The sequence below is a fragment of the Phyllobacterium chamaecytisi genome (assembly GCF_020164455.1).
In the GTDB taxonomy this organism is placed as follows: domain Bacteria; phylum Pseudomonadota; class Alphaproteobacteria; order Rhizobiales; family Rhizobiaceae; genus Phyllobacterium; species Phyllobacterium chamaecytisi.
Genome location: NZ_JAIQWW010000014.1, coordinates 113,081 through 169,438 on the forward strand (window position 1 = coordinate 113,081; position 56,358 = coordinate 169,438).

The 56,358-nt window shown below is 55.9% G+C and carries 53 protein-coding genes and 1 tRNA gene (2 of these 54 only partly in view); 34 read left to right on the forward strand and 20 right to left on the reverse strand.

Features of this window, described 5'->3' with window-relative positions:
* A protein-coding gene (locus tag LB462_RS20420) for a glutathione S-transferase family protein (protein WP_224511790.1) crosses the window boundary here: on the forward strand, positions 1 to 156 show its final stretch. It extends 459 nt beyond the left edge of the window; 156 of the gene's 615 nt are visible here — the last part of the coding sequence; its start codon lies beyond the left edge, outside the window; it ends in the stop codon at positions 154 to 156.
* Positions 157 to 231: 75 nt separating this feature from the next.
* On the opposite strand, the gene LB462_RS20425 is transcribed toward LB462_RS20420, so the two are convergent.
* Complete coding sequence (locus tag LB462_RS20425; RefSeq protein ID WP_106718517.1) at positions 232 to 444, reverse strand: cold-shock protein; 213 nt, start codon at positions 442 to 444, stop codon at positions 232 to 234.
* Positions 445 to 778: 334 nt separating this feature from the next.
* Here LB462_RS20425 and LB462_RS20430 point away from each other — a divergent pair, with 334 nt between their 5' ends.
* Entirely contained in the window at positions 779 to 2,563 is a 1,785-nt protein-coding gene (locus LB462_RS20430; RefSeq protein ID WP_224511792.1) for an ABC transporter ATP-binding protein/permease, read from the forward strand.
* Between the two features lie 66 nt (positions 2,564 to 2,629).
* Here the strand turns inward: LB462_RS20430 and carB are convergent, their stop codons facing one another.
* On the reverse strand, positions 2,630 to 6,115 hold the full coding sequence (gene carB / locus LB462_RS20435; protein ID WP_224511802.1) for a carbamoyl-phosphate synthase large subunit: 3,486 nt from the start codon (positions 6,113 to 6,115) through the stop codon (positions 2,630 to 2,632).
* 327 nt (positions 6,116 to 6,442) lie between these two features.
* On the opposite strand from carB, the gene ypfJ reads away from it, so the two are divergent.
* Positions 6,443 to 7,372 carry a KPN_02809 family neutral zinc metallopeptidase gene (gene ypfJ / locus LB462_RS20440; protein ID WP_224511804.1) on the forward strand — a complete coding sequence of 310 codons (930 nt, stop codon included), beginning with the start codon at positions 6,443 to 6,445 and terminating at the stop codon, positions 7,370 to 7,372.
* A gap of 213 nt (positions 7,373 to 7,585) precedes the next feature.
* On the opposite strand, the gene LB462_RS20445 is transcribed toward ypfJ, so the two are convergent.
* Positions 7,586 to 8,308: an aspartate/glutamate racemase family protein gene (locus LB462_RS20445; protein ID WP_224511814.1), complete on the reverse strand. Its 723-nt coding sequence runs from the start codon at positions 8,306 to 8,308 to the stop codon at positions 7,586 to 7,588.
* A gap of 148 nt (positions 8,309 to 8,456) precedes the next feature.
* On the opposite strand from LB462_RS20445, the gene LB462_RS20450 reads away from it, so the two are divergent.
* Together LB462_RS20450 and LB462_RS20455 are read left to right on the forward strand one after the other, a co-directional pair.
* The gene (locus LB462_RS20450) at positions 8,457 to 8,921 is read left to right on the forward strand and encodes an Lrp/AsnC family transcriptional regulator (protein WP_224511816.1); all 465 of its coding nucleotides are present in this window, start codon (positions 8,457 to 8,459) and stop codon (positions 8,919 to 8,921) included.
* A 355-nt stretch (positions 8,922 to 9,276) separates the two neighbouring features.
* Positions 9,277 to 10,548 (forward strand): TCR/Tet family MFS transporter, encoded by a 1,272-nt coding sequence (locus LB462_RS20455; RefSeq protein WP_224511817.1) that lies wholly within the window; start codon positions 9,277 to 9,279, stop codon positions 10,546 to 10,548.
* Positions 10,549 to 10,554: 6 nt separating this feature from the next.
* Here the strand turns inward: LB462_RS20455 and LB462_RS20460 are convergent, their stop codons facing one another.
* Positions 10,555 to 11,028 (reverse strand): nuclear transport factor 2 family protein, encoded by a 474-nt coding sequence (locus LB462_RS20460; RefSeq protein WP_224511819.1) that lies wholly within the window; start codon positions 11,026 to 11,028, stop codon positions 10,555 to 10,557.
* Between the two features lie 83 nt (positions 11,029 to 11,111).
* Here LB462_RS20460 and LB462_RS20465 point away from each other — a divergent pair, with 83 nt between their 5' ends.
* Entirely contained in the window at positions 11,112 to 12,032 is a 921-nt protein-coding gene (locus LB462_RS20465; RefSeq protein ID WP_224511821.1) for an aldo/keto reductase, read from the forward strand.
* On the opposite strand, the gene carA is transcribed toward LB462_RS20465, so the two are convergent.
* Positions 12,033 to 13,277, reverse strand: a complete 1,245-nt coding sequence (carA, locus tag LB462_RS20470) for a glutamine-hydrolyzing carbamoyl-phosphate synthase small subunit (RefSeq protein WP_224511823.1) — start codon at positions 13,275 to 13,277, stop codon at positions 12,033 to 12,035.
* A gap of 270 nt (positions 13,278 to 13,547) precedes the next feature.
* Between carA and LB462_RS20475 the strand changes: the two genes are divergently transcribed.
* A complete protein-coding gene (locus LB462_RS20475; RefSeq protein WP_224511825.1) occupies positions 13,548 to 13,997 on the forward strand; it encodes a GatB/YqeY domain-containing protein in 450 nt (149 codons plus the stop codon).
* A 442-nt stretch (positions 13,998 to 14,439) separates the two neighbouring features.
* On the opposite strand, the gene LB462_RS20480 is transcribed toward LB462_RS20475, so the two are convergent.
* A complete protein-coding gene (locus LB462_RS20480) occupies positions 14,440 to 14,607 on the reverse strand; it encodes a hypothetical protein (RefSeq protein WP_162701954.1) in 168 nt (55 codons plus the stop codon).
* A 272-nt stretch (positions 14,608 to 14,879) separates the two neighbouring features.
* Here LB462_RS20480 and LB462_RS20485 point away from each other — a divergent pair, with 272 nt between their 5' ends.
* A complete protein-coding gene (locus LB462_RS20485; protein WP_224511826.1) occupies positions 14,880 to 15,785 on the forward strand; it encodes an SGNH/GDSL hydrolase family protein in 906 nt (301 codons plus the stop codon).
* A gap of 39 nt (positions 15,786 to 15,824) precedes the next feature.
* Here the strand turns inward: LB462_RS20485 and LB462_RS20490 are convergent, their stop codons facing one another.
* From LB462_RS20490 to LB462_RS20500, 3 genes are all read right to left on the reverse strand, one after another.
* Entirely contained in the window at positions 15,825 to 16,238 is a 414-nt protein-coding gene (locus tag LB462_RS20490; protein WP_224511828.1) for a cupin domain-containing protein, read from the reverse strand.
* Between the two features lie 356 nt (positions 16,239 to 16,594).
* A complete protein-coding gene (locus LB462_RS20495) occupies positions 16,595 to 17,143 on the reverse strand; it encodes a DUF1003 domain-containing protein (RefSeq protein ID WP_224511830.1) in 549 nt (182 codons plus the stop codon).
* On the reverse strand, positions 17,140 to 17,622 hold the full coding sequence (locus LB462_RS20500; protein WP_224511926.1) for a GNAT family N-acetyltransferase: 483 nt from the start codon (positions 17,620 to 17,622) through the stop codon (positions 17,140 to 17,142). Before LB462_RS20500 ends, LB462_RS20495 begins: the two co-directional genes overlap by 4 nt.
* 54 nt (positions 17,623 to 17,676) lie before the next feature.
* On the opposite strand from LB462_RS20500, the gene LB462_RS20505 reads away from it, so the two are divergent.
* Positions 17,677 to 17,883 carry a YMGG-like glycine zipper-containing protein gene (locus tag LB462_RS20505; protein WP_505483633.1) on the forward strand — a complete coding sequence of 69 codons (207 nt, stop codon included), beginning with the start codon at positions 17,677 to 17,679 and terminating at the stop codon, positions 17,881 to 17,883.
* Positions 17,884 to 17,955: 72 nt separating this feature from the next.
* Here LB462_RS20505 and LB462_RS20510 read toward each other — a convergent pair whose 3' ends face one another.
* Positions 17,956 to 19,626 carry a Na/Pi cotransporter family protein gene (locus LB462_RS20510; RefSeq protein ID WP_224511831.1) on the reverse strand — a complete coding sequence of 557 codons (1,671 nt, stop codon included), beginning with the start codon at positions 19,624 to 19,626 and terminating at the stop codon, positions 17,956 to 17,958.
* Positions 19,627 to 19,990: 364 nt separating this feature from the next.
* Between LB462_RS20510 and dnaG the strand changes: the two genes are divergently transcribed.
* Complete coding sequence (gene dnaG / locus LB462_RS20515) at positions 19,991 to 21,946, forward strand: DNA primase (protein ID WP_224511833.1); 1,956 nt, start codon at positions 19,991 to 19,993, stop codon at positions 21,944 to 21,946.
* Positions 21,947 to 22,260: 314 nt separating this feature from the next.
* Complete coding sequence (rpoD, locus tag LB462_RS20520; protein ID WP_224511834.1) at positions 22,261 to 24,288, forward strand: RNA polymerase sigma factor RpoD; 2,028 nt, start codon at positions 22,261 to 22,263, stop codon at positions 24,286 to 24,288.
* A 66-nt stretch (positions 24,289 to 24,354) separates the two neighbouring features.
* Here rpoD and LB462_RS20525 read toward each other — a convergent pair whose 3' ends face one another.
* Together LB462_RS20525 and LB462_RS20530 are read right to left on the reverse strand one after the other, a co-directional pair.
* Positions 24,355 to 24,879, reverse strand: a complete 525-nt coding sequence (locus LB462_RS20525) for a TIGR00645 family protein (RefSeq protein WP_224511837.1) — start codon at positions 24,877 to 24,879, stop codon at positions 24,355 to 24,357.
* Between the two features lie 123 nt (positions 24,880 to 25,002).
* Positions 25,003 to 27,036 (reverse strand): OmpA family protein, encoded by a 2,034-nt coding sequence (locus tag LB462_RS20530; RefSeq protein WP_224511839.1) that lies wholly within the window; start codon positions 27,034 to 27,036, stop codon positions 25,003 to 25,005.
* A 211-nt stretch (positions 27,037 to 27,247) separates the two neighbouring features.
* On the opposite strand from LB462_RS20530, the gene LB462_RS20535 reads away from it, so the two are divergent.
* Positions 27,248 to 27,703: a YcgN family cysteine cluster protein gene (locus LB462_RS20535; RefSeq protein WP_224511841.1), complete on the forward strand. Its 456-nt coding sequence runs from the start codon at positions 27,248 to 27,250 to the stop codon at positions 27,701 to 27,703.
* Between the two features lie 143 nt (positions 27,704 to 27,846).
* Positions 27,847 to 28,188, forward strand: coding sequence for an antifreeze protein (locus LB462_RS20540; protein ID WP_224511842.1), 342 nt, complete (start codon positions 27,847 to 27,849; stop codon positions 28,186 to 28,188).
* A gap of 109 nt (positions 28,189 to 28,297) precedes the next feature.
* On the opposite strand, the gene LB462_RS20545 is transcribed toward LB462_RS20540, so the two are convergent.
* Positions 28,298 to 28,984, reverse strand: coding sequence for an SIMPL domain-containing protein (locus tag LB462_RS20545; protein WP_370637246.1), 687 nt, complete (start codon positions 28,982 to 28,984; stop codon positions 28,298 to 28,300).
* A gap of 188 nt (positions 28,985 to 29,172) precedes the next feature.
* Here LB462_RS20545 and LB462_RS20550 point away from each other — a divergent pair, with 188 nt between their 5' ends.
* From LB462_RS20550 to LB462_RS20570, 5 genes are all read left to right on the forward strand, one after another.
* Positions 29,173 to 29,466, forward strand: coding sequence for a hypothetical protein (locus LB462_RS20550; RefSeq protein ID WP_224511846.1), 294 nt, complete (start codon positions 29,173 to 29,175; stop codon positions 29,464 to 29,466).
* A 145-nt stretch (positions 29,467 to 29,611) separates the two neighbouring features.
* Positions 29,612 to 30,931 carry an NAD(P)H-dependent oxidoreductase gene (locus LB462_RS20555; RefSeq protein WP_224511847.1) on the forward strand — a complete coding sequence of 440 codons (1,320 nt, stop codon included), beginning with the start codon at positions 29,612 to 29,614 and terminating at the stop codon, positions 30,929 to 30,931.
* A gap of 40 nt (positions 30,932 to 30,971) precedes the next feature.
* A complete protein-coding gene (locus LB462_RS20560) occupies positions 30,972 to 32,009 on the forward strand; it encodes a thiamine pyrophosphate-dependent dehydrogenase E1 component subunit alpha (RefSeq protein ID WP_224511849.1) in 1,038 nt (345 codons plus the stop codon).
* Positions 32,009 to 33,007, forward strand: coding sequence for an alpha-ketoacid dehydrogenase subunit beta (locus LB462_RS20565; protein ID WP_224511851.1), 999 nt, complete (start codon positions 32,009 to 32,011; stop codon positions 33,005 to 33,007). The genes LB462_RS20560 and LB462_RS20565 overlap by 1 nt, the downstream gene beginning before the upstream one ends.
* A 3-nt stretch (positions 33,008 to 33,010) precedes the next feature.
* Positions 33,011 to 34,336: an acetoin dehydrogenase dihydrolipoyllysine-residue acetyltransferase subunit gene (locus LB462_RS20570; protein WP_224511853.1), complete on the forward strand. Its 1,326-nt coding sequence runs from the start codon at positions 33,011 to 33,013 to the stop codon at positions 34,334 to 34,336.
* On the opposite strand, the gene LB462_RS20575 is transcribed toward LB462_RS20570, so the two are convergent.
* Positions 34,317 to 34,955 (reverse strand): hypothetical protein, encoded by a 639-nt coding sequence (locus LB462_RS20575; RefSeq protein ID WP_224511855.1) that lies wholly within the window; start codon positions 34,953 to 34,955, stop codon positions 34,317 to 34,319. The two genes, LB462_RS20570 and LB462_RS20575, sit on opposite strands and share 20 nt — an antisense overlap.
* Before the next feature lie 170 nt (positions 34,956 to 35,125).
* Here LB462_RS20575 and LB462_RS20580 point away from each other — a divergent pair, with 170 nt between their 5' ends.
* Genes LB462_RS20580 through ptsP form a run of 5 tightly spaced genes read left to right on the forward strand, consistent with a single transcriptional unit; the run spans position 35,126 to position 39,829 of the window.
* Positions 35,126 to 35,560, forward strand: a complete 435-nt coding sequence (locus tag LB462_RS20580; RefSeq protein WP_224511857.1) for a transcriptional regulator GutM — start codon at positions 35,126 to 35,128, stop codon at positions 35,558 to 35,560.
* Positions 35,561 to 35,600: 40 nt separating this feature from the next.
* The gene (srlA, locus tag LB462_RS20585) at positions 35,601 to 36,359 is read left to right on the forward strand and encodes a PTS glucitol/sorbitol transporter subunit IIC (protein ID WP_112531724.1); all 759 of its coding nucleotides are present in this window, start codon (positions 35,601 to 35,603) and stop codon (positions 36,357 to 36,359) included.
* Between the two features lie 21 nt (positions 36,360 to 36,380).
* Complete coding sequence (gene srlE / locus LB462_RS20590; protein WP_224511859.1) at positions 36,381 to 37,406, forward strand: PTS glucitol/sorbitol transporter subunit IIB; 1,026 nt, start codon at positions 36,381 to 36,383, stop codon at positions 37,404 to 37,406.
* Between the two features lie 30 nt (positions 37,407 to 37,436).
* Positions 37,437 to 37,814, forward strand: coding sequence for a PTS glucitol/sorbitol transporter subunit IIA (locus tag LB462_RS20595; protein WP_210005548.1), 378 nt, complete (start codon positions 37,437 to 37,439; stop codon positions 37,812 to 37,814).
* A 23-nt stretch (positions 37,815 to 37,837) separates the two neighbouring features.
* Positions 37,838 to 39,829 carry a phosphoenolpyruvate--protein phosphotransferase gene (ptsP, locus tag LB462_RS20600; RefSeq protein WP_224511860.1) on the forward strand — a complete coding sequence of 664 codons (1,992 nt, stop codon included), beginning with the start codon at positions 37,838 to 37,840 and terminating at the stop codon, positions 39,827 to 39,829.
* Here the strand turns inward: ptsP and LB462_RS20605 are convergent.
* Positions 39,797 to 40,549, reverse strand: coding sequence for a hypothetical protein (locus LB462_RS20605; RefSeq protein WP_224511863.1), 753 nt, complete (start codon positions 40,547 to 40,549; stop codon positions 39,797 to 39,799). The two genes, ptsP and LB462_RS20605, sit on opposite strands and share 33 nt — an antisense overlap.
* Before the next feature lie 153 nt (positions 40,550 to 40,702).
* Here LB462_RS20605 and LB462_RS20610 point away from each other — a divergent pair, with 153 nt between their 5' ends.
* Together LB462_RS20610 and LB462_RS20615 are read left to right on the forward strand one after the other, a co-directional pair.
* The gene (locus LB462_RS20610) at positions 40,703 to 41,731 is read left to right on the forward strand and encodes a sugar-binding transcriptional regulator (protein ID WP_370637244.1); all 1,029 of its coding nucleotides are present in this window, start codon (positions 40,703 to 40,705) and stop codon (positions 41,729 to 41,731) included.
* A 134-nt stretch (positions 41,732 to 41,865) separates the two neighbouring features.
* Positions 41,866 to 41,942 (forward strand) — tRNA-Ile (locus LB462_RS20615).
* A 266-nt stretch (positions 41,943 to 42,208) separates the two neighbouring features.
* On the opposite strand, the gene LB462_RS20620 is transcribed toward LB462_RS20615, so the two are convergent.
* From LB462_RS20620 to LB462_RS20630, 3 genes are all read right to left on the reverse strand, one after another.
* Positions 42,209 to 43,258 carry an acyltransferase family protein gene (locus LB462_RS20620; RefSeq protein WP_224511875.1) on the reverse strand — a complete coding sequence of 350 codons (1,050 nt, stop codon included), beginning with the start codon at positions 43,256 to 43,258 and terminating at the stop codon, positions 42,209 to 42,211.
* Positions 43,259 to 43,502: 244 nt separating this feature from the next.
* Positions 43,503 to 43,901, reverse strand: a complete 399-nt coding sequence (locus LB462_RS20625; protein WP_224511877.1) for a hypothetical protein — start codon at positions 43,899 to 43,901, stop codon at positions 43,503 to 43,505.
* Positions 43,902 to 44,009: 108 nt separating this feature from the next.
* Entirely contained in the window at positions 44,010 to 45,407 is a 1,398-nt protein-coding gene (locus tag LB462_RS20630; protein WP_224511878.1) for a PAS domain S-box protein, read from the reverse strand.
* A 189-nt stretch (positions 45,408 to 45,596) separates the two neighbouring features.
* Between LB462_RS20630 and LB462_RS20635 the strand changes: the two genes are divergently transcribed.
* Entirely contained in the window at positions 45,597 to 45,767 is a 171-nt protein-coding gene (locus LB462_RS20635; protein ID WP_224511880.1) for a hypothetical protein, read from the forward strand.
* A 490-nt stretch (positions 45,768 to 46,257) separates the two neighbouring features.
* Here LB462_RS20635 and LB462_RS20640 read toward each other — a convergent pair whose 3' ends face one another.
* On the reverse strand, positions 46,258 to 48,441 hold the full coding sequence (locus LB462_RS20640) for a sensor histidine kinase (RefSeq protein ID WP_224511881.1): 2,184 nt from the start codon (positions 48,439 to 48,441) through the stop codon (positions 46,258 to 46,260).
* A 123-nt stretch (positions 48,442 to 48,564) separates the two neighbouring features.
* On the opposite strand from LB462_RS20640, the gene LB462_RS20645 reads away from it, so the two are divergent.
* Positions 48,565 to 49,068 carry a peptide deformylase gene (locus tag LB462_RS20645; RefSeq protein WP_224511882.1) on the forward strand — a complete coding sequence of 168 codons (504 nt, stop codon included), beginning with the start codon at positions 48,565 to 48,567 and terminating at the stop codon, positions 49,066 to 49,068.
* Here LB462_RS20645 and LB462_RS20650 read toward each other — a convergent pair.
* Positions 49,059 to 49,553 carry a cupin domain-containing protein gene (locus LB462_RS20650; RefSeq protein ID WP_224511883.1) on the reverse strand — a complete coding sequence of 165 codons (495 nt, stop codon included), beginning with the start codon at positions 49,551 to 49,553 and terminating at the stop codon, positions 49,059 to 49,061. The two genes, LB462_RS20645 and LB462_RS20650, sit on opposite strands and share 10 nt — an antisense overlap.
* A gap of 247 nt (positions 49,554 to 49,800) precedes the next feature.
* On the opposite strand from LB462_RS20650, the gene LB462_RS20655 reads away from it, so the two are divergent.
* From LB462_RS20655 to LB462_RS20685, 7 genes are all read left to right on the forward strand, one after another.
* The gene (locus LB462_RS20655) at positions 49,801 to 50,682 is read left to right on the forward strand and encodes a glycine betaine ABC transporter substrate-binding protein (RefSeq protein ID WP_224511884.1); all 882 of its coding nucleotides are present in this window, start codon (positions 49,801 to 49,803) and stop codon (positions 50,680 to 50,682) included.
* A gap of 112 nt (positions 50,683 to 50,794) precedes the next feature.
* Positions 50,795 to 51,415 (forward strand): ABC transporter permease, encoded by a 621-nt coding sequence (locus LB462_RS20660; protein ID WP_224511885.1) that lies wholly within the window; start codon positions 50,795 to 50,797, stop codon positions 51,413 to 51,415.
* 1 nt (position 51,416) lies between these two features.
* Positions 51,417 to 52,058, forward strand: coding sequence for an ABC transporter permease (locus LB462_RS20665; protein WP_224511888.1), 642 nt, complete (start codon positions 51,417 to 51,419; stop codon positions 52,056 to 52,058).
* Positions 52,055 to 52,987 carry an ABC transporter ATP-binding protein gene (locus tag LB462_RS20670; protein WP_224511890.1) on the forward strand — a complete coding sequence of 311 codons (933 nt, stop codon included), beginning with the start codon at positions 52,055 to 52,057 and terminating at the stop codon, positions 52,985 to 52,987. The genes LB462_RS20665 and LB462_RS20670 overlap by 4 nt, the downstream gene beginning before the upstream one ends.
* Positions 52,988 to 53,018: 31 nt before the next feature.
* Positions 53,019 to 54,092, forward strand: a complete 1,074-nt coding sequence (locus tag LB462_RS20675) for an LLM class flavin-dependent oxidoreductase (protein ID WP_224511891.1) — start codon at positions 53,019 to 53,021, stop codon at positions 54,090 to 54,092.
* Entirely contained in the window at positions 54,089 to 55,405 is a 1,317-nt protein-coding gene (locus tag LB462_RS20680; protein WP_224511893.1) for an LLM class flavin-dependent oxidoreductase, read from the forward strand. Before LB462_RS20675 ends, LB462_RS20680 begins: the two co-directional genes overlap by 4 nt.
* Before the next feature lie 8 nt (positions 55,406 to 55,413).
* Positions 55,414 to 56,358, forward strand: the 5' portion of a protein-coding gene (locus tag LB462_RS20685; protein WP_224511895.1) for an ornithine cyclodeaminase family protein. 57 nt of this gene lie beyond the right edge of the window; the window shows 945 of its 1,002 coding nt (coding positions 1-945); the start codon lies at positions 55,414 to 55,416; the stop codon falls past the right edge of the window.

The following is a 56,358-nucleotide window of genomic DNA, read 5'->3' on the forward strand; positions in this document are numbered from 1 at the left end:
AGTAATATCAGCCTCGCCGATATCGCGCTCTATGCCTATACCCACGAAGCCAATCGCGGCGGATATGACCTCTCAGCCTATCCATCCGTGGCAAAATGGCTGAGCCGCGTTGCGGGCGATGAGGGCCACGTTCCGATCACATGGCTACCAGACTGAAAACGAAAAAGGCGGGATAAATCCCGCCTTTTAAACTCTTGTGCGTTCAGAAATCAGACGATTCCCGTATGTGGATTAGCCAGCAACGCTAAGGTTGTCAGCGGACGACTTGCCCGAACGACGGTCCTGTACGATCTCGTAGTTGACCTTCTGGCCATCATTGAGACCGCGCAAACCTGCGCGTTCAACAGCGGAGATATGGACGAATACGTCTGCACCGCCAGTATCAGGCTGGATGAAACCGTAGCCCTTGGTGCCGTTGAACCATTTCACTGTTCCCGTAGCCATGGGAAATTCCTTTCAGATATATAAGACAGGCAGCAAGCACATTTGCGGCCCAGGGAATCGAACCTATGCAATGGAGTTCATCAGGAAGCGCAACAGGTTACGCAGGTCGCAAAGTCACTCGACCGATAAAATCGATGCGGATTACATATGACAGAATTTGCCCCAAAACAAGCCATATTGGAATGGGTTTATCGTCAGGGTTAAGTGCGGCGGGTTGCATAGGCAAATTTTGGCCCTACATTCCTTGTTGAATTTCAGCACACTGTCCGACGTGTTTTCATAGTAGATGCTAATGTGAACTGGCCGAATCGCGGTCGTCCACGGGGGGTGACTCATGGCGGAGCAGAAACCAAGCCGATCCACAGCCACCTCCGTCGCGGGCGAAGTGGAAGCAGGACTTCTTTCTCAGTTACGCGTTATATTGGATATCTACTGGGTATCGCCGGTCCGTAATCGGCTGATTCTGATGATTCTCGGCGTTGTCAGTATCATCATCGTCACGTCAGCGGGCCAGGTGCTGCTGAACCGCTGGAATGTACCATTTTACGATTCACTGTCGCGACGCGATTTCCCGGCTTTCGTCGACCAGTTGATGGTGTTTTTCGCAATCGCTTCGGTTCTTCTCGTTTTCAACGTGGCACAAACCTGGCTGAACCAGATGACGCGGCTGAAGCTGCGCGAGGGACTGACGCGTGATCTGGTCGGTGAATGGCTGGAACCGCGCAGGGCATTCAAGCTCTCGAATTCTGGACCGATTGGCGTCAATCCCGACCAGCGTCTGCACGAAGATGCGCGGCATCTTTCGGAAATGTCGACCGATCTCGGATTTGGATTGTTGCAGGCTACGATATTGCTCGTGAGCTTCATCGGTGTGCTGTGGACGTTTTCCAGTGGTTTCGTGTTCAATGTCTATGGTTATAGCTTTTCCATCCCTGGTTACATGGTTTGGGCAGCTATTCTCTATGCCGCATCTGCGTCGTGGCTCAGCTGGCTCGTCGGACGTAAATTGATCCGGTACAATGCGGACCGCTACCAGAAAGAGTCCGAGCTCCGTTTTTCGCTAATGCGAGTCAACGAGCACATCGATGCAATCTCGCTCTATAGAGGAGAGGCTGACGAAAATCGCCGGATCGGCTTTGATATCGACAGCCTCCTCGCTGCAATCCGCTTGCTGGTTACGGCGCTGACACAGCTGACCTGGGTCACTTCCGGTTATGGCTGGATCACCATTGTCGCGCCCATTCTCGTGGCGGCACCCGTCTACTTTGCCGGAAATCTGTCATTTGGCGGGTTGATGGCGGCGATCGGGGCGTTCAACCAGGTGCATGATGCCTTGAAATGGTTCGTCAATAATTTCGGCGCCATCGCCGACTGGCGTGCCACGCTCTTGCGCGTGACCTCGTTCCGGCAGGCGGTGCAGGCGACCGACATCAAGAACAGCGTCGAACAACGGATCACGTTCACGCAGTCGGAGTCGAACCAGATCGTCCTCGACAAACTGAAGATCACCGCCCCGCGCGAGACAGTTCGCTTGAAGGAGAAGAAGGCCGTCGTCAAGGAAGGCGAACGTGTGTTGATTACCAGTGAACCCGGGATCGACAGAACCTTGCTCTTTCGAGCCATGGCCGGCCTCTGGCCCTGGGGGGCGGGCACCGTCAGTCTGCCGGCGAATACCAACATTCTTTTCATGCCGCGCCTGCCTTATTTCCCTCCAGGCACCTTGCGTGAGGCGATGTCCTATCCTGTCGGCAAAGAAGGATTTTCCGATGAGGAACTTGTCTCGGCGCTACATGAGCTGGGATTGACCCGGCTCGAACCGATGCTCGACTTCAGGGCGCGCTGGGATCGGGAATTGAGTGACGATGAACAGCAGTCCCTGGCTTTTGCGCGGCTCAAACTGCACAAACCGACCTGGGTCGTGATTGATGAGGCGCTGGATGGTATGGAGAAGGACGCCTACGAACGGGTTACCGCTGTGCTGCGCGATGACCTGGCCAAATCAACAGTCGTCCATATCGGGCGCGAGGACAAAAACGATCATGTCTTCTCCAAGGTGCTGCATTTCGTCAGCGATCCTTCCGGCCACGGACTTGAAGAAGAGGGTATCGCAGGCGTTTGATCACGGCCGTTTCATGTTTAATCAGCACGGAGGCTAGCTTACTCAGCATCCTCCGGCCTGACCAAATCAGAGAAAATAATCCTGCAGCGGCCTCACTTCCAGCGATCCGGCCTTAAGCGCGGCAATAGCTTCGGCGACGGCATCGGCACCAGAGAGAGTCGTGTAGTACGGGACCTTCTGCATCAATGTTGCACGGCGCAGCGACTTCGAATCCGAGATCGCCTTGGCACTGTCGGTAGTGTTGAAGACCAATTGCACCTGGCGGTTCCGGATGGCGTCCTCCACATGAGGGCGACCTTCCTGCACCTTGTTGATTTTCTGGGCTTCGACACCGTTTTCGCCGAGGAAGCGCGCGGTGCCTCCTGTAGCGAGAATCTTGAACCCCAACGCGGCCAGACGTTTTACGGGCGCGAGAATACGCTGCTTGTCCTCGTCACGCACCGATACGAACAGCGTTCCATCGCGGGGCAGGTCGACACCGGCACCGAGCTGTGACTTGGCGAAGGCCAGGGCATAATCGTAGTCGAGCCCCATGACTTCGCCGGTCGAGCGCATTTCCGGTCCGAGCAATGTGTCGACGCCGGGAAAACGTGCGAAGGGAAACACGGCTTCTTTTACCGCGATGTGCTTGCGCGCCGTCGTTGAAGGTTTGCCGCCATAGTTGGCCAGTGCTTCATCCAGCGTTTCGCCAGCCATGATACGCGCCGCAACCTTGGCAATCGGCGTACCGATGGTCTTGGCGACGAAAGGCACTGTGCGCGAGGCGCGGGGATTGACTTCAAGCACATAGATTGTGCCGTTCTTGATGGCGTATTGCACGTTCATCAAGCCGACGACATTCAGCGATTTGGCGAGCGCGGCGGTTTGCTTTTCGAGTTCGGCGACGGTTTCGGCCGAAAGCGAGTGCACCGGAAGCGAACAGGCACTGTCGCCCGAATGGATACCGGCCTCTTCGATGTGCTCCATGATTCCGGAGATCCAAGTGTTCTTGCCGTCGCAGAGGCAGTCCACGTCGACCTCGATTGCTTCGCTCAGATAGCGGTCAAAGAGGAGCGGGTTTTTGCCCAGCAGCGTGTTGATCTGGCCGGTCTTGTCATTCGGATATTTCTGCTTGATATCCTCGGGCACGAGTTCCGGCACCGTATCCAGCAGGTAACTCTGCAGGCCGCGCTCGTCGTGGATGATCTGCATGGCGCGGCCGCCCAAAACATAGGACGGGCGAACGACGAGCGGAAAGCCGAGCTCGCCGGCAATGGTGCGGGCCTGTTCAACGGAATAGGCGATGCCGTTTTTCGGCTGGGCAAGGTCGAGTTTGATCAGGAGCTTCTGGAAACGGTCGCGATCTTCAGCGAGGTCGATTGCGTCGGGTGAGGTGCCGAGGATCGGGATGCCGGCTTTCTCAAGGGCATCCGCAAGCTTCAGCGGAGTCTGACCGCCAAACTGGACGATGACGCCGTGCAGCGTTCCGGCCGTCTGTTCGGCGCGCAGGATCTCCAACACATCTTCGGCGGTCAGCGGTTCGAAATAGAGCCGGTCCGACGTATCGTAATCCGTCGAGACAGTCTCCGGATTGCAGTTGATCATGATGGCTTCGTAGCCTGCATCACGCAGGGCAAAGGCGGCATGGCAGCAGCAATAATCGAACTCAATGCCCTGGCCAATACGGTTCGGACCGCCGCCAAGGATGACAACTTTCTTTCGATCGGAGACTTGCGCTTCGGACGAGAGCGCGCCGGCGAATGGCACTTCATAGGTCGAGTACATGTAAGCGGTCGGCGAAGCAAATTCGGCGGCGCAGGTATCGATGCGCTTGAAGACCGGATGGACATCGAGCTTGTGGCGCAGCTTGGTGACTTCGCTGGGTTCGATTCTGGCGAGGCTGGCAAGGCGCGCATCGGAAAAGCCCATGCCTTTCAACATGCGCAGGTTCTGCGCATCCTGCGGCAGGCCGTGCTCCCGCACGCGCTCTTCCGTAGCGACAATCTCCGCCATCTGTTCCAGGAACCATGGATCGATCTTGCAGCCTTCGTGAACTTCCTCGACAGAGAGTCCAAGACGCAGGGCCTGGCCGACCATGCGCAGGCGATCAGGTGTCGGCACACCGATAGCGGCACGGATGGCATTGTTGTCATTGCCTTCGCCAAGGCCGGGAATTGCGATCTCATCGAGGCCGGTAAGCCCGGTTTCAAGGCCGCGCAGCGCTTTCTGCAGTGATTCCTTGAAGGTGCGGCCAATGGCCATGACTTCGCCGACTGATTTCATTGCGGTCGTCAGCGTCGGTTCGGCGCCGGGGAACTTTTCGAAGGCGAAGCGCGGGATCTTGGTGACGACATAGTCGATGGACGGCTCGAACGAAGCAGGGGTGGCTCCACCAGTAATGTCGTTGTCGAGCTCGTCCAGCGTATAACCAACGGCGAGTTTCGCCGCAATCTTGGCGATCGGGAAGCCCGTTGCCTTCGACGCCAGGGCGGACGAACGCGACACGCGCGGGTTCATTTCGATGACGATCAGATGGCCATTTTCCGGATTGACCGCGAACTGTACATTCGAGCCGCCGGTTTCAACGCCAATCTCGCGTAGCACAGCGATCGAGGCGTTGCGCATGATCTGGTATTCCTTGTCCGTCAAGGTCAAGGCAGGGGCGACGGTGATGGAATCGCCGGTATGGACGCCCATCGGATCGATGTTTTCGATGGAACAGATGATGATGCAGTTATCCGCCTTGTCGCGGACAACCTCCATCTCATATTCCTTCCAGCCAAGGACGGATTCTTCTATCAGCACTTCGGTCGTTGGCGACGCATCGAGACCGCTGCCAATGATCTCGTAGAACTCGGTGCGATTGTAGGCGATGCCGCCGCCGGTCCCGCCCATGGTGAAGGACGGGCGGATAATGGCGGGAAGCCCAACGTGATCGAGCGCCGCACCTGCCATGCCCAGCGCATGGGAAACATAGCGCTGCTTGCGGTCGCCTTCGCCAAGCTGCCACTCGGTCTCAAGCTTGTCCAAAGCCGCGTCGAGTTCGGCTCCGGAATATCTGGCTTTTACGGTTTCACGCTGCTCCTGGTGCAACTTGCGGTCGTGGTCCTTAACTTCGGTGGCATTAGCCAACATGGATTTAGGCGTTTCGAGACCGATCTTGGCCATCGCCTCGCGAAAAAGCGCGCGGTCCTCGGCCTTATCAATAGCCTCGGCGTTGGCACCGATCATCTCGACATTGTAGCGGTCAAGTACACCCATGCGACGAAGCGACAGCGCGGTGTTGAGCGCAGTCTGTCCGCCCATCGTCGGCAGCAGCGCGTCGGGGCGTTCCTTTGCGATGATTTTGGCAACAACTTCCGGGGTGATCGGCTCGATATAAGTCGCGTCGGCCAACTCCGGATCGGTCATGATCGTTGCCGGGTTGGAATTGACGAGGATAACGCGATAACCCTCTTCCTTTAGTGCCTTGCAGGCCTGTGTGCCGGAATAATCGAATTCGCATGCCTGACCGATGATGATCGGACCTGCGCCGATAATCAGAATAGATTTGATGTCGGTGCGTTTTGGCATGTTCGGTTCCTATCAATAGCGGTCTGCACAAAAAACCGCACGGTTTTGACCGTACGGGCAGGCATATAATTCCAAATGCGAGGCTAAGGCTGCCTTATAGGCAAAGGAAGCGCATTGTGTAACCCCAAAAACGCGCGATTTTGCGGTTTTTCGCAGCAGTTTTCGGCCAGATATATCGTGTGCATTAATCAGTCACGAAAATTGATTATCTATCGACTGCAGCTACACGTTGAAAAATAGCACCGTGCGTGAAACAAATATCGCACTATACTGTTGGAACTACAGCGCATCGACGTCTGTGCCGATGCAAGAACCGGGAGACAGGAAATGCGTTGGCAGGGCCGCAGGCAAAGTGACAATGTTGAGGATCAACGCGGCGAGGGCGGCGGATTTCCCGGCGGTATTGGCCGTGGCGGTGGCTTTCGACTTCCAGGTGGTTCCGGCTTTCGCACAGCGCGCGGGGGAGGCTTTTCCGGTATAGTCATACTTGCCGCGATTTTCCTGTTCCTGAAATTCTGCACGAGCATCGATCCGATGCAGATACTGGTTGGTGAAGGCGGCGGCCAGCTCGTGCCCGGCCAGAGCCAAGCGCCAAGCGGCGGCACGTCGGTCAAGAACGACGATCAAATGACGCAGTTCGCGCGCACTGTTCTTGCCGAGACCGAAGACGTCTGGAGCGGTATTTTCCAAGCCGAAGGGCAGACTTATCCGGCGCCGACCATGGTGTTGTTCAGCGGACAAGTCCGCTCCGCCTGTGGCTTTGCAAGCGCTGCGTCGGGACCATTCTACTGCCCCGGCGACAAGAAGCTCTATATCGACCTGAGCTTCTATGACGAACTCGAACAGAAATTCGGCGCTTCCGGGGATTTTGCACAGGCCTATGTCTTAGCGCACGAAGTGGGTCACCACGTACAGAACCTCATCGGCGTCCTGCCGAAATTCAACGCGATGCGGCAGAACATGAGCCAAGCCGACGCGAATTCGATGTCTGTGCGTGTCGAGCTTCAGGCGGATTGCTTCGCCGGTATCTGGGGGCATTTCACCAAGCAGCAGGGCATACTTGAAGCTGGCGACCTTGAAGAGGCACTCAATGCTGCCCAGCAGATCGGCGATGATAATATCCAGCGGAGGACACAGGGCTATGTCGTGCCGGAAAGTTTCAACCACGGCACGTCAGCTCAGCGCGCCAACTGGTTCAAACGCGGTTTCGACAGCGGCAAGCTCGAGAGCTGCGATACTTTCAGTGGAAATATTTGAGCTCCCGTAATCCGCAGCAGCTGATGCCGGTTATCTCTCCCCTTGCGGGAGAGAAAGGATTTTCCTGGATTTAGCCTCTTTGCTAAATCCTTGGAAAATCCAAGTGAGGGGATAGTTCAATGAATCAAATCCCCTCTCTGGCGATTTCTAGCATTTAGCAAGGGCTAAGATGCTGAAATCGCTTTCTCCCCCACAAGGGGGGAGATAAGAGCGTTAGCCAGCGTCCTGTTCACTCATGAAATCCAAACCTAGCGCATGCGCCACGGCGGCGTTTGAGTGAATAGTCGTTGAATCGAACACCGGCAGAGCGAGATTGTCGTGGGTCAGGGACAGACAGATTTCCGTGCAACCGAGAATGACGCAGTCGGCACCGGCATCCTTGCCGCGCTGGACGATCTTTTCCAACGCGTGACGGGAATCATCCTTGACGACACCGCAGCAAAGTTCGTCGAAAATCACCGAATGCACCTTGGCGCGGTCAATCTCATTGGGCACGATCAACTCTATATCGAAATGGTCACGCATGTAATCGGCGTAAAAACCGTGCTCCATTGTGTAGCGCGTCGCAAGAAGCAGGGGCCGCTTCTTGCCCGCTGCCTTCAGCGTGCGGCCGGTTTCATGCCTGATATCGATGAGCGGAACATTGACGGACGCGGCAACCGCATCGGCCACCAGATGCATCGTGTTGGTGCAAATCAGGACGCAGTCCGCACCGGCGCCTTCAAGTCGCTTCGCTGCGCCCGCGAGAAGGGCTGCGGCGTCATCCCAGCGGTCGCTTTTCTGCAACGCGACGACTTCGGCGAAATCCAGCGATTGCAGGGCGATTTTGGCTGAGGCGAGACCGCCCACACGTGTCCGGACCATTTCGTTGATCTGGCGGTAATAAACCGCCGTACTCTCCCAGCTCATTCCGCCGATCAGTCCGATAGTACGCATTTGCAAGTTCCCTGAATTGATTTACTGGCAGGATAATAAATCGGCATGGGCGCAGAGTGTTCGCAAAGTTTGTGGAAGTTCCTTGCGGGCAGACAAAAACCGGGCGTATAATTCACTAAGTGCGCTTAGAAATTGCTGGAGATGCGAGATGCTCGATGATCGTGATCGCAAGATACTCAATTTGCTGCAGGAAAATGCGTCGCTTGCCGTCTCTGATCTGGCCGATCGGGTAAGCCTTTCAATCTCCGCCTGTTCGCGGCGCATTCAGCGTCTGGAGGACGATGGCTATATCGCCAAGCGGGTCGTGCTTCTGGATCGTGCACATGCCGGCTTGCCGACGACGATGTTCGTGATCGTGCGTACAGCCCGCCATTCTGCCGGTTGGCTTGAACAGTTTCGTGCGGCGATCGTCGACATTCCCGAAATTGTCGAAGTGCATCGCATGACCGGGACGATCGACTATATCCTGAAATTGGTACTGCCGCGTGTCGAAGCCTATGACGACATCTATAAGGCGCTTGTGGAGAAGGTCGAGTTCTTCGATATATCCGCCTCCGTTTCGATGGAAACATTGAAAGCCACGACCGCGGTTCCAACGCACTATGCCCGCTAGATTCAGGTGAATGCCGGCCTGACCTGAATCACTAGCCTCTGATTGCGCACAATTTGACAGGGTTTGTCAGTAGGATTTTGCCCAAAAGGCACTTTCTGGTGGCGGAATGGCGGATTTCCTGATCATGTTCACGGATTGTTTCGCGCCTTCTAGGGCCTGCTGGTATTCACGCTCTGACGGCCTGCAAATGGCGTTTTTCTGCGCTCCGGTGCTCACGTACCTTAAAGTACGCTGCGCTCCGGTGCTCGAAACCCACCATTTTCGTCACGTCAGAGCGAGAATCTCAACAGGCCCTCCTGCAATACAACGATTTTCCGCGCAGTTGCAGACATAAACGCCAGTTGCGAGTTTTCCGATGATTGACCCTATCCTGGCCAAACGCGGCCTGACGCTCGTCTTCATGATCCTGCTGCTGGATATCATCGGCATCGGTATCATCGTTCCGGTTCTGCCCGAGTATCTTGAGGAACTCACCGGCACGGATGTGGGGAATGCAGCAATTTACGGCGGGTGGCTGCTTTTCGCCTATGCCGGAATGCAGTTTGTTTTTGCGCCGCTGATCGGGAATCTGAGCGATCGCTTCGGCCGTAGGCCAATATTGCTGACGTCGGTTATTACCTTCGCATTGGACAATCTGATTTGCGCGCTTGCACCAAACTTCGCCATCCTGCTGATTGGCCGAATCCTTTCAGGTATCAGCGGCGGCAGTTACTCTACGGCCTCCGCTTACATCGCCGATGTCAGCACGGACGAAAACCGCGCAAAGAATTTCGGCCTGCTTGGCATTGCATTCGGCATTGGTTTTATTCTTGGGCCGATCATTGGCGGCTTCCTCGGCGAGTTTGGCCCCCGCATACCGTTTTACGGGGCGGCGCTGATCTCGTTTCTGAATTTCGTCGCCGCTTATTTCCTTCTGCCCGAAACGCTCGCCGCGAAGGATCGCCGGAAATTCGAATGGAAGCGGTCCAATCCGCTTGGCGCCCTGAAACAGATGCGCAATCACACAGGCATTCTGTGGATCGGCCTCGTGTTCTTCATGCTGACGCTCGGACACATGTCGTATCCGGCGGTATGGGCCTATGTCGGCAGTTACCGCTATGGCTGGAGCGAAAGCGATATCGGCATGTCGCTTGGCATCTACGGCCTGTGTGCGGCAATCGTGATGGGGCTCGTCTTGCCTCGCATCGTGTCGAGATTTGGCGAATGGCGCACGGCCGTCATCGGCCTCGCCTTTGCCGCGCTCGGTTTCTTCGGCTATGCCGGCGCCTGGCAGGGGTGGCTGGTCTATGTGGTAATTGTTGCGACCTGCCTTGAAGGCGTCGCTGATCCGGCCATGCGCAGTATCGCCTCCGCCAAAGTGCCCGCATCGGAGCAAGGCGAGCTGCAGGGGGCAATGACCAGCCTGTTCAGCATCACCAACATTATCGGCCCGCTGATCTTCACGCAGATATTCGCGATCTTCACCGCGCCGGGCGCATCCATCACCTTTAGTGGCGCGCCCTATGTGCTTGGCGGGATTTTCGTGCTGATCGGCCTGATTGTTTTCGTGCTGCGCGTCGAAAAGCCGTCGCTGGCCAAAGACGAGGTTCTCGTTCCGGGTGCGTTGGCCCAGAACGAGGCCGGATAAGCAGTTTTATAGTCCGAGGTCTGACAGGCCGGGATGATCGGCTGGACGTGGTCCGGAGCGGTCCCAGTGAAACTTGCGTTCGGATTCCTTGATCGGGAGGTCGTTGATGCAAGCAAACCGCTTTTGCATCAGGCCGTTTTCGTCGAATTCCCAGTTTTCATTGCCGTAGGCACGAAACCAGTTGCCGGAATCATCGTGGTATTCGTAAGCGAAGCGAACGGCGATTCGGTTGTCAGTGAATGCCCAAAGCTCCTTGATCAGCCGGTAATCGAGTTCACGATTCCACTTGCGCGTGAGGAAAGCCACAATTGCCTCGCGTCCCTCGACAAACTCTGCACGATTGCGCCAATAGCTGTCGATCGTATATGCCAGCGATACGCGCTCGGGGTTGCGGCTGTTCCAACCGTCCTCGGCGCCACGGACTTTTTGCACCGCGGTTTCGTGCGTAAATGGAGGTAGGGGCGGGCGCTGTTCCGACATGGTCGATACTCCTCATTTTTACGTTCCGCGCGTCGCACGAAACTGATCGAGGCAATGATTATTCCAACCGAGGTGTTTTTTCCATGTCCTATGAAAAGCGTATTGCACTCAATGCCCGCGGCCTCTCCCTATCCCGGCTGGTTCTAGGTGCCTGGCGCCTGCTGAACGAACCGGAAAAGCCTGACGCGGGCAGCGTGGCGAGGCTGATCGCTGCTGCGATCGATCTTGGCATGACGAGCTTCGATCACGCGGATATTTATGGGAACTACGGTGTTGAGGAAGCGTTCGGTGCCGGGCTCAAGCGCTGGGGCGGCAAGCGCGAAGCCTTCGAACTGGTCACCAAATGCGATATCATGCTGAAGTCGGATGCGCGGCCTGATAACCGGATCAAGCATTACGATACCAGTGCCGCACACATCAAAGCCTCGGTGGATCGTTCGCTCACGAACCTGCACACGGACTACATCGATCTATTGCTTATTCATCGCCCCGATCCGCTGATGTACGCGGATGCAACAGCGGCAGCGCTTGAGACTATCGTCAAGGCAGGAAAGGTGAGAGCAGTCGGCGTCTCCAATTTTTCGCCTTCGCAGTTCGATCTCCTGGCTTCGCGATTGCCCTTTCCCTTGGTTACCAACCAGATTGAGATGTCGGTCCTGAATACCACGCCGCTTTCGGACGGCAGTCTCGATCACGCACAACGCCTGCGTTATGTGCCTATGATCTGGTCTCCGCTGGGTGGCGGTAGTCTGTTCACGGGCGATGGGGTGCAGGAACAACGCGTGTGTGAGGCTTTGCAAGCGGTTGCAGATGAGATCGGCGGAGCCGAGATATCTGCGATAGCGATCGCATGGCTGTTGCGCCATCCAGCGAGGCTGATCCCGGTTCTTGGCAGTCTCAAGGTCGAGCGGCTGACCGCGATGGTATCTGCGTTGGATATCGAGCTCGATCGCCAGCAGTGGTTTGCGATATTAAAGGCAAGTACTGGCCACGACGTCGCCTGATCAGGCGGCGTGATCGCGTTCGGGCAGTGTCTCCATGCCCTTGCTCTCCCGGATCAGGTTGAAGAACCGACGGAACAGATAATGTGAGTCCTGCGGACCCGGCGACGCTTCGGGGTGATGCTGCACTGAAAAGACCGGACGGCCGACAACACGCAGGCCGCAATTGCTGCCGTCGAACAGGGAGATATGGGTTTCCTCGACGCCATCCGGAAAGGATTCGGCATCGACGGCAAAGCCGTGGTTCATTGAAACGATCTCGACCTTGCCCGTCGTGTCATCTCGCACCGGATGGTTCGCGCCGTGATGGCCCTGGTGCATCTTCTTGGTATCGCCGCCAAGTGCGAGCGCCAGCATCTGGTGACCGAGGCAGATGCCGAAGACCGGAATGTCGGTCTTGATAAGCTCCTTGATGGCTGGAACGGCGTATTTACCGGTCGCCGCCGGATCGCCTGGTCCATTGGAGAGGAAGATGCCATCCGGTTTATGGGCCAGAACGTCTTCGGCGGTGGCGTTAGCCGGGAGAATGGTGACTTTTGCACCAAGACCGGCGATGAGCCGCAGGATATTGCGCTTGATGCCATAGTCGATGGCGACAACGTGGAACTCCGGCGCCGTTTGCTCGTCAAAGCCTTCGTTCCACACCCATGGCTTCTCGGTCCAAACGGAACTCTGCCCCGACGTAACGTCTTTGGCGAGGTCGAGGTCAAGCAGGCCATGCCACGCCGCGGCGCGCTTTTTCAACGCTGGAATATCGAACTTGCCGTCCGGGTCATGGGCAATCACAGCGTTCGGCATACCCTTCTCGCGGATGAGAACTGTCAGGGCGCGGGTGTCGACGCCAGCCAGAGCAATAACGCCGCGCGCTTTCAACCAATGATCCAGGTGGTCGGCAGCGCGATAACTCGAAGGCGCGGTAATATCGGCCTTGAAGATTGCACCAACCGCACCGGCGCGGTTGGCCGGGGTCAGATCCTCGATGTCTTCCTTGTTGGTGCCGACATTGCCTATATGCGGGAATGTAAAGGTGACGATCTGGCCGGCATAGGACGGATCAGTAAGAATCTCCTCGTAGCCGGTAAGCGCGGTGTTGAAGCAGACTTCGGCTTCGCAGATGCCGGTCGCACCAAGGCCCTTGCCTTCGATGACGGTGCCATCGGCCAGAACCAGCAATGCCGTCGGCTTGAATTCCGTCCAGCCCGCGGTCTTTGACGATGTACCGGCGTCTGTCGTTGTGTTGGTGATCATGCGGCACTCCTGAACGTGGGCTTGCGTCGTTGCCGGCGTTGAAAAACACCGTCCAACGTTCCATATGACATGGCTGAACGCGGTGGTGACTTGGCTCCCCACCGCAGCAACAACAAAATGTCTGGCTAAGACCCAGTCCATAAACAAAGCCGCGCTCAACGTCAATTGCGACACAAGAACTCTTCGTGGAATCATGCCAGACCGCATGGGACGATGATTGTTTTCGCGTCGAGCCAGCCATAGAGTGCGCGCAACCAGGAGGCTCTAGATATGCGCGATACCATCGCAGCGGCACTAACCACAGCCATCAAAGCACAAGACAAGCGCCGCGTGCCGACGCTGCGCCTGATCATGTCCGCCATCAAGGATCGCGATATTCTCAACCGGGGTTCGGGCAAGGAGCCTGCAACCAATGACGAGATAAGCTCCATTCTTGCCAAGATGATCAAGCAGCGCGAAGAGTCGGCAAAGCTTTACGAAGATGGCAACCGTTCGGAACTCGCCGCGCAGGAACGTGCGGAAATCGAGATCATTCGCGACTTCATGCCGAAGCAGTTGAACGATGCGGAGATCCGCCATGCGGCCAAGCAGGTTGTCGATGAAATCGGTGCAAGCGGCCTGCGCGATATGGGCAAGAGCATGAACGTGCTCAAGGAACGATATGCCGGCCAGATGGATTTCAGCAAAGCCAGCAGCATCGTCAAAGAGATTCTGCAATAGGCGAGTTCATCGCCTTCGTGTGACACTTCTGGTGTACGATCCGAAGGCGATGAACTGCAGACCCAGTCGGCCCTACCTTATTTTCTGATAGGCTTTGTGCCCCGTCCCCACTCGTTCCGCTTCGAAAAGCGTTGAGTGGATTCGTCGCAATAGAGGGGAAGATCGTAGCGGTACGGGAAATAGCAGTCTTTAAATTGTGGGTACCAATAACCATTCGCACGCCAGAGGCCGTCAACGCGATGCACGTGGTATTTGTGAGCGCCATGAGTTTTACCGTGCGCCATCGATATGGTTGCCGAGCCGGACGTGAACATAGCGGCCAAAGCCAACGTCAATAAGATTGTTCCTGATTTTCTCATCATTTGCTCCTACATTGGAAGCCCAAGATTGTTGGAAACTATCCTAACATAGGTTCGGCAAGTCGGTCACAACATACGTTGGTTCAGCGCCGATCCATTTTTTCCCGCAAATCGGCGAGCGCTTGCATTGCCGCTTCTTCGCGCGTCATGCCCTCTTTCATGTATTTGATAATCAGACGCTCCTGAAATTCCAGCTCTTCCACAGTGTGTTTGTCTAAGGGACTCTCCGGGGATTTTGACTTGCGCTTCATGGCCACTCAACCTTGTTTCAGCAGGAATATTGTCAGGAAAATGTGGCATTTGTTCAGGATACCGTGAAGCGGGAATCATGCTCGGCGCGGGACCAAAGGTTTGACCGGTTTGGCAACCTGCAGACACTAAGAGCAGCCGAAGCTCCAAACATATCGTCGTTCTTGCCTCTTGCTTCACTCAAATTACCGTTGTGGTTATGGCGGAATGTTCCGTGACGGCATATCGTCCACCCCGGATTGTCATTGATGCGCCAGCTTTTGGGGAGACTATCATGGCTAAAACCGCTGCTCATCTTGATTTCAAGTCGGCTTTCAAGATGGAGCCAGATCCAAAAAATGCTCTCGTGTTCAAGATCACGCCGCTGAAGGGTGTTTCGGCATCTGATGCCATTAGGACAATGCGGCGTATAACACTTGCGGAGCAGCTCGTAACAACAATGTCGGTGGGAGGCAGGATAAAGATTCTTGCCGAGGGAGATTCCTGGATCAACGTCCTCTGGCCCGAGTCAAGCGCGTTGGGATACGAAATGACCTTTGTTAACGCCCTCGCAAAAGATACCGCAAAGTATGACACACTTAATATTGGTTTTCCGGGCGACACGTTCGCGGAAATTACAAGAAATCCGCCCCAATACAAACAACCGATTTCGGGGGGACAAAGGCAGTTTTTCATATTTTCAGGTGGCGGCAATGACTTCCTTGGAGGCGGGAGTTTGGCCAAGTACGTCAAGCGCTTTTCTCAAGGCGGAGGCTCGAGTGATCCGCGTGACTACATCAAGGATAGCGAATTCAAACAAATCTTGAACGGGCTCAAAGCCGGATACAGACAGATGGTGAAAAACGTCAACGTCTGGTCAAGCGGCTACACCCATGTCCTTCTGCAGGGGTACGACTACGCGCATCCGCGCAACAACGGGCCATGGCTGGGCAAACCGTTCAAGGCGCTGGGGTACGCCTGGGACAGCGATATCGCCAAAGAGATCGTGAAGTACTCCGTCGACAGGTTTTATGAATTGCTGGCGGGAGTCGCGGATTCGTCCGCAAAGGTGCATCTTGTCGATGCAAGAAATTGCTGCCAGGGCAATTGGCATGATGAACTTCACCCGAACGAAAAAGCTTCAAAGAAGATTGCAAAAAAATTCGATGCGGCAATCGACCAAATTCTTGCCGTGTCCTGACACCTCCAGAACACCTCGGAAAACCTTGACGCAGCTGGCTTAAGCCGGCACCAATGCATCCAGCTCCGGCAGCAGTACAACGCTTTCCTGCTCGTTCGGGTCGCTGCGGGCAATGATCGCGGTGCAAGGCGTACTGCTGAGATTGGCCGGCAGATGCGGAACGCCGGCCGGAATGTAGAAAAGCTCCCCGGCATGCACCACGACATGCTCCTCCAGTCGATTGCCGTACCAGGTATGCGCCTCGCCGGACAGCATATAGATCGCTGTTTCGTGAGCCTCGTGCAGATGCGCCTTGGCGCGCGCGCCAGGCGGGATAGTCAGAAGATGCATGCAGATACCTGTGGATCCGACCGTCTCCGCCGCGATACCCTCGAAATAGTCGAGCCCCTGTTTGCCGCCATAGGTGTGGTGGGGTTTGACTATACGGCAGGTGGGTTTTGATTTTGCATCCATCACTATCCTCCATGGAATTCATGACCGGCTTGAACACTACCACAAAGGGGTTGGCAGCAGCGGAAATCAAAAACTTTTGACCCAACGCGGCCTTTCATGGCAGTTGCTGCCTGATTCCGCAAAATTCGAAATACGACGTAGTACGGTTCTTACAGGTGAGTCGGCATCGATCTGGTCAATGCGACAATTTGCATAGCTATTATGCATTTTTGTAAGTTGCCAGATTTTTGTGCGGTGCTAACTTATTGGTGTTGGGTTCTTCTCCTCCCAGATACCCCAACATGGAATGTACTGCACCTCCTCCCGCGGTACATTTACAATCAGGACCGCTGCACCTCCTCCCGCAGCGGTCCTTTTTATTTGGAAGTACCACCGGCCTCTTCAGGCGGTTGTTTCTGTGTTGCGAGTTCCTCGACTGCCTCTGTGAGGGTCACAACTTCCTTTTCTCGCATCTGGTCGATCTTCTGGTGAAGAAGTTCAATCTTCTCATGCAGCAATTCGATTTCGAGCTCTGCTTTGATATTGATGCGGTAGTCGTTTTCCGCTTCCTTCCGATCGATATCCTGCTGGCGGTTCTGGCTCATCATGATGAACGGCGCAGCGTAAGCGGCCTGGAACGACAGAGCCAGATTGAGAAGTATGAAGGGATAGGGATCCCATTCCCGCACATAGGCAGTGACGTTGAGCACTATCCAGAAAAACAGGATTGTCGTCTGGATGATGATGAATGACCAGGATCCCATCGTTGCGGCAACTTTGTCGGCGATCTTTTGACCGCGTGTAAGCTGATTTTCGAGGTCAGCGGGTTTGATGTCGCGATCCCGCCGGCGAATTTCCCTTAAGTGGTGAAGCAGCTTTCGCTCGGTATCCCACAGGCCTTTTTTCACTTCTTCGACATTGTTCATTCTTTTATTCCGATCGCTTTGCTCATATTGACGCCTGTCACGCGAAATCCAGAAACATCATAAACGTGTTTTGCCCGTTTGTTGTCTTCAGCCACACGCAACTTGATTTGCGTGAACCCCGTTTTAGACAGTCCCAATTCCAGAGCGGCCAAGGCCTCCTTGCCGTAGCCTTTTCCCTGATGCGCGGCGAAAATATGGAAATCGCTTATGTAGATCGAACGTGCCGGGATATCCGGCCGGTACCAGAAATACCCGACTAAACTGTCGTCACCTGAAAGGCTGTCGATTATACACAGCAGCACCTGGCCCGACGTTTCCACACCCTGCGGCAAATCCTCATCAATCTCGCGCAAGGCCTGTAAACGGGATTCGACAGGTGAAAGGTGGTAATTGGCTGCTATTTCCGCCGCGTAGTCAGGAATGAAATAATCCAGATAAGCCGAGTATTCATCGGCACGCATCGGTCTTAGCGAAATCATCACGTTCATTTCCCGTTTTGTTGATTTGTAGTTCAGCGCTCCGTTGGAACTCGAATGACTTTGCGGCGTTCATTGATAATAAAAACGGAGGCTAAAATGAAAGAACAAACCTGGTCTACCATTATTGGAATGCTGGCTGGATTGTCAGTTGGCGCGGGCGTTGGCGAAGCAATTATGGGCAATGTACTTCTTGGACTACTGATCGGCACCGCCATGGGCGCCTTTATTGGGTCCAACAATCACATTCATCGCGACTATTGAACACGAAATACACTGGCACAAGTGAAATGGCCTCCGTTTTGGATAGCGCCGATGCCTCGACGCCATAAACGGTCAGCTGTGCAAGGCGCGCAAACGTGTGGTGTTCAAAAGGCCCTGTTCTTCGAGGACGGGATACGCCATGGCGGCCAGCAGCGAATTGACCTGTTTCAGATCGCGGATCGTGTCGAGGTGAATCGAGCTCGTCTCGACGCTGCGGGTCGTGCCTTCACGAAGGCGGCGGAAGTGCCGCTCGCTGCTCTGCTTTTCAAGGTCGCGCAAGTGATCTTTTTCAAGCACCAGTTGATGGGCCGTTTCGCGATCACGTGAGACGAGCACATTGAACGCCATACGCGCGTTAGTAAGCACCTTGGCGTGGAAGTTGCTGAGTTCCAGCCAGCCTTCGTCGGTGAATTTGAGTTTCCGGTCCATCTTTTTCTGCACCAGCGCCAGCATATTGCGGACGATGATGTCGCCGACCTGTTCCAGCTTCACGCAGGCACCCAGCAGCTCCCGAGCGCGCGCGACTTCGAAGTCGCTCAGAGGCTTCGTCGTCAGCTTGGCCAGGTAAAGCTTGATTGCCGCGTGCTTGCGGTCGACCTTGTCATCAAGGGCGGACAATTCGTCGATACGCTCCTGTACGGGGTTCTCGTAGAGCCCGATGATCCCGCGCAGCATGATCTCCACGGTCTCGCACACACGCACTGTCTCGCGGGTGGCATTGGCCAGCGCCAAGCTTGGTGTGTCGAGCACGCTTTCGTCCAGAGCGCTGAGTTCCGCGTGATCAAGCGATTTTGGCTGTTCGACTGGGACATTGAGCGCGACGACAGCCTTGGTAACCTTAAGGACAAGCGCGGAAAGCGGAACGCCAGCAAGCAAGATGATGATGTTGAAGAGGATGTGGCCATTGATGACCTGATCAGCCGGTGCGGAGCCGAGGAAGGCCACGGATGGCTTGAACGTCAGATAAAGGATCAGGATAACGATGGAGCCAGCCCCACGCATCAGCAGATTGCCCATCGGCACGATACGCGTTTGCGGGGCAGCATTGCGGGTCAAAAGCGGTGCGATGAAGGATGAGCCAAGGTTCACGCCAAAAATCATCACGATGCCGAGTTCCGGCTGGATGAGGCCGCGCGAGGCAAATGTCACCAGCAGCAGCACGGCGGCGATGCTGGAATGGAACAGCCATGTCATCAACGCTGCAATGAGAAATGCGGTGACGGGATCGGTATTCAGGTAGCCGACGATCACCGGCAGTAATTCACTGTTGCGCAAAGGTTCTGTTGCCTGGCCGGTCATTTCGAGCGAAAGCACGAGAAGGCCGATGCCGACGAGGATACGGCCCACCTGCCGCCAGTTGCTTCGTTCGGTCGACATGAAGATAACGGTCCCTGCCACCAGGCAGAGCGGTACCAGCAATGTCAGGTCGAAGCTCAGTATCTTGACGACAAGCGCTGATCCAACCTCGGCGCCCCTCACGGCCATGAGCCCGGCGATGCCGCTGACAAAACCGGAACCGACAAAGGAGCCGACCAGAAGACTAACGGCCGTGGAGCTTTGCAGCGCGATGGAAAGCATCAGTCCCCAGAGGACGGCGAGAACAGGATTGTGCAGTACGCCGCGCAAGCTTTGGCGCATGCGCTCGCCATAGGCGCGCTCGACGCCGGTGCGAACCATGCGTGTCGCCCACAGCAAGAGCGCCACTGCGCCTGCCAGATGCAACAAAATTGCGGAACCGTTCACTTGTGATGATCCTGTCGAGTACGGAAAACACGGTAATGCAACTACGCGATTTTAGTTGCGATTCATTAAGATAACATATCAATCAAAAAGGGAAAAAATTATGTTCCGGCTAAGAAAAAATGTGTCGCTTTTGGCGTATTGTAACAATTTTATGACAGTTTTGTATCGGGCAAATAATCGTTTGCCGGCTTGTAAAAGCTCGGAGTCCGTCGAGAAGCGATTCTACGTGATGAACAGGGGATGACGGGCTTGCCGGACTTCCGCCGCGTTCTTATTTAATGCAATATGGTTCAAGCCTGATAGATAGAGTTCCAGGCTGCCAAACTGACTTTCCGAAGCGCCAATTTGAAGAACGAAGAGCCGCATGCGATTTCCGCCGTCCTTTCTCGATGAGATCAGGGAGCGTGTACCGATCTCCAGCGTGATCGGGACGCGCGTTTCGTTCGACCGGAAAAAGACCAACGCGCCGAAGGGTGATTTCTGGGCTTGCTGTCCGTTTCACGGCGAAAAATCGCCGAGCTTCCACTGCGAGGATCGCAAGGGCCGCTACCATTGTTTCGGCTGCGGCGTTACTGGTGATCATTTCCGTTTTTTGACAGAGCTCGAGGGGTTGAGTTTCCCCGAGGCCGTGCAGCGTGTTGCCGACATGGCCGGCGTGCCGATGCCGGCGCGCGACGCTGAAATGGAAATACGCGAGGCGAAACGTGCCACGCTCTACGACGTCATGGAGATGGCGACCAAGTTTTTCGAGGAGCAGCTGCAGGCGGCTGGCGGAGCCAAGGCCCGTGCTTATCTGCGAGAGCGGGGCTTGAGCGCTGCGACGCAGCATTCGTATCGTCTGGGTTATGCGCCCGAGAGCCGCAACGCACTCAAGGAACATCTGGCATCGAAGAATGCCACCAAGGAGCAGATCGAAGCCTGCGGACTGGTGGTTTATGGCGATGACAAGCCGGTGTCGTTTGATCGTTTCCGTGATCGCATCATGTTTCCTATTGAGGACTTGCGCGGCCGTATCATCGCCTTTGGCGGGCGAGCGCTGGCACCCAATGCCATCGCGAAATACATGAATTCCAACGAGACCGAACTCTTCCATAAGGGCAAAATTCTTTTTAACGCCCTGCGCGCCAGAAAGGCAGCGCAACCGCAGGCCGGGCAACCGGCAAAGGCCGTCATCGCCGTCGAAGGCTATATGGATGTGATTGCCTTGGCGCAGGCCGGTTTCACCCAGGCCGTCGCGCCGCTCGGGACCGCCTTGACGGAAGATCAGCTCGATCTCCTCTGGCGTATGTCGCCGGAACCCATACTTTGTTTCGATGGCGACAGTGCGGGCATCAAGGCCGCACACCGCGCGATCGATTTGGCGCTGCCCGTGTTGAAGCCCGGCTTCTCCTTGCGTTTTGCTGTGCTGCCGGAAGGCAAGGACCCTGACGATCTGGTCAAGAGTTCCGGCCCGCAGGCTTTCCAGGCTGTGCTCGATGATGCTCGACCGCTGGCGGACATGCTGTGGACGCGCGAAACGGCGAGCGGTGTCTTCGACACACCGGAGCGGCGCGCCGAACTTGAAGCACGCCTTAAACAGATGACAGCGCTGATCGGTGATGAGAACGTACGGCGCCACTATGCGCAGGATGTGCGTGAGCGTATCCAGCAGTTCTTCGGTTCGAACCAACGCAGCAACAATAACTCACGCAATAATAACCAGAACAGTTTCGGTCAGCAGAATGGTTATGGCCAACAGGGCAGGGGCGCAGCCAATGGCCGTTTTGCGGTTTCCGACAGTCTGGCGCGTTCCGTTTTGGTCAAGACCACGTCGGCAGCGCCTCCCTTGCGCGAGACCGCTATCCTGATGACGTTGTTCAATCACCCGCGGTTGATCGAGGAGGATTTCGAAACCGTGGTGCGGCTTGAATTCAGCCATCCGGACCTCAAGCGCTTTCATGCGGCCATGCTCAACGCGATGGCCGAGCATCATGTCGCCAACGGGACAGAGATGCGCAAGGCGATGGTTGATACCAATCATGGCGCCTTGATTGAAGCGCTGGAAGCATTGACGCGGCGTGCGCGCATGTGGACCGCGACGGCGGAAGCGGCAGAAGAAGACGCTTTGGAGGCGCTAAAGCAGGCGATTCACTTGCATCAACGCGCAAGCACACTACATAAAGAGCTGAAAGTAGCTGAAACCGCCTTGGCGAGCGAAGCCACCGATGAAAACCTTAACCGGCTCCTCGATATTCAGAACGATATTCGCAATGCGCAGGCAACTGAAGCGCTGATCGAAGGGTTCGGAATACCGTCAGGGCGATCGGGCAAGGGGTTTTGACCGAATTGATTCGCTTTTTTCCCACGAATCAGTTGAGTCGGGGTTGACGTGGGTCAATAATGACGGAATCAGAGTGCGCGAATTAAAGATATTTCGTCGATGTTTGCGGGTAAAGCGAAAAAACCGGCAAATTCGGCAGATATGTAGCGTGACGGAATAACAAGGTTAATCCGCCATTAACAGGATTTCGGCTAGTCGATCATTTATACCTTGATGGTGTAGGGGAACCGGTGCGCTGCCGCGCTCGTTGTTTTCATGCATGAACAAAGCGCCCGTCAGGGGAACAAAGCGAACACCGCTTGGAGATATAGAATATGGCAACGAAGGCAAAGGAAAACGAAGAAGTAGAAGTCGAGCGCGAAGGCGCGCCAGACGGACCGCTTCTCGACCTTTCCGATGACGCTGTCAAGAAGATGATCAAGCTCGCGAAAAAACGCGGCTATGTGACGATGGACGAACTCAATGCAGTTCTGCCATCCGAAGAGGTCACTTCCGAACAGATCGAAGACACCATGGCCATGCTGAGTGACATGGGCATCAACGTTGTCGAAGATGACGAGCAGGACGCTGACGCTGAAGAAACCGACAACAGCGCCGACGAGGAAAGCGATGCCCGCGAACTCGCGGAGTCGACTGGCACTGCCGTAGCACCGACGACCACCAAAAAGGAACCAACTGATCGCACCGACGATCCCGTCCGCATGTATCTACGCGAGATGGGCACGGTCGAACTGTTGTCGCGCGAAGGCGAAATCGCTATTGCCAAGCGCATCGAGGCTGGTCGCGAAACCATGATCTCGGGTCTTTGCGAAAGCCCGCTGACCTTTCAGGCGATCATCATCTGGCGCGAGGATCTGAACGAGTCGAAGATACTGCTGCGCGAAATCATCGACCTTGAAACGACCTATGCGGGTCCCGAAGCCAAACAGGCTCCGGTGATCGAACGCGTCGAGGAGGAAAAGCCTGCTGCGGCCAATGACCGGATGCGCAGCCGCCGCGACGATGACGACATCACCAATGTTGGCGGTGACACGCCCGTCGAAGAAGATGATGACGAGGATGATGAGGCAAATCTGTCGCTTGCCGCGATGGAAGCCGAACTGCGTCCGCAGGTCATGGAAACGCTCGACATTATTGCCGATACCTACAAGAAGCTGCGCAAATTGCAGGATCAGCAGGTGGAAAACCGCCTTGCTGCCTCTGGATCGCTGTCGCCGAGCCAGGAGCGCCGCTACAAGGAACTCAAGGATCAGCTGATCAAGGCGGTCAAGTCGCTATCACTGAACCAGAACCGTATCGAAGCGCTGGTCGCCCAGCTCTACGACATCAATAAGCGTCTCGTTCAGAACGAAGGGCGCTTGCTGCGCCTGGCCGAATCTTACGGGGTACGTCGCGAGGACTTCCTCAAGGAGTATCAGGGCAACGAGCTCGATCCGAACTGGTTGAAGGCTGTTTCCAACCTGACGACGCGCGGCTGGAAAGAATATACCAAGAACGAAAAAGAGACGATTAAGAACCTGCGTACGGAAATTCAGAACATGGCGCAGGAAACCGCCATTTCGATCTCGGAATTCCGCCGTATCGTCAATCAGGTGCAGAAAGGCGAACGTGAAGCCGCGCTCGCCAAGAAGGAAATGGTCGAGGCAAATCTGCGTCTCGTTATTTCCATTGCCAAGAAATATACCAATCGCGGTTTGCAGTTCCTCGACCTGATCCAGGAGGGCAATATCGGCCTGATGAAGGCGGTGGACAAGTTCGAATACCGTCGCGGTTACAAGTTCTCGACCTATGCCACCTGGTGGATTCGTCAGGCGATCACCCGTTCGATCGCCGATCAGGCGCGCACCATCCGTATTCCGGTGCATATGATCGAGACGATCAACAAGATCGTTCGGACGTCTCGCCAGATGCTGCATGAAATCGGCCGTGAACCGACACCGGAAGAGCTGGCTGAAAAGCTTGCCATGCCGCTTGAGAAGGTGCGCAAGGTGCTGAAGATCGCCAAGGAACCGATCTCGCTCGAAACGCCGGTTGGCGACGAGGAAGATTCGCATCTCGGCGATTTCATCGAGGACAAGAATGCGCTTTTGCCGATCGACGCTGCCATTCAGGCCAATTTGCGCGATACGACAACACGGGTTCTGGCTTCATTGACACCGCGCGAAGAACGCGTGCTGCGCATGCGTTTCGGCATCGGCATGAACACGGATCACACGCTGGAAGAAGTTGGCCAGCAGTTCTCGGTAACACGTGAGCGTATTCGTCAGATCGAAGCAAAGGCATTGCGCAAGCTGAAGCATCCGAGCCGCTCCAGAAAGCTGCGTTCGTTCCTCGACAGCTGATATTCTGAAGTCACGACAAACAAAAAAAGCCCGGCCAAGTGCCGGGCTTTTTGTTGTGCAGTTCGTTCAGAGCGATGGCTCTTCGGCCTTCTTGTCGCCCTTGTCCTTCACCATCAGCTTGTCGATATAGGCGAGAAACAGCGCCGAGAACACGAAGGCGAGGTGGATCACGGTGAACCATGTCAGCTGTTCGGTACTGAACTGGGTCAGGTTCAGAAAGACCTGCAGCAGATGGATCGACGATATGGCGACAATGGTCGATGCCACCTTGATCTTGAGCGATCCTGCATCGATCGTTCCAAGCCAGTGAACCTCATCGGCTTGATCGAAGCGGCTGACGAAATTCTCATAGCCTGAAATGATGACCATGACGACGAGGCTGGCGACCAGCGCTGCATCGATCAGGCTGAGCATTTTGAGGATAGTGTCGGTTTCGTTGAGGCTGGTGACTTTGGATACGAAGTCCACCAGCTTGCCGGCGAAAGAGAAAGCATAGATTGCAAGCGCTGCGGCAAGGCCAAGGTAGAAGACGACCAGGAGCCAGCGCGAGGCGAGGATGATGTTTTCGACGAAGATTTCGAGACGTTTCATAAAATAAGGGTCCGGTTGAACAATCGGGCTCAGATCAACAAATAAGCAGGACGGAGCTTAACTCAAGCAACAAACATAAAAAACCCGGGCCTAGGTCCGGGTTTTTTATTAAAAGGGCCGATGTCAGTTGCTGGCCACGGGGGCAACCAGCGGTGTGATGCGGCGAATGGCGACGCGGCGGTTCTCCTGTTCCGGGCCGTCGGCTTTGATCTTCAGATATTGTTCGCCATAGCCCTGGGTAGCCATGTTTTCCGGCGGAATATCGAAGACATTGGTCAGAGCCTGGGCCACGGATTCTGCTCGCCTGTCCGAAAGGACAAGGTTTGCCTGGTCGGACCCGACGGCGTCGGTGTGACCCTCGATCAGGAAAGTCTCGGCGGGATTCTTCTTGAGGATTTGCGCCATGGCCTTTGCAACGCTTTCAATGTGGCTGATCTGGTCTTCGCCTACATCCGCAGAGCCGAACTGGAAGGTGATCGTATCGAGATCGACGCGGCGAACCTTGTCGCGGATGCGTGCCGAGCGCTTGACCTCGTCGATCGAATAGATGCGTTCGACCCGTTCCACAGGCGGCTGTTCGAAGAAATCGTACACCTCTTCCTGAGGCGCCTCTTCCGCGTCCAGAATATAATCACGAACCGGCATATTGAGTGCGAGCGGCGGCAAGTCATCACCTGGATCACGCCATTCCTGACGTTCCTCGCGGTCGTAGTCGGGCGTGTATGTCAACACAACCTCGTGGCCGTCCGGCATGACGCGTGAGCGCCGGATCACATCGCCATAGCGATTGCGGATCGTGACAATCTGCACTCCATTGTCGCGCACGATGGTTTCTCTCGTACGGTTACGAGGCAAATCCTCGTAATAGACGTCCTTCGAGTCGCGTGACATACGTGGCCGGTCGGAGCTCTCGACGTAGACGTTGTTGTCGATATTGACGACGGTCCGGTCTCCAAATTTCTTGACTACCTGTACATCTCCTGGACGTTCATCAGGCCTGCGGTCCTTGGTGCGGGTACCTTTTTCGGTGAGGACGGAATCGATCTTGACGGGAGCAAGCTCCTGTTGAACATCCGCATCGTTCTTTGGCGCTGCGACGGCAGGCTGCCCGGCAACGGGTTTTTGATCCGCAGGCGATTCGGCGGTTTGCCCCTGTTTGGCCCCGCCAGCAGGTGGCCGTTTCGCGCTGTCGAGTGCTGGAGCAGCGTTTTCCGGTAAAGGCGAAGCTTCCTGCTGCGCAGCTTTGCCGGTAGCTGGGTCGAGTGGCTTGGCTTCCTTGGTGGTCGGCTCTGCGGGTGTTGCCTGCGACGGCTGTTCAGCGGTAGCGGGCGCGTCGGGTGCAGGAGCTGCCGGCGTTTCCTTGGCAGCCTTATCAGTTGCCTTCTTCGCTTCTTCGGCGGCTTTATCGGTTTGCTTGTCCGCTGCCTTTTGCGCACTATCAGTCTTCTTGCGAGCTTCGTCCTCGGCGGCTTTTTGCGCTTCGGCAGCCTTATCGGCTTCCTGCTCGGTGGTTTTCTTGACCTTTTCCGTCTCCTTGGCGGTTTGCTTCTCGGCCGCCTTTGCAGCATCGGACTCTGCCGCTGCCTTCTTTCGCGCGTCCTCTTCTACAGCTTTTTGCTGCTTGGCAGCTTTGTCGGATTCTGCTTCGGTAGCCTTTCTTGCTTTTTCGGCCTGCTGCGCCGCTTCCTTTTCGGCAGCTTTTGCAGACTTGGCTTCCTGTGCGGCTTTCTGTTTGGCTTCTTCTTCTATCGCGTTTTGTTGTTTCGCGGCTTTGTCAGCTTCCGCATTCGCAGCGCGCTTTGCCTCTTCAGCCTTCTGTTCATTTTCCTTTTCGGCAGCCTTGGCGGCTTGATCGGCCTGATGTTTCGCCTGCTCTTCAGCCTTCCGCTGTTCCTTCGCTGCGGCTTCTGTTTCATCAGCGGCACGTTTCTTTGCTGCTTCTGCCTGGTGGTCGCCGCCCTTGTGTTTCTTCAGCTCCTCGACAGGTTCTCCCGCCTGAGGCGCGGTCTCTTCCGCCTGCGCCAGCATTAGCGAGGGTACATTGCTGTTTGAGGAGATGAAGGGCCGGTTGATCGGGGCTTGTTCTGCCATTGCCGCCGGTGAAGAAAAGAGAATCGCCGTCGATGCAAAAAAGAGTGCTGTCCGTTTCATGTTCATCCCTGTCTCGCGTTTCTTGTCGTTGAAACACGTCAAATGTTTGTGATCGCAACCTTGTTCCCGTTTGTGGCAACCGTTTGTCCGGTGCGATCCCGATTAGCAATGGATGAAGGATTGCAGGGGCAGCCTGTATCTCAAGTGAAGACGCTGTTCATCCCGCGTTCATGTTTAAAACGTGGACGCGGCGGCGTCCGGGATGTATTTGAGCCGCATGCCTCAAGAACCGTTCTGGAAAACGAAGACTCTGGATGAGCTGAACCGCTCGCAATGGGAGAGCCTGTGCGATGGTTGCGGACGCTGCTGTCTGCACAAGCTGGAAGACGAGGACACAGAAGAAATCTATTTCACAACAGTGGCTTGCACCTTGCTGGACGCCGGTACGTGCCAGTGCTCAGACTATACGCATCGCAAGAAAAAGGTGCCGGATTGCGTATTCCTGACACCCGAGATCGTCCGGACAGTCGATTGGTTGCCGGAGACGTGTGGTTACCGTCTGATCGATGAGGGGAAGGATCTTTATTGGTGGCATCCGCTTGTTTCAGGAAACCCCGAAACAGTCCATGAAGCCGGGATCTCGGTGCGTGGCAAGATCACCGCGTTTGATCACGAAATGAAAGAGGACGAAGATTATTTTGATCATATGATGCGGGAAAAATTGCCATCCTGAGCGATTTCCAAGTGAACGCTGTGTGAATGAGGCATTGAGGATTTGTTCAGATCGTCTGTGGAACAAAGGGCGCCTGTCCGGTTTTCAGAATGTCTGAAAACACTTCCCCCAATTCCCGGACAATCAAACAGGAGAACGCTCATATGGCTAGTCTTTCACTCAAGTTGCTTGCAGTCGGTGCTGCAATCAGCATCGGTGCCATCCTCGGCGCAAACACATCGTTCGCGGCACCACCCGTTGCCTCACCGATCGTGGTCCAGCATGGAACAACTTCCGCCCCCCTCGTCGATGTCCAATATCGCTATGGCCATCGCCCATATCGCGTTTGCACTCCGGGTCAGGCTGCCAGCAAGGCGAGCCGCATGGGGATCCGCAACCCACGGGTAGTCGTTAATCGCAATGTTGTTCGTGTAACTGGATGGAAGCGGGGTCTACGCACTGCCGTCGTGTTTGCCCGTGCACCTGGCTGCCCGTTCATCCGCTAATAGCCCATCTCGAAAGTCTACTGCGGCGGTCATCTGACGCTGTTTTCTGCCACAAGAAACAAAAAGGGTGCCGACTGGCACCCTTTTTCATTTCCGACGATCGACCTGATCAATTCAATTCGAACGTGACGTTGACATTCACATTATAGGTGTTCTCACCTGTGGCTACGGGAACTGAATCCGCGGGTGCGGCCGCCATCATCTTGGCTTGGCCCATCGGCATCGGGCGAGGGCTGTAGGACTGCTCGCTGATCTCGATCACTTTGCCCAGACCAACATCTGCAGCTTCCGTCAGGGTCTTCGCCTTGGCCAATGCATTTGCAACGGCGTTCTTGCGGGCTTCTTCAACAATTGCCTCGGGTTTGTCATTGGTGAAGGTGAGGTTGCCGCCCTGATTGACGCCAAGCGTCACGGACTGATCGAGAATGTCGCCAACCTTCTTCAGATCACGCACGCGTACAGTCAAAGAGTTGGAAACAGCGTAGCCGACGATCTTCGGCGCTTCCGGCGGTTGTGTATTATCCTTGTTGTCCGGGTAGACATAACGAGGCTCGATGTTGAACCCTGACGTCTGCAGGTCGCGTTCGGCGATGCCTGCCTTCTTCATTGCGTCGAGAACCTTGGCCATGGCTTCATTGTTAGCCGTCAGCGCTTCGCGCGCGGTAGGCTTCTCCTGCAGCACCACCAATGAAATAATGGCCATGTCCGGCGCTGATGCCGCTTGGCCCTCGCCAGTAACGACAATGCGCGGACGCGGTGTTTCGTCGGCCAACGCGGCGAACGGCACTGCCATCATGGCGGTTGTCGCAAAGGCCAGGCTCAGAAATTTCGATGTCATGGATATCTCCCCGAATAAGATGGAGCTGCTGCGTCGCAGGTGATTATGGGTGGATTAGGGCAAAAGGCAAAACATTCGAAGACCTATGCATTTTATGCATCCAAACAGTTTCTGAGGCGTTTCCTTTGCAACTAAAGGAGCATGACATGTCTGGCAGAGAACCCAAGAACAGTCCTGAACGCATTGAGCCCCGGGAACCGGCATCGGATATGCCCATCGAAACGCCGGATTGGGAGGATATCGGAACCGGCGAAGCGGAGATGCAAGCCGACGATGAGCTTGCCATTCTGGGTGAACGGCAGGTCGAACCGGAAGATGCAGGTCTTTCGGAGGAAGATGACGATAATCCGTACCAGGAAAGCGACGAGGCCCTGCCCGATGATGAGGAGGAGGCGGAGATTTCGCGCGATCCGGAACGGGAAGGGCGTCGCTTCGAGTGAGCGGCCTCCACGACGGAAGAAGCCACTCGGTATTCCTGTTCCCACTCTGCACATAGGTCTTGACTAAAATACAAATGTTCAATATTCGATGTCTTGATTGACCAACCTCGAAGTCCCCATCAGAGGCTGGCACAGGGAGGCATTGATGGCTACGAATGTTGCATTGACGGGATTGGCGCGGGATATGCAGGCGCGTGCGGATACGGGCCGCCCGATCCGCATCGGCCTGATCGGTTCGGGCGAGATGGGCACCGACATCGTCACGCGTGTGGCGCATATGCCCGGCATCGAGATCGGGGCGATTTCCGAACTCAATTTGCCTAACGCGATCAAGGCCGTCGACATCGCCTACCAGGAAGAAGGCCATTCGCGCGAGGTGTCGAATGCTGCGGCGCTCACGGAAGCGATGGAAGCCGGCAAGATCGCCGTCACCGATAATGCCGATCTGATCCTTGCGAACGATCTGATCGATGTGGTCATCGATGCGACCGGGGTGCCGGCGGTCGGGGCCGAGATTGGCCTGAAGGCAATGGAACACGGCAAACATCTGGTCATGATGAATGTCGAGGCGGACGTGACCATCGGCGCGTACCTCAAGAGCGAGGCCGACCGGCTCGGCGTCACCTATTCGCTGGGTGCCGGCGATGAGCCGTCCTCGTGCATGGAGCTGATCGAGTTCGTCTCGGCCATGGGCCATCCGATCGTTGCCGCCGGCAAGGGCAAGAACAACCCGCTCAACATCGATGCGATACCCGACGATTACGAGGAAGAAGCCAGACGCCGCCACATGAATGTGCGCATGCTGGTCGAGTTCGTCGACGGCTCGAAGACCATGGTGGAGATGGCGGCGATCGCCAATGCCACCGGGCTCGTGCCCGACAAGCCGGGCATGCATGGCCCGGCGGCAACGCTCGACCAGTTGTCGAAGGTGCTCGTGCCGGAAAAGGATGGCGGCGTGCTGTCAAGGGTCGGTGTCGTCGACTATTCGATCGGCAAGGGCGTGGCGCCGGGCGTCTTCGTCGTTGCCGACATGTCGCATCCGCGCATTTCGGAGCGCATGGAAGACCTGAAGATGGGCAAGGGTCCCTACTTCACCTTCCATCGGCCCTATCATCTGACTTCGCTCGAGGTGCCGCTGACCTGCGCCCGTGTCGTGCTTTACGGCAAGGCCGACATGGTGCCGCTGGCCAAACCGGTGGCCGAGGTCTGCGCCGTGGCCAAGAAGGACCTGAAACCCGGCGACAGGCTCGATGCGATTGGCGAATATTGCTACCGCGCGTGGATCATGACCGCCGAAGAGGCACGAAGCGCCGGCGCCATCCCCTGCGGCCTTTTGCAGGGCGGCAGCGTCACGAAAGCCATCAGGAAGGGCGAACTCATCACCAGCGCCAACGCCGCCCCCGCGCAAGGCTCCAAGATCGTTGAACTCCGCGCCCGCCAGGACAGACTGGTTTATGGGGCGTAAGCCTCGCAAGCGTCTCTAAAATCAGACAGGGAGTGCCGATATGGCAGCCGCCAGAAATTCAAGCGCCAAGCGCCATGACGATGGTAGCAACCTTCCCTTCGCGTTTCGGCATTATCCGCCGGAGCAGTTGAAGGAAGCACTGCGCAAGATGTATCTGATACGCCGCTTCGAAGAGGGCGCAGAGGAGTCTTATACGCGCGGCCTTATCCACGGCACCATGCACCTGTCCATCGGTCAGGAAGCGAGTGCTGTCGGCATTTCCATGCCGCTTGCCGAAGATGACATGATCACCTCGACGCATCGCGGTCATGGACATTGCATCGCCAAGGGCGCGGAAGTCTCGAAAATGTTCGCCGAATTTTTCGGCAAGGAAACCGGATACTGCAAGGGCCGTGGCGGCTCCATGCATATCGCCGACGTCTCCAAGGGCAATCTCGGTGCGAATGGCATCGTCGGCGGCGGTATCCCCATTGCCGTAGGTGCCGCTCTGTCCGCAAAGAAACAGAAGAACGGCAAGGTCGTCATCTCCTATTTCGGCGATGGCGCCAACAATGAGGGCGCGTTTCACGAAGCGCTCAACATGGCTTCAATCTGGAAGCTGCCGGTGGTTTTCGTCTGCGAGAACAATGGCTATGGCATGTCCACATCGACCAAGCGTTCAACGGCTGTTGCGAACGTTGCTGATCGCGCGGTCGCCTACGCCATGCCGGGCGTTGTCGTCGACGGCAACAATCTCTCCGATGTCGCCGAAGCCTCGCACGATGCGGTAGAACGGGCGCGCCGGGGTGAGGGGCCAACCCTCATCGAGTGCAAGACCTATCGTCATCGCGGTCATTCGAAGAGTGACCGCAACCGCTACCGGACAAAAGAAGAGATCGAGGACTGGATCAGCAATCGCGATCCGATCCATCTGTTCGAAGATCAGCTGAAGGAATTCGGTTTCGTCAACGACGCCGACATCGAAGCGATCCGTACAAGCGCCGAGGCGGAGATTGCCGAGGCGATCGAATTCGCCAGGAACAGCCCATCACCTACCCTCGATAATCTGACACGCGACGTTTACACGGTTGAAATTTAATGGACGAGATAATCCGCGAACTGAGCTATTCGCAGGCAATCCAGGAAGCCATGGCCATTGCCATGGAGGCCGATGACCGCGTGTTTCTGATGGGCGAGGATATCGGCGTCTACGGCGGCGCTTTCCAGGTGACGGGTGATCTTGTGCATCGTTTCGGCGAGGATCGGGTGATGGACACGCCGATCTCCGAGCTTGGTGGTGCGGGCGTTGCCGTCGGTGCGGCCTTGACCGGAATGCGGCCGATCTTCGAGTTCCAGTTTTCGGATTTCGCCGCGCTCGCAATGGAACAGATCGTCAATCAGGCGGCCAAGATTCGCTATATGCTCGGCGGCGCCGTTTCGGTGCCTCTGGTGATGCGCTTTCCCGCCGGCTCCGGTACAGGCGCCGCGGCGCAACACAGCCAAAGCCTTGAAGCGTGGTTTGGTCACGTACCTGGCCTGAAGGTTATCCAGCCGTCGACGCCGTATGATGCCAAGGGCATGTTACTCGCGGCCATCGAAGACCCGGATCCCGTCATGATTTTCGAGCACAAGCTGCTCTACAAGATGAAGGGTCACGTTCCGGAAGGGTATTATACCGTGCCGATCGGCAAGGCTGCTGTCGTGCGCGAAGGAACTGACCTGACCATCGTTGCTTCGGCCATCATGGTGCACAAGGCACTGGAAGCGGCGCGTGAGCTCGAAAAAGAAGGCATCAATGTCGAGGTCGTCGATTTGCGCACCGTGCGTCCCATGGACAAGGAAACCATCATCGCCAGTGTCAAAAAGACGTCGAAGCTGATGTGCGTCTATGAAGGCGTGAAAACGCTCGGCATCGGGGCAGAAGTCAGCGCGATGATCGCCGAAAGCGAGGCCTTCGATTATCTCGATGCGCCCATCGTGCGCCTTGGTGGCGCAGAAACGCCTATTCCCTATAATCCGGAGCTCGAGAAGGCGACGGTGCCGCAAGTGCCCGGTATTCTGAAGAGCGCTCGCGATCTCGTTAAAGGGATACGTTAAGCCATGCCCGTCGAGGTGATCCTGCCCAAGGTCGATATGGATATGGAAAGCGGCCAGATTTCGCGCTGGTACGCCAAGGATGGCGATGCTGTCACCAAAGGGCAGGTGCTGTTCGAAATCGAAACTGACAAGGCCGCCATGGAAGTGGATGCACCGTCGTCGGGCATTTTGCGCAATGTCACGGCGGCGGAGGGGACGACAGTTCCTGTGGGCCAGGCGGTAGCGTGGATCTTTGCCGAAGGTGAGGCCTATGCGGCTGTGGCACCAACAAACATTGCAGATGCACCGGCAGTGGTTGCGCCAGAGGCAAAGCCTGCGGCGGAATCAAAAGAAACCCCGCCCGCAACAACGACAACGACCGCTGACAAAGCTGACGGAGTTCGTGCAACGCCGCTTGCCCGGCGGGTTGCCAAGGAAGCCGGTATTGATCTGACATCGGTTTCAGGATCTGGACCCAAGGGACGCATCCAGAAGAAAGATGTCGAAAATGGCCTTGCGCAGGGCGCGGCTGTTGCGAAGCCTGTCGTGCAGGTTCGCGAACCTGCCGTTCAAGCAGGTGCTCCGCTGCACGCGGCATGGCTGCGTGAAGGCAAGAACTCGGAGCTTGCACCGCTTGTCCTGATCCATGGCTTCGGCTCCGATCTCAACAGCTGGAGGCCGATGCTCGGCGGTGGCACACTGGACAATCCGATCCTTGCCATCGATCTGCCCGGTCATGGTGCTTCGCCGCACACCATTCCAGATGATCTGCATGCGATTGCCGAACTGGTTGAACAAACCGTTGCTGCCTATCACTCTGGACCAATAGTCTTGGTCGCGCACTCGTTTGGCGGCGCGGTCGCAACCGAAGTGGCTGCCCGCAGCCATCTCGACATTCGTGCACTGGTCCTGATCGCATCGGCCGGACTCGGACCTGAAATCAATGGTGCGTTTCTGTCGGGGTTTGTCCGGGCTCGTACCGAGCCGAGCCTCGTCGCGTGGATGAAGCAGCTGGTTCAGGATGAAAGTCTTTTGACCAAGCCATTTATCAGCGCAACGCTGGCTCAATCGCAAAATGTGGCTTTGCGCGACGCACAGCAGCTCGTTGCCGACCGTTTTTTCGCTGACGGAACGCAGGTCATCGATGTCAGGCAGACCCTTGCCAACCTGACCATTCCGGTCCGTGTGATTTTCGGAGCAGCGGATCGGGTGATCCCGGCGACACATGCCACCGGGTTACCGGGCGAGATCGCCGTGCATCTCTTTGCCGGGACCGGACATATGCCGCAGCTGGAACAACGTGAAAAGATTATGCGGATACTGGCAGAGGTCAGCCGTTCGGTAGCGTAGTGGTGCTCGACTTCGGCGAAACGAGCGCCCGCTGAATGGCACTGCGAGCCGAAGCCAGATTGGGCATGATCCAGTTGGGCTCCGTGCCAACGAATTTATCCAGGAAGGCGATCGCTTGATCCGGAATCTCGCGGACGTTCTCGCGGTACGACCACCATGTGCGCAGATCGTCCGCGCATGCGTCGATCTTCGGAGCGGTACCAAATTCCTGCTCGCAAATTGCGGCGATCGCGCCGACACAGTAATTGGTATAGAGGAACCCTTCAGGCCAGAACGCGATAATCTCCTGCATTTCTGTCAGCTGCGATTCGCTCTGCTTGGGATGGCTTCGGACCGTTGCCGGTCCTATGGTAATAAGCTCTTTGAGCACAAGGCCCGCAGCGAAGATGATGAAATCCTTGCGATCAATCTGCGCATAGGACTTTTGTTGCTCAACCGTCTCGACCCAGTTGAGAAAAGCCCTGGTCAGCCTGGTTTCGTCGATGGCAAAATGATAACCGTAATGTTCCGCAATCAGCGCGGCATTCTTGCGAAAAGCCATGCGAAACCAACGCAGTTGGCGAAGCCTGTGCCGTAAATCCGGCATATGGACCAATTCGTCTCTGAACAGAAAATCCATGCCTTCTCACCTTTAAATCCATTGTATCACGTCATACGCTGTGATGCAGCACAAGCCAAGTTTTAACAGAACCGAAATCATACATATTGACATTACGAAAAACAAATGTTCTATATTTTTTCGTTCGGTCATAGCATATGTTTGCGGTCGGGCGTTGGGAGGTTGAAGACATGGCAATGTGGCAATGGGGATTGCTTGCCCTTGGGATTTTGTGGGCGCTGCAATCACTGGGCGTCTGGTACCAGATGCGCCACTACAGCGATGTGATGAAAGGCATCACTTCCAAATACAATGATGGTTTTGTTGGCGCGGGCAATGTTCGCGGCCGTTTTGGCAAGGGCGTGATCGTTCTCATTCTCGTTACGCCGGACCTTGTGGTTCAACGTTTTCTCGTGATGAGTGGCAGATCGGTTTTTGCGAAATTCAAGCGGCGCGAGGAGTTTGAGGGTATCTCGCTGAACGCATTGCGCACCGATCCTGTGATGACAGGTCTGGGGGAGCCGAATATCGCCAAGGCGGCGGAGCGTGCAATCGAACAGATAGACAAGGCCAGGGCAGAGCCGAAGCGGTCGGGTCTAATCGGGATCAAGCCAGTCAACGCATAGGGACGGCCGTTTGGAAAACGGTCGATAAGGAGGAGGGAACATGTCAATATTAACAATGCTGGCGCAACATGCCGACATCGCCGCGCACCATATTTCGGTGGCGGGATCGATGGTCTCGGATGCGGCGCTCCACGGCAAGCAGGCTATCACGCATGCGGGCAACGATCTTGTGGTGCTTGCGCAATCGACGGGGGACATCACTGTCGAGGAATTCAAGGACAAGCTGAAGAATGTCCAGCAGGAAGAACAGCTCGGCTGGCTGACCCACATCGGTAAATACTTCATCGGTATCTTCCAGAAGGGCGGCGAGGTCTTCGCCGGATTTGTCACAGGCATCATCCCGACGCTTGTCGTGCTGATGACCGCATTCTACGCTTTGACGGAGCTTGTAGGCGAAGAACGCGTGCATGGTATCGCCCGGGGCGCGGGTCGTATCGCGCTGACGCGCTACACCGTCTTGCCCGTGCTTTCCGTGTTCTTCCTCACAAATCCGATGGCCTATACCTTCGGTTCGTTCCTCGAAGAAAAGCACAAGCCCGCGTTCTACGATGCAGCCGTATCCTATGTGCATCCGCCGCTTGGTCTGTTCCCGCACATTAATCCCGGCGAGTATTTCGTTTGGGGCGGTATTCTCGTCGCGCTTCTCGAACTTGAGAAAAAAGGCGCGGTTCCCGTCGGCTATCACATCAACGTCGCCATCTGGTACGCGCTCGTTGGTCTGGTTGTCATTCTGCTCAAGGGCATGCTGACCGAGCGCATTACCGCCATCATGGCACGCCGTCAGGGCATTGAACTTTAAGTCGGGGCGGGGAGCAGTAAAATGTCAAAGACCTATAAGGCAGTAAAGATTTCCAAAGGCAATAATGGTTGGGGCGGCCCGCTCGTCATTCAGCTGACGCCTGAACGCAACAAGGTCGTGTCCGTCACTGGTGGCGGCATTCATCCGGTCGCACGCCGCATTGCGGAGCTCACGGGCGGAGAGGCGGTTGACGGTTTCAAGGCGCCGCCAGTTGAAGGTGAAATGGGCGTTGTTGTCGTGGATTGCGGCGGTACGGCTCGCTGTGGTGTTTATCCACGCAAACGTATTCCTACCGTCAATCTGACACCCGTCGGACAATCGGGTCCTCTGGCGCAGTTCATTACTGAAGACATATACGTTTCAGGCGTAAAAGAGGCCAATATCGAACTCGCTGATGGATCTCAACCGGCAGCAATTGCGGGAGCAAGATCGTCCCAGGATTCGCCGCCCACGCCCGCAGAACTTGCCGCATCCATGGCAAGCCGAACTGCAGCGTCGGATTCAGGCGAGGGTGGGTTAATAGGCTTTATCAGCACCATCGGCCGAGCTATGGGCCGTGTGGTCGGCATTTTCTTCAATGCCGGTCGCCGTACCATTGATCAGGTCGTGCGCAACGTTTTGCCGTTTATGGCCTTCGTGACCATGCTGATCGGCTTCATCCTTTATACCGGGATCGGCGATGTGCTGGCGCAACCAATGGGACCGCTTGCCAATAATATCGTTGGTTTGCTGATCCTTTCGGCCATCTGCGGCCTGCCGTTCCTGTCGCCGATTTTGGGACCAGGTGCGGTTATCGCCCAGGTTATCGGAGTGGCGATTATCGGACCGCAGATTGCCAACGGCACGATTTCACCGGCAATGGCTCTGCCTGCACTGTTCGCCTATAATACACAGGTAGGCTGTGACTTTGTCCCGGTCGGTCTGGCGCTCGGTGAAGCCAAGCCCAAAACGATCGAAATCGGCGTGCCAGCGGTTCTGATCAGTCGCCAGATCATGGGGCCTGTATCGGTGGTTATAGCCTGGATCGTCAGCCTGATCGTATTTTGAGTTCAATAAGTAGAAAAAGAGGTTCGCCATATGTCAGTCCTATTGAAAACACGGGTAACAGCCGTCGGACCTGAGGTGGCGGATCTTGCCGAGGGAGGCGTCGTCATCCTGTTTGCGGATGGCGCGCCGCCTGAACTTGCAGAGGTTTCGATCCTGCATGCTGTCGAGGGCAAGCCTTCCGACGAAACGCCGCCAGTAGGGGCCGCAATCCATATTGGTGATGTCTCTGCCAGCATCACCGGCATTGGCGATTATGCCTGGCAGAAGGTCAAAGATATTGGACATGTGGTCATTACGTTCAATGGGTCCGATCAAGTTGAACGCCCAGGCGAAATTTGCGCATCGGAAATCGATACGGCTGAGCTGGTATCGGCGTTGAAAGTTGGAACGACGATTACCATCGGGTAATGAATTATCGAAGAGAGATTTGAATGGAACGCTCGACAATAGTGCGGGTGCATGACGGATTGCATGCGCGGCCAGCCACAAGATTTGTCAAACTCGCAAAGGGTTTCGAATCGGATATCGAGCTGATCAAGGCCGACAAATCCGTGAGTGCAAAGAGTTCCGTGAAGCTGATGCTGCTAGGCGTCAAGGAAAACGAGACAGTTACCGTAAGGGCGAGCGGTGCCGATGAGATCGAGGCAATCGAGGCACTGATCGGATACCTTGAAGATCCGCATGCAGGCACGGCGGAAGAGGAACGAGCTGAAAAAGCATCTGCCGAACCTGCGCCTGTTCAGCCCGAGGCCTTCTCGACAAATTCCGACACCACAGCCACGGGCAAATTACGCGGGGTTGCTGCCAGCGAAGGCTTTGCCATCGGGCCAGCCTTCGGGTTTTTCCCGGCGGAAATCAAACATGAAAACCGCCTGCTGGCAGCGGACGAAATACCGGCAGAAGCCGGGCGGCTGACACAGGCTTTCGCGACCGTGCAGCATCGCATGGATATGTCATTGACCGCGACGGATCTCGCAGAAAGCGACCGCGGCATTATCGCTGCTCTCAAGGATATTGCCTGTGACGATGAACTCACACAGGCTGCGGAAGCGCTGGTGAAGGAAGGCATGGATGCGGTTTCTGCCGTCATTGGCGCTACGTCAAGAATTGCGGCGGATTTCGCTTCAATGGATGATCCTTACCTTAATGCCCGAGCTGACGACGTGAATGCAGTCGGGCGTCAGATTTGCCTTGCGCTACTGGGGCAGGACGATGCCAATCTCGAGGCCATCCCTAACGGTGCAATTCTGATCGCGGACGACATCGGCGCGTGGGATCTGGCCCGCGCGCCTCTGAAGCGCATTGCCGGTGTGATATGCGGCCATGGCGGCGCTACATCGCACGTCGCGATCATTGCCCGTGCGCACGGGATCCCCGCGGTTCTCGGGCTTGGACATTCCGTGCAGGAATTGCAGCAAGTCAAGAGCGTGGCGTTGGATGGCAATAATGGTGATGTCTTTCCGGATCCGGACCAGAAGACGGTCGATCGCTTCCATGCGAAAATCGGCGTCGCCGAAACAGAAAGGCAGGCGTTGAAAGCTTATAAGGATATCGTACCGAGGCGTGCTGACGGCACTATCATCGAGATCGCAGCCAACCTCGGCTCCCTGGAGGAGATCGAAGCGGCGCAGGAAGCCGGTGCCATGGGCGTTGGGCTGTTCCGCACCGAGCTGCTGTTCATGCGGCACATTCATCTGCCATCTGAAGATTTGCAGACCGAAACCTACGCGACGCTTGCCAAAGCGTTCGCGCCACACCCTGTTATTGTCCGCACGCTGGATATTGGCGGCGACAAGCCGATATCCGGTATAGATTTTCCGGATGAAGAAAATCCGTTTCTGGGCTGGCGCGGTATTCGCATGTGCCTCGACCGCCCGGATGTTTTCAAACCGCAATTGCGTGCGCTCCTGCGTGCCACCGTGCATGGCAACATCAAGGTCATGTTGCCGATGGTCTCGGATCTTGGCGAAGTTCGCGCTACGCGCAGCCTGATCGACGAGTGTGCCGCAGAACTCAAAGCAGAGGGGAGGGACTACGCGAATTTCGATCTTGGTGTCATGGTCGAGACACCAGCAGCCGTCATGATTGCCCCCATGCTGGCCAAAGAGGTTGCGTTCTTTTCCATCGGTACCAATGACCTGACCCAATACATCATGGCGGCTGATCGCCTCAACCCGACTGTCGCAAAGTTGAATGACGTGACGCATCCGGCCGTGATGGCAGCGATCGAACTTACGGCGAAAGCTGGTGTCGAGGCTGGAATCATGGTCGGTATGTGCGGCGAAGCCGCAGGCCGCGCTGATCTCATCCCGGCATTCGTCAATATGGGGCTGACGGAACTCAGCATGAGTCCGGCATCCATTCAACGCGCAAAAAAATGCGTTTGGGAATTAGGGCAAGTGGGGAATCAAAAAGGCGAATAGATCGGACAGGGCTTTTACCTTATCCGATGCGCCGATTGCCTGATCGAATTTGTCCCCGCGGGCTTGTAGAGCCAACAACGCGCTCTCGACCAATCTTTCATCGTCCGGTTCATGATCCGCATAGGTGGCAAGACCGATTGCAAGGGCGATGGCGGAAAAGCAAAAATACTGCGCGTCCAGATCCGGCTGCTGCCCGCCATATCCGGGCAATGGCAAATGCGCCGATTGATATTGTGATTGCAACTCGATCGCCAGTTGCGCGCATGCTTCTGCAATGTCGTTCAGATCGCCATCCTTTGCGCCAACCAGCAAAGCCCCGTGGCGGCGAATCACCGCTGCATGGACGGATGTGAATGTTGATTCGTGAATGAGTGCATTGCGCGATCCCAAAACGTTCAAGATACGCTTCGTCAGGTAATATCCGTCGCGCCGGAACAGCGCCTCACCTTTGCTGGCATCAGCGGGAAAATAGACGTCGAGACCACGCGCTTCGATGGTGGTCGAATGGGCCGCAGGATCCTGTGAAACCAGAGAGATCGAAATTGTCTCTGCGGCAGTCAAAGCCTTGTCCATGGCGCGGGCAGCCTTACCGAACAAGATATCGGGCAGATCCTGAGGCACGGGCGGGCGATCTTGCCGACTTGCCCTGATCAGGTGGCGTACATCGCGCAGGCGGTCTTTCAAACTGACGACAATCTCGCTTGAAATATCCCGGATCATGATGGCGTACCTTTGCGCGCAAGTGGATAATCGTTTGTACCTTTTTTTCTTGGCTTGCTAAACAACATTCTCGTGAGGTGTAGTGTGCAGGTCGCTCTGGCTTGATGCAGCATTGCTGCTTTGAAGGAACGGGAGCGATCAAAGGGGGGATGATTGAGCGATCGACGCAAGCGAACGAATGGTACGACGAAGAGTCTCCAAAAGACTCCTCTGGATGTTGGGCAGCCGGACACCAAAATCAGCCGGATGCGTATGCGCGCCGCCTGGATGTACTATATCGAGCAGATGACGCAGAACGAGATCGCCGAGATCCTCGGCGTCGGGCGTGTGACCATTGTGCGCATGCTGGCCGAGGCGCGTGCGCGCAACGAGGTCAAGATCGGAATCCAGGGCTATCTTTCGGATCTCGTCGCACTGGAAAGGCAGGTTGAAAAGCAATTCGGTCTCGACAAGGTGATCATCGCGCCATTGTCCCATCCGGACAACGACCCGATCCCTGCGATAGCGGCCGCCACCGGCGACTATCTTTCCGGGGTCGTCAGCAATGGCATGCGCGTCGGCGTCGGTTGGGGGCGGACGCTTCTCAACACATTGTCCTATCTCGAAGCACGGGCGCTTGAGAACTTTACGGTTATCTCGCTGCTTGGGGGAATCAGCCAGCCACGGCGGTTCAACCCGGCGGAATTTGCCTGGCAATTCGCACAGTTGTTCCAGGGCGATGGTTATCTCATTCCCGCTCCTGCCATGGTGGATAGCATCGAAACAAAAACAGCATTGATCGAGCGATGCGGTTTGAAAAGCGTATTTGAGATGGCCGAGGACCTTGATCTCGTTCTGCTCAGTGTCGGCGCTATCGAAACGGCCTCCAGCACGCCCTACCACATCGGTTTCCTTAACCAGGGCCACCAGGCTTCCCTGGCGGAACGTGGCGCCGTTGGCGATCTTCTATTCCATTTTTACGACAAACAGGGTCAGCTGGTGGACCATCCCATCCATGACCTCGTCATGTCCGTAGGCATCGACACGGTGCAACGCGTGCCGGCGCGGGTATTGACATCTGGCGGCAAGGAAAAGATCAGGGCGCTTTATGGCGCGATGGCGCTCGTTCGTCCGACAGTGTTCATCACCGATGAGGAAAGTGCCCGCCGCTTGCTGGTACTTGCCGAACAGGAAAAAGGTTGAGCTTTGCTTGCAATTTCCGTTGGAAATCAAAACAAGAGCGCCGGGTAGCCCAAGTCAGGGATTGCATTCGCGATTTTTCCCGTTATTGATCGCGGGAGACGCGCGGCCAATTCCACTGCGTCTGATTTCAGGTGGGGCCTGTAGCTCAATTGGTTAGAGCCGGCGGCTCATAACCGCTTGGTTGGGGGTTCAAGTCCTCCCGGGCCCACCAAGAATTTCAAAGGCTTGGCGAGAAATTGCCAAGCCTTTTTGCGCCGGTGTAGCCGCTGTTGCTGGACGTGCGTTCTTAACGTTTGACGCCGGATGTTGGACAATCAAGTTTTTCAAGTCGCTTGAATTCGTTCCGGCAGTCATGCTGCTCCTTCGAAACTGCTAAACTGATGCTTCTTTCCAGGAGGCAACCAAAGATTCTTCCCGATTTGCCGCCAACACCAAGATGGCATCTAAGCCTCGGACGGAATCTCCGTAAAATGACATCTAGGAGACTTTGGAGGCGACAGGTTCGAGAGCTTGCCCGTATCGAACGATCGAACGGCTTCCTTTGGTCAGAAACGGGCGCTCTATCCAATGGAACGAGGCAGCGGCCACACTGATCGTAAGCAGCAGTTCGAGGTTGATTGTCACTCCGCTTGGCAAATCCAGGGACTTCAGGACAAGCAAGATGGGATAGTGCCAGAGATACATGCCGTAGGAGATCCGGCCGATTGCAACGAGCGGCTCAAGTGTCAGGACGGTATGGGCGAACTGTCCGGCGACTGCCGAAGCGGCTGCAGCGATCCAAACGGCCGCGACCGCAGCAAAAGCGGTAAATCCCCAGATCAGGGACCATTCACCATTATTGCCAAAGAGCACGAACAGATATCCAACTAGGGATGCTGCCCAGAAAAGCCAGGGCGACCACACCTGTGGTACACCCGGCAAAAAGGCAAGCAGGCAGCCAACCAGCAAGGCATCCGAACGGGTGTCGAACCCGTTGTAAATTCGCGTACCCGGTGCATGCATCGCCTCCAGCGCGATCCGCCATCCGAGCACGGCCAGAATAAGGGCAAGGGTCGCGAGCGGTGCGCCACGGCGCCCGGTCTTGGCGAGCAGGGCCGAAAGCACAATTGGCCAAATCAGATAGAATTGCTGCTCTATCGCGAGCGACCAGGTGTGTGCAAGAACGGTATCGGGCCCCAATTCGAAGGCTCGCGCCCAGTTCATTGTGTAGGTCGCGGCAAATCCGATGGCCTCCAGAACATCGTTTCGGATTTTGGTAAAGAGCGCTGCAAATGCGAGACATGCGAGAAAGACATAGAGCCCCGGCGCCAGCCGCCTGACGCGCCGCAACCAAAAGCCCGGCATGTCGATCCTGCCGCAATTTTCCCACTCAGCGAGCAAATTCGACGTGATCAGATAGCCGCTCAGGACGAAGAACAGGTCAACGCCGATATACCCGCCAGGAAAACGATCGTAAAATGTGTGGAACACAATGACAGTCAAGACAGCGATTGCGCGCACGCCGTCGAGCGCAGGAACGTAATTCATCAAAAAGCCTTGGTGCTAAAAATCGCATGCAATAATAATTCCGCGAATTTGCACCGGGCTCAGGCATTTTGACAAGCCAAATCTTGCGGGACAGCAGAAATTCGCTCCAAGCCATGTCGAGCGGATCCTGTCTCCGCCTTTACTTACGGGTAGAGCTGAAATCGCTGTCGAGACCACCCGATATCGTAGGCTTCGATTGCGGAGGAGATGGGACGTGTCATTCCGCTAAGCCGGTAAGCCCAATTCAGGCCCGTCTGGCTTCGGGGATGACTGCGATTTCCTTGGAGAACATCACCACCGCGAAGATCAATACGCCAGCGAAAACGACGAGCGATCCTATCCCGACGAGCGGTTCCAACTGGACATTGCCCAGTTCCATGAAATAGAGCGCTGGCAGCATGACGATCAGACCAAGCGCATAGACCACATAGTGAACCATGGCCAATCTCTTGACTGCCTTGGCTGGGTTGAGCGCGTAATACCCACCGAAAATGGAACAGGAAACCCAGCCCAAGAGGTTGAGATGTGCATGAGCAGCGATCACCGTATGGTTTCCGGACATTCCCATTTGCAGGCCCATCGCGAGCCCGATCAGAAGACATATGATGGCCGTCTTGAAGAAAAGCTGAGAAATCTGTGGCATTTGGCTCCCCCTGAACCAGAATTCAATGATGCCGCGCACAATACACGCGAGCGACAGTGGTTTCCAGCAAGCTCAGTTAAGCATTAAGAATGAGGTTTGTGCGCTTTGTCAGGGGAGGGAAGCTGCAATGTTTTCCATTGGTGCGCGCAGAGTCCAGACGAGGCGTTTGGGCGCCTGTTCCAGGGTGCCTGCCGCCCCAAGGGATAGAGGGGTTACGCGCTCCAGCACAATCTTGCCAAATCCATGGGCACGCCCAAGCCTTACAGGTGGCCCGTCAGATTCAGTCCAGGTCAGATAAAAGTTTCTACCATCATCGCCGACATACCAATCGACTGCGATACTGCCCTGGTCAGCAGAAAAGACACCATATTTGGCCGAATTCGTTGCCAATTCATGGAACGCAATCCCCAGGTACTGAACCGCATTGGGCTGCAGGACTATGAGGGGACCTGAAATCGCAACGCTGGATTCATCGCCGAACGGCTTTATCTGCGCCAAAAGAAGATCCGCTACAGTCGCTCCGCGCCATTCGGCATGGACAAGCAAATCATGTGATCGCGCGAGAGCCATGATTCTTTCCCGCACCTGCTGCTCGAACTCGGTACTATCAGTAGCGCGATTGCCGGTTTCCCGGATCATGGACAGAATGACGGCATATTGATTCTTGACGCGGTGGTTTACCTCGCGCATCAACATGACGATCCGTTCTTCCTTCTCCTTTCTCTCGGTAATATCGCGGGCAATCTTGGACGCGCCAATGATGCGCCCGGTCGAATCCTTGACTGGCGATACAGTCAGCGAAACATGAATACGCACCCCGTCCTTGCGCACCCGAATTGTCTCATAGTGATCCAGGCGTTCACCCTTGCGAACTTTGTCGACGATGGACGCTTCTTCTCCCAATCTTTCGGGAGGAATAACAGTGGTGATCGAACGGCCAATCATCTCCTCGGCTGTGTAACCGAATACGCGTTCGGCACCCCTGTTCCAGCTCCTGACGATGCCTGCGAGGGTTTTACTAACGATCGCATCGTCGGACGATTCCACGATCGCCGCGAGATGTTGCGCCGACTCTTCATTGCGCTTCTGCTCTGTGAGATCGACAAGCATATTCATGGCGCCAACAACTTCGCCGCTATTGTCCCGAAGCAAAACGGGGAATGGACGGAACGCAACACGGCTGCCGTCGGGCCGCTCGGCTATTGCTTCCAGCCCTCGCACATCCCGACCTTCGCGCAGGCTCATCGCCATGGGGCACTCGTCATGCCGCATCGGAGTTCCGTCAGGCCAATATAATTTCCATGATCCGCACCAAGCCTCTTCGCCGATCCGCGGCTCACGACCCCAAAACTCCGCCGCCGCACGGTTGTAGAAAGTAATGATGCCGGATTTGTCTGTCGTATATACGGGGATAGGAAGTGCCGTGATCAGGGAATCACGGCTGGAGCTGTCCATGCTGTGCAAAGCTGCAAGTGAAGAACTAAGGTTGCTTTGCGCAATATCCACTATTTTTCCTGCTTCAAGTAACTTCTTGCCAGTCGGGTTCTCGAATCAAGGGGACCAGTCGACAACAGGATAACCCCATATTTGAAACTATCTGCAATGATTTTGGTTCCGACAGCGCCACCAGCGTATGAGGGATCAATGGGGTAGTTTTTGCGTTTCCATTCAATCCAAATGAATGGAGGAAATCACATGATTTATACCTTGAGATTGACCAGCCTGCTCTGTCAATCTGGCTTAACCGTTCTGCCGGAGGGCTGGGAAACGCTGCGCTATCAATGGGAGTATTCGCATGCAGCAAGCGCAATTTTGAATTTCGTGGCGCTTTTCGCCTTGCTTCTCTCCGTATTGGGAAAGGATTAGAGCCCTCAACAATACAATGGGCCAGTTTCACTTGGAAACCAGCCCATACCAAAACCGATGCGCGTTCTGTCAGACGCACATAAATTCTCTGAATTTTCTTCTGATCGGGTCAAATCCCGATAGTCAAACTGCAAAGACGACGGCTGCAACTGCCAGCGCGCCAAACAAAATCATTGAGCATGTCATCCAGTTGGAGATATCGCCGTTTTCTTTCGTGTGTCGCATCGCCTGACTCCTCCTGAGCGTAGCCGGATAGGACCGGCGCGTTCTCAAAAAAATCATAAACACCCGTCGCTGATTTCAGTTCCCAGCGATCAATTCAAATTGTGGTGATCATGTGCTTGACCAAAATCATGGAAGGCTTAATCCCATCATCCCAGCCTCACTGAAAGGGATTATAGCGCTTTCAATGTAGACTGCAATTTGCGCCGTGCCTCAGTTTCATCACATTTTGATATCGAGTGAAACGAAAGCGATATTGGCCGATGGGTTAAGCCGCGCTGGCCTCGACGAGCTTTGGAAAGGTCATTCGCACCATCGCACCGCGACCGGTATGAAAGCTCTCAGGGGCATCCAGCATTTCGAGATGTCCACTATGATCTTCGATGATTTTCTTGACGATGGCGAGGCCGAGGCCCGTGCCCTTTTCGCGCGTTGTCACATAGGGCTCGAGCAGTCGATGGCGGTTGTCAGCGGGTAATCCTTTGCCGTTGTCGAGCACTTCGACAATGATGGACGAACTGGTGCTGACAGCGCGAACGAGAATGAAACCTTCCTCGATCGCTCCTGTCTGGAGCGCCGTTTCAATGGACTCCGAAGCGTTCTTGATAATGTTACCGAAAGCCTGGCCAAGGAGCCTGTTGTCGAAATTTCCAACGAGCGGCTCGTCGGTAAAGTCATGCTCGAACTTGATCTGATTGTTGCTGATTTCCACGAGAAAGGATGCGTCGCGCAGCACATCGCGGATGTCCGTTGCTGCGAGTTGCGGCTTGGGCATACGAGCGAATTCAGAAAACTCATCCACCATACGACCTATATCGCCGACCTGGCGGATAATCGTTTCGGTGCATTGGTCGAAAACCTCGCGATCCTCGACAATGACCTTGCCGTAGCGGCGGCGAATGCGCTCGGCGGAGAGCTGGATCGGCGTTAGTGGATTCTTGATTTCATGGGCAATGCGGCGTGCGACGTCAGCCCAAGCGGATGAGCGGTGGGCAGCGACCAGATCGGTGATATCGTCGACCGTCACCACGTAGGAGGTGTGCTGTGTATCGGCGTCTTCCCGGGTAATCTGCACGTTGAAAGAGCGTACGATACCATTGCGGGTAATGCCTATCTGCTGGCGGCTGGAAGACCTGCCGTTTTCGCGCGCCGCCTCGAATACAGCACCGATTTCCGGAAGGATATGAACGAGGTTCTTGCCGATAGCTAGTGCACTATCGATCGATAGCATGTGCTCGGCTGGCCGGTTTAGACCGGCAATATCGCCTTGCGAGTTAACGCTAATAACGCCGGCTGTCACGCCGGACAGAACCGCTTCCGTAAAGCGCCTGCGCTCATCGATCTCGTCCTTTGCCGAGATCAGATCATTATGCTGGGTTTTCAACTGCTCGACCATATTATTGAACGTATGGGATAGTGAACCGATATCGCCATCCGAAGCGCGGACAGGCACTGAGACGTCAAAATTGCCGGTGGCAACGTCGCCGGCCGCGCCGATCAACAGGCGAATGGGCCTGACCACACGATTGGCGACAGCAATGCCAGTCCAGACCGCGGTCAAAAGCAGCAAAAGCGTCAGCTCAATATAGAGCAGCGCGTAGGCGATCTGCGTATTCTTCCTGTTGCTGGCCAGGGACTGATATTCGGCATTGTTGTCGGTCATGATGCGCATGTTATCCAGCGCTGAAGAATCCACGGCGCGGATCGTATAGAGATACAAATCTGGCAGCGCCTGCATCTTGATGATGGCGCCGACAAGGTTGGTGGCTTCCGGCGGTATCAATACCGGCCTGTCGCCCGCCGCAGTTTTCAACGCCTCTAGTGGCGCTTCTGGAAGGCTATGATCGTTGAAAAGCTGGGCGCTCACGACAACCTCACCGTTGGATCTAACCAGGGATGCGCCAAGCAGATTGTTGCGGCCTGCATCATAAGTCAGCCAATTTTCGAAGGCACCTCGATCAAGACTGTACAGCATCCGCCGCTGATCGAGATCGATCGCCATCGATAGAGTTGTGGTCAAAAGACTTTGCGCATTGTCCTCGGTGTAGGACTGCGCGGCCTTAATCGACATATCAATGATCTGATTGTTCTCGGGATTGATCCAGGAATTCAAACGATTGTCGAGGACAATGAGTGAAAAGCAGGCAACAATGATCGAAGGGATCGACGCGATCAGCGCGAAGATGATCGTTATGTTGGTATGCAGATCCCGGTGCTTTTCCTTGCTCTTAAACAAAAAGAGCTTCCGGAGCGTGGCGTAGGACAAATAGATCAGCACCAGAATCGAAACCGCATTGGCTGCAATAATGATTTGCGTCGTCCGTTTGGTAGGCGAGATGTCTGTGATGCCCATCATGATGACGAACGAAACAATCATTGTCGCCAGCGTCAGGAGCGTCATGATCAACGCGCCTTTCGGCAGAACCTGCGGTTTGACTACGGTCTTGCTCATTTGCTGTCGATTATCGGTCGCAGCGTTGCTTGTAAAGGAAGCTTGCGCTCCGAACGCGGTTTGAGGCACGAGGCTTTAGCAGCGTTGCTGATGTGCCACGTGCCAGTTTGAAAGGTCCAAGTTTTGACGATACGCCCAATCCTGAAATATCCGCATCCCGCACTGCGTTCATTGGCTGAACGCGTTACAGAGTTTGGGGATGATCTCCGTTTGCTGGCCGATGACCTCCTGGAGACAATGCGGGCGGCGCCGGGAATAGGCATAACTGCTCCACATATCGGCCTTTTGAAGCGCATTGTCGTTCTTGAACTTGATCGGGGGCAACCAGCTCGCTTCTACGTTAATCCGGACATCGAATGGTTTTCGGCTGACATCGTCAGGCACGAAGAGGGCAGTGTTTCTATGCCAGGCGTTTCGAACGAGGTCGAGCGGCCGGCTTCCATTCGGGTTCGCTATGAGGACCTCTCGGGCGTGTCTCAGACAGAAGAAGCGGCCGGTCTCCTGTCCATCTGTTTGCAGCACGAAATCGATCAGCTCGATGGCATATTCTGGGTGTACCGTTTGTCGAAACTCAAGCGTGACAGATTGATCAAACGTTATGAGAAGTTGTCGCGCGATCAGCGGTGAATTGGATCCTTCCACAAAACACCTTCCGGCTTTTCCACCGGCTCAATATCGAGATTGACGACGACAGGCTCCTGACCGGAGCGGACAAGAACGCATTCAAGCGATTCGTCCGAACTGGCGTTGATCTCCTGATGTGGCACGTATGGCGGCACGAAGATGAAATCGCCGGGGCCGGCTTCCGCGACATATTCCAGCCTTTCGCCCCAGCGCATCCGTGCGCGGCCTTTGACCACGTAAATAATGCTCTCCAGATCGCCGTGATGATGCGCGCCGGTCTTGGCGTTGGCATGAATGACAACTGTCCCCGCCCAGATTTTTTCGGCTCCAGCCCGGGCGCGGTTGATGGCGGCGGCCCGATTCATACCCGGCGTTTGTGCCGTATTCGGATCAAGGGAATCCCCGGGAATAATTTTGACCCCATGCTCCCGCCAGTCGACTGGATGATCCTGCGTGCGCGCGTCGCCATGTTGATGATCGTCTGACATCGATGCCTCCTGCCTCTTCGCGATGTTACCGGCAATGTAGCGAGGAGAATGCAACGACACCAGAGATCAACCGCTGTCAGGATGTGCATGTATCGGCGGTTGCAAACGCATAGCAAATAATTTCTACTTCTCCTGGAACATTGGCATATTGTTCTGCGAACTTAGTGCCCGAGATTGCTAGCATGCGAATTCGACAACGAAACCAGTAGGATACGGATGATATCCTACAGTAGCTGTAGGGAAAACCATGATCTTGAAAAGTGTCGCCTCAATTGGGCTTGGCGTTCTTGTAGCATTGACGGCGGCGACGTCCGGCTTTGCGCAGACAGTGAAAATTGGCAGCAAGAATTTCACTGAACAGTTCGTGGTTGCCGAAATCTATGCGCAGGCGTTGGAGAAGGCCGGCGTCACAGTCGAGCGCCGGCTGAACCTTGGCGCTACGCTCATCGCACATTCGGCACTGACGAGCGGCGAAATCGATCTTTATCCGGAGTATACCGGGACCGCACTCGCGGCGGTCGTCAAGGGCGACCTGTCAGGCTCGGCCGACAAGATCTACAAGGACGTCAAGGATTATTACGAGAAGAACCTGCAGCTGACACTGCTCGAGCCAACGCAGATCAACAATGGCTATGCCATCATTACGCTTCCCGAGACCGCCGAAAAATACAAACTCAAGACGCTGACGGATCTTGGTCCCGCCTCCAAGGAGCTCTCCTTTGGCGCCGAAGGTGGCTTTGGCGAACGCAAGGATGGTCTGCCGGGATTGAAGCAGGTTTACGGGATCGAGTTCAAGGATTTCCGCATCTTTGCCAAGCTTGGTATCCGCTACAGCGCGCTGACGAGCAAGAACATCGATGTGTCCTATGGTTTCAGCACGGACTGGCAGATCGCCGATAGCAACCTCGTTGTTCTTGATGACGACAAGCATCTTTTCCCTCCCTATTATCTTGTGCCTGTCGTTCGCCAGGATGCCTTGGCGAAGAACCCGAAGATCGCTGAAGTGCTCAACAAGGTCAGCCCGCTTTTGACCAACGAGATCATGCGCGACCTGAATGCGGCCGTCGAACGCGACAAGAAGGAACCAAAGGAAGTCGCTGCAGAGTTCCTGAAAGAAAAAGGTATTTGATTATACTCGACGGAACCGAGCGGTTTCGCCGATCATTTGAACGTGTATGGCGGAGATGGCCACATCTCCGCTATTTCATTGCTGAAGCGACCATGCAGGCAGGACGGCACCCTTGAACTGGGCTCCCAAAAACATTCCGGAAATACTCACTGCTACGTGGCAGCATCTGGTGCTCTCGGTTTCCTCTGTGCTGATAGGACTGGTGATTGCGTTAATCCTCGGGATCATCTGCGCGCGACGGCCAAAGCTGTATGCCGTTGTCCTGACGATAACCGGCATCATTTTCGTTATCCCCAGTCTGGCGCTATTCGCACTTTTAATTCCCTGGCTTGGCCTTGGGACAAAGCCGGCGCTGGTTGGACTGTCGTCCTATTGCCTGCTTATTCTCCTGCGCAACGTCGTAACCGGATTGCGCGGTGTACCGGCCGATGTTCTCGATGCCGCAGATGGTATGGGTTACAATGCCCGGCAGCGGCTTGTCGGGATCGAACTCCCTCTTGCATTGCCGCTCATCGTTTCGGGCATACGCATTGCCCTTGTTACCGTGATCGGCATAGCCACGGTAGCGGCCTTCATCGACGGCGGCGGGCTTGGCACGATCATTTTGATGGGGATCGATCAGAACTATACCGAGAAAATACTTGTCGGCGGCATTCTGACATCCTTGATGGCGATCTTCTTCGATGTCGTGCTCAGTCAGGCCGAGAAATATCTCGTTCGGGGGAGGGCATGACATGTTGATCACCGCCTTCACTTGGATCATCAATCATCAGCCGGAATTCTACCAGGCGCTTGGCCAGCATCTGATCATGTCGGGCGTCTCGTTGGCCTTTGCGCTGGCCATTGGACTGCCGCTGGCGATCCTGATCATCAACCGGGGCGGCCTCGCCTTCGCAGTCATCAACACAATTAACGCACTGCGCACGATTCCCAGTCTCGCAATCCTCGCTATCATGATGCCGCTTCTTGGCATCGGATTGTGGCCGTCCATCGTGGCCCTGACCATCCTCGCTTTGCCGCCAATTCTGCTCAATGCTTTCATCGGACTGCGCGATGTCGACCCCGATGCCGTCGAAGCGGCAACAGGAATGGGCATGAGCAGGGGGCAGGTTCTGCGCAAGATACGCATTCCCCTTGCAGCCCCGGCCATGTTCGCGGGCGCACGCACCGCCGCCGTTCAGGTGCTGGCTGGTGCGACGCTTGCCCCTTTCATCGGGGGCGGCGGACTTGGCGATTTCATCGCCGTCGGCATCAGCATGATGGATATGTCGAGGCTACTGGTCGGCGCCATTCCCATTGCGCTGCTCGCGCTCACGACCGAGTTTACTCTTGGCCTCGCCGAGAAAATCTTTTTTGCAGAGAGATCTACCGCATGATCACCATGGAACATGTGACCAAACGTTTTGCTGCGGACGGACCGGCTTCAGTCGACGATCTTTCTCTTGTCGTTCCGGAAGGGACGACAACAGCGCTGATCGGTCCATCGGGCTGCGGCAAGACCACGACAATGCGCATGATCAACCGCCTGATCGACCCAACGGAAGGCAAGATCATCGTCAATGATGAGGACGTCACAAAGGTCGACCCGGTCGAACTGCGCCGGCACATTGGCTACGTGATCCAGCAGGTCGGTCTGTTTCCGCATATGACCATTGCTCAGAACATTGCGGCGGTGCCGAAATTGCTCGGATGGACCGAGGCGAAAATAAAGAGCCGTACGGAAGAACTGCTGGATCTGGTCGGGCTCGACCCGAGCGAAATGCTGAAGCGCTACCCGCGCCAACTCTCCGGCGGGCAGCGCCAGCGTATCGGCGTGGCACGCGCGCTTGCAGCCGATCCGCCAGTGCTGTTGATGGATGAGCCCTTTGGCGCGATCGATCCGATCGCCAGGACGAGACTTCAGGACGAATTTCGCCAGATATTGCGTCGTGTGCGCAAGACTGTTGTGCTCGTCACCCATGATCTCGATGAGGCCATCCGGCTTGGAGACCGCATCGCCATCATGAAAAGCGGCAAGATCGTACAGTACGATACGCCGGATGCAGTGCTGTCTCACCCCGCCGACGCTTTTGTGGAAAATTTCGTCGGGATAGACCGCGCGATCAAGCGGCTCGGCCTGTTCACTGTAAACGATGCGATGAACACTACAACGCCGCGCCCAGGTGCCAGTACAGTTGCACCGACCAGCAGTCTGCGCGAAGCACTGGCGTTGATGGTTGCCGCCAATAGCGACGTTCTTGCCGTTGTTGACGAGAGCGGCGCAGTGAAGGGGCAATTGACACGGGACGCTATTTTTGCGGTCTGATGGCCGGTACGGAAGCAAGGGTAACCCAGCAATGCACATCGGAATATCGATCACGCCGTTTGGCCATCATCCCGCCGCCTGGCGTGAGAAATCGGAAGATGCGATTCATTTCAACGCTTTGGCGGCGCAGGTGAAGAAAGCAGAAGAAGGCGGGTTGGACTTCGCATTCTTTGCCGATCGGCTTGGTCAACGGCCCCTGAATGATCTGTCGCCGCAGGCCGTGCCTTTCGAACCGACGACGCTGGTTGCGGCGCTTGCCACTGTCGTCCGCCGGATCGGGCTGATCGCAACCGCTGCAACGACCCAGCACGAACCTTACAACCTCGCGCGCCGCTTTGCCTCGCTCGATACTATCAGCAAGGGCAGGGCTGGGTGGAATGTCGTGGTTTCGCCGGGCGCAACCGCGCGCGACCAGGAATATCTCGATGTGGTCAGCCGGCTTTGGGACAGCTGGGAGGATGACGCCTTTGTTTATGACAAGGCGTCAGGGCGTTTTTTCCTGCCGGAGAAGATGCACCTTCTTGATCACAAAGGCGAGTATTTCACCGTGCGTGGTCCGCTCAACGTCAATCGTTCGCCGCAAGGCAAGCCAGTTGTGTCGCACGTGCTGACGTCTGATACCGCCGAGATTGCCTTGCGCTCGGCTGAACTTGTTTTCATTGATCCGGCGTCGGTGGACGAGGCGAGGACGCTTGTCTCCGATTTCACGCAACGGCTCGAACGGCATGATCGCAAACGGTCCGAGGTGAGGATCCTTGCAAATGTCATTCCGTTCATCGGCGCTACCAAATCTGACGCACAGCAACTCCATGACAGACTGGATGCGTTGTCGCCCGATCGAGAAAGGCCTGGAGGTTTGGTGGCCATCGGCACGACCCTCGATATTGCGGATGCGTTACAAGCGTGGTCGGGCATTGTCGATGGTTTCACCGTCCTGCCTCCGGTGGCGCCGGAAGGTGTCGACGCCTTTGTTGATCACGTTGTACCGGAACTTCGAAAGCGCGGATTGTTCCGCAACTCCTATGAGGGCAGCACACTGCGCGAGCATCTTGGAATGCACCGTCCGCGCCATCCGGCCAGCAAAGCAGCGGAGCAAACATTATGAGCAAAGCACATATGAAGCTTGGCGCCTTTCTGATGGCAGGCGGCCATCATATCGCGGCCTGGCGGCATCCGGACGCGGTTGCCGCAGCCGGTGTGGATGTCGATCACTTCATAGCTCTGACGCGCCTTGCAGAATCTGCCAAATTCGACATGGTTTTCTTTGAAGATGCGGCCGCGATCCGGGAGCGCAACATCAACACCGCGAGCCAGGCTGCGCGTTCGACCATGTTCGAGCCGTTGAGCCTGCTCGCGGCGCTGGCGGTCAATACGTCCCATATCGGCTTGGTTGCTACGGCCTCCACGACCTACAACGAGCCCTATGGCCTTGCACGCACACTGGCCTCCATCGATCAGTTGAGCGGTGGCCGGGCTGGTTGGAACCTCGTCACGTCGGCGAGCGAACTCGAGGCGGAGAATTTTGTTTCAAGCGGCTTGCGGCCCCATGCGCAGCGCTATGAGCGCGCCGTGGAATTCGAACAAGCAGCAAGGGCGGTCTGGGACAGCGTCGATACTGGCGCTTATGTCGCCGACGGAAAAAGCTACACTGACCGATCCAAGCTACATCCCGTCGATCATCACGGCACACATTTCACTGTCAGTGGACTTCTCGACAGTCCGCGTTCGCCGCAGGGCCGTCCGTTGATGGTACAGGCTGGTGCTTCGGATGCGGGCAAGAACCTCGCAGCGCGTACAGCGGATGTGGTGTTCGTCGCAGCCCAGACCTTGCAGGAAGCGCAGACCTATTATGCTGATTTGAAATCGCGCATGCCGGCCTTCGGGCGTGATCCGGACGACCTCAAAATCCTGCCTGGTGTCTCGCCCATCGTCGGCCGAACCGAAAGCGCAGCGCGGGCGAAATATGATGCCTTGCAGGAACTCATTCCCGACGAGGTTGGTGTGGCGTTGCTCGCTAGCTATCTCAGCATCAAGGACTTGTCGCGGTACCCGCTGGAAGGACCACTACCCGAAATGCCAGCTACCGATGGCATTCAAAGCCGGCAGCAGCTCATCATCGATCTTGCGAGGCGTGAGAATCTGTCTATCCGGCAGGTGGCTCGCAATTTCGCCGGCGCGCGCGGTCATTGGCAATTGATCGGCACACCGGCACAGATCGTCGATGAACTGGAGGAGCGGTTTCATGGCAAGGCGGCTGATGGCTTCAACGTGATGGGTGCCTATTTTCCGGGGGCACTTCAGGATTTCATCGCGATGGTTGTGCCCGAATTGCGTCGCCGTGGCCTCTTTCGCGATGAATATGAAGGGCGCACATTGCGCGAAAATCTCGGAATCACAATCCCGGCGCGTGCAGCATGAGCAAAGACATGAAACCCATTTACATCGACTATCTGAATGCGCTCGACATCGACGCGCTGGCGCTGACGAATGCCGAAATTCTCGGTGCAATCGAAACCTCGCTTGCCGCGCAAGGCGATGGCCAGACCGTCATAGAGCCGCGGGTGCATCTTGAACCGGATGCGACTTTCAATGGCCATTTCAACGTGTTGCGGGGATATGTTGCGCCTTTGAATCTGGCAGGCGTGAAGATCGTGGGGGACTTTGTCGATAATTACAAGCTGAACTATCCGTCAGAATTCGGTGTGCTCAATCTGTTCGATCCACGTACCGGTGTGCCTCGCGCTATCCTTGATGCAACGGTCATCACCGATATGCGCACCGGCGCCGTCACCGCACTCGGAGCAAAATATCTCGCGCGCAAGAACTCGAAAATCCTTGGCCATATCGGAGCGCGCGGCACGGCCTATTGGAATGTACGGCTCCTTGATCATCTCTACAATTTCGATGAGATTCGCGTGCATTCGCGTCGGCCCGAGAGCCGCAACGCCTTTGCCGAGAAACTCTCCCATGATCTGGGCAAACAGATCATCGTCACCGATGATTGGCGCTCTTGTGTCGAAGGCGCCGACATCGTCGTTGAGGCGTCGCGCCTGCCGGAGCCACAACCGATGTTGAAAACGGAATGGATCAAGCCCAGCGCGTTCGTCGTGCCTTACGGAACAATGAGCGCTGTGGAGCTGTCGTTGACCGACATTATGGACAAACTTGTCGTCGATGATTGGGGCCAATGCAAGGGTGGAAAATTTGGATCCCTGCGCGCGCATGTTGAGGCGGGAAAACTGTCAGAGCAGACGTTGCATGCTGAGCTCGGCCAGATCGTCGCCGGACACAAGTCCGGCCGTGAGAATGAAGATGAGACAATCCTGTTCTGGCATCGGGGCTTGTCGCTAAGCGATATTGCGCTTGGTTAT

What these genes read in the sequence shown, in the direction of transcription:
- LB462_RS20425 (WP_106718517.1), bottom strand. Translation starts at nt 444, where the DNA reads ATGGCTACGGGAACAGTGAAATGGTTCAACGGCACCAAGGGCTACGGT.
- LB462_RS20430 (WP_224511792.1), top strand. Translation starts at nt 779, where the DNA reads ATGGCGGAGCAGAAACCAAGCCGATCCACAGCCACCTCCGTCGCGGGC.
- carB (WP_224511802.1), bottom strand. Translation starts at nt 6,115, where the DNA reads ATGCCAAAACGCACCGACATCAAATCTATTCTGATTATCGGCGCAGGT.
- ypfJ (WP_224511804.1), top strand. Translation starts at nt 6,443, where the DNA reads ATGCGTTGGCAGGGCCGCAGGCAAAGTGACAATGTTGAGGATCAACGC.
- LB462_RS20445 (WP_224511814.1), bottom strand. Translation starts at nt 8,308, where the DNA reads ATGCGTACTATCGGACTGATCGGCGGAATGAGCTGGGAGAGTACGGCG.
- LB462_RS20450 (WP_224511816.1), top strand. Translation starts at nt 8,457, where the DNA reads ATGCTCGATGATCGTGATCGCAAGATACTCAATTTGCTGCAGGAAAAT.
- LB462_RS20455 (WP_224511817.1), top strand. Translation starts at nt 9,277, where the DNA reads ATGATTGACCCTATCCTGGCCAAACGCGGCCTGACGCTCGTCTTCATG.
- LB462_RS20460 (WP_224511819.1), bottom strand. Translation starts at nt 11,028, where the DNA reads ATGTCGGAACAGCGCCCGCCCCTACCTCCATTTACGCACGAAACCGCG.
- LB462_RS20465 (WP_224511821.1), top strand. Translation starts at nt 11,112, where the DNA reads ATGTCCTATGAAAAGCGTATTGCACTCAATGCCCGCGGCCTCTCCCTA.
- carA (WP_224511823.1), bottom strand. Translation starts at nt 13,277, where the DNA reads ATGATCACCAACACAACGACAGACGCCGGTACATCGTCAAAGACCGCG.
- LB462_RS20475 (WP_224511825.1), top strand. Translation starts at nt 13,548, where the DNA reads ATGCGCGATACCATCGCAGCGGCACTAACCACAGCCATCAAAGCACAA.
- LB462_RS20480 (WP_162701954.1), bottom strand. Translation starts at nt 14,607, where the DNA reads ATGAAGCGCAAGTCAAAATCCCCGGAGAGTCCCTTAGACAAACACACT.
- LB462_RS20485 (WP_224511826.1), top strand. Translation starts at nt 14,880, where the DNA reads ATGGCTAAAACCGCTGCTCATCTTGATTTCAAGTCGGCTTTCAAGATG.
- LB462_RS20490 (WP_224511828.1), bottom strand. Translation starts at nt 16,238, where the DNA reads ATGGATGCAAAATCAAAACCCACCTGCCGTATAGTCAAACCCCACCAC.
- LB462_RS20495 (WP_224511830.1), bottom strand. Translation starts at nt 17,143, where the DNA reads ATGAACAATGTCGAAGAAGTGAAAAAAGGCCTGTGGGATACCGAGCGA.
- LB462_RS20500 (WP_224511926.1), bottom strand. Translation starts at nt 17,622, where the DNA reads ATGATTTCGCTAAGACCGATGCGTGCCGATGAATACTCGGCTTATCTG.
- LB462_RS20505 (WP_505483633.1), top strand. Translation starts at nt 17,677, where the DNA reads ATGACTTTGCGGCGTTCATTGATAATAAAAACGGAGGCTAAAATGAAA.
- dnaG (WP_224511833.1), top strand. Translation starts at nt 19,991, where the DNA reads ATGCGATTTCCGCCGTCCTTTCTCGATGAGATCAGGGAGCGTGTACCG.
- rpoD (WP_224511834.1), top strand. Translation starts at nt 22,261, where the DNA reads ATGGCAACGAAGGCAAAGGAAAACGAAGAAGTAGAAGTCGAGCGCGAA.
- LB462_RS20525 (WP_224511837.1), bottom strand. Translation starts at nt 24,879, where the DNA reads ATGAAACGTCTCGAAATCTTCGTCGAAAACATCATCCTCGCCTCGCGC.
- LB462_RS20530 (WP_224511839.1), bottom strand. Translation starts at nt 27,036, where the DNA reads ATGAACATGAAACGGACAGCACTCTTTTTTGCATCGACGGCGATTCTC.
- LB462_RS20535 (WP_224511841.1), top strand. Translation starts at nt 27,248, where the DNA reads ATGCCTCAAGAACCGTTCTGGAAAACGAAGACTCTGGATGAGCTGAAC.
- LB462_RS20540 (WP_224511842.1), top strand. Translation starts at nt 27,847, where the DNA reads ATGGCTAGTCTTTCACTCAAGTTGCTTGCAGTCGGTGCTGCAATCAGC.
- LB462_RS20545 (WP_370637246.1), bottom strand. Translation starts at nt 28,984, where the DNA reads ATGATGGCAGTGCCGTTCGCCGCGTTGGCCGACGAAACACCGCGTCCG.
- LB462_RS20550 (WP_224511846.1), top strand. Translation starts at nt 29,173, where the DNA reads ATGTCTGGCAGAGAACCCAAGAACAGTCCTGAACGCATTGAGCCCCGG.
- LB462_RS20555 (WP_224511847.1), top strand. Translation starts at nt 29,612, where the DNA reads ATGGCTACGAATGTTGCATTGACGGGATTGGCGCGGGATATGCAGGCG.
- LB462_RS20560 (WP_224511849.1), top strand. Translation starts at nt 30,972, where the DNA reads ATGGCAGCCGCCAGAAATTCAAGCGCCAAGCGCCATGACGATGGTAGC.
- LB462_RS20565 (WP_224511851.1), top strand. Translation starts at nt 32,009, where the DNA reads ATGGACGAGATAATCCGCGAACTGAGCTATTCGCAGGCAATCCAGGAA.
- LB462_RS20570 (WP_224511853.1), top strand. Translation starts at nt 33,011, where the DNA reads ATGCCCGTCGAGGTGATCCTGCCCAAGGTCGATATGGATATGGAAAGC.
- LB462_RS20575 (WP_224511855.1), bottom strand. Translation starts at nt 34,955, where the DNA reads ATGGATTTTCTGTTCAGAGACGAATTGGTCCATATGCCGGATTTACGG.
- LB462_RS20580 (WP_224511857.1), top strand. Translation starts at nt 35,126, where the DNA reads ATGGCAATGTGGCAATGGGGATTGCTTGCCCTTGGGATTTTGTGGGCG.
- srlA (WP_112531724.1), top strand. Translation starts at nt 35,601, where the DNA reads ATGTCAATATTAACAATGCTGGCGCAACATGCCGACATCGCCGCGCAC.
- srlE (WP_224511859.1), top strand. Translation starts at nt 36,381, where the DNA reads ATGTCAAAGACCTATAAGGCAGTAAAGATTTCCAAAGGCAATAATGGT.
- LB462_RS20595 (WP_210005548.1), top strand. Translation starts at nt 37,437, where the DNA reads ATGTCAGTCCTATTGAAAACACGGGTAACAGCCGTCGGACCTGAGGTG.
- ptsP (WP_224511860.1), top strand. Translation starts at nt 37,838, where the DNA reads ATGGAACGCTCGACAATAGTGCGGGTGCATGACGGATTGCATGCGCGG.
- LB462_RS20605 (WP_224511863.1), bottom strand. Translation starts at nt 40,549, where the DNA reads ATGATCCGGGATATTTCAAGCGAGATTGTCGTCAGTTTGAAAGACCGC.
- LB462_RS20620 (WP_224511875.1), bottom strand. Translation starts at nt 43,258, where the DNA reads ATGAATTACGTTCCTGCGCTCGACGGCGTGCGCGCAATCGCTGTCTTG.
- LB462_RS20625 (WP_224511877.1), bottom strand. Translation starts at nt 43,901, where the DNA reads ATGCCACAGATTTCTCAGCTTTTCTTCAAGACGGCCATCATATGTCTT.
- LB462_RS20635 (WP_224511880.1), top strand. Translation starts at nt 45,597, where the DNA reads ATGATTTATACCTTGAGATTGACCAGCCTGCTCTGTCAATCTGGCTTA.
- LB462_RS20640 (WP_224511881.1), bottom strand. Translation starts at nt 48,441, where the DNA reads ATGAGCAAGACCGTAGTCAAACCGCAGGTTCTGCCGAAAGGCGCGTTG.
- LB462_RS20650 (WP_224511883.1), bottom strand. Translation starts at nt 49,553, where the DNA reads ATGTCAGACGATCATCAACATGGCGACGCGCGCACGCAGGATCATCCA.
- LB462_RS20655 (WP_224511884.1), top strand. Translation starts at nt 49,801, where the DNA reads ATGATCTTGAAAAGTGTCGCCTCAATTGGGCTTGGCGTTCTTGTAGCA.
- LB462_RS20665 (WP_224511888.1), top strand. Translation starts at nt 51,417, where the DNA reads ATGTTGATCACCGCCTTCACTTGGATCATCAATCATCAGCCGGAATTC.
- LB462_RS20670 (WP_224511890.1), top strand. Translation starts at nt 52,055, where the DNA reads ATGATCACCATGGAACATGTGACCAAACGTTTTGCTGCGGACGGACCG.
- LB462_RS20675 (WP_224511891.1), top strand. Translation starts at nt 53,019, where the DNA reads ATGCACATCGGAATATCGATCACGCCGTTTGGCCATCATCCCGCCGCC.
- LB462_RS20680 (WP_224511893.1), top strand. Translation starts at nt 54,089, where the DNA reads ATGAGCAAAGCACATATGAAGCTTGGCGCCTTTCTGATGGCAGGCGGC.